Raw genomic sequence first — 55634 nt, forward strand, 5'->3', positions numbered from 1 at the left:
GCAGGGTATCGTCGTCGAAGGCCTGGTTGCCGACGATGTTGATCTGGCGGATCTTGGCCACCGCGCCCTCGTCGATGTCGATGTCGACCTGCACGCGACCCTGGCCGAGGTCCTGGACCTCGGTGTCGATGCTGGCACTGTAGCGGCCCTGGGCCTGATAGACGCCGGACAGCTCGCGCTGGATCTCTTCCAGGGTCGAGAGCTGCAGCACCTGGCCCTCGTCGAGGCCGGCCTCGCGCAGGCCACGGCGCAGCTCTTCCTCGGGGATCTGGCTGTTGCCCTCGATGTTGAGGCTGGTGATGGTGGGGCGCTCCTCCACCTCGATGATCAGCACGTCGCCGTCACGGGCCAGCTGGATGTCCTCGAACAGGCCGGTGGCGAACAGCTGTCGGGCCGCCTCGGCCAGCTCGCGGTCATCGACCCGATCGGGTGCATTGACAGGAAAGGCATTGAAGACGGAGGCCGCCGATACGCGCTGCAGCCCCTCCACTCGTATGTCCTTTACGTCGAAGGTTTCCGCCTGTGCCGTGCCGGCACCGGCGAGCAGCAGCGCCGCCAGTCCGATGGTCTTGATCTTCATGCAGTCGATTCGCTCGCGTTGATCTGCCTACCTGTCCAGACAGGCACCTTATACATTTGCACGGGCAACTGACAAGCCAGGAGCCGGTTACCAGAGCCGCATCAGGTCGAAATACAGCGCCATCAGCATCAGGGTGCCGACCAGCGCCAGGCCGACGCGCAGACCGATGGCCTGGGTGCGTTCGGACACCGGCCGCCCGCGAACCGCCTCCACCAGGTAATACAGCAGGTGGCCGCCGTCGAGCACCGGGATCGGCAGCAGGTTGAGCACGCCGAGGCTGATCGACAGGTAGGCCAGGAAACTGACGAAGCTCTCGAGCCCGGAGCGGGCCGAGTCGCCGGCGATACGGGCGATGGTGATCGGTCCGGAGAGGTTCGACGGCGAGATCAGCCCGACCAGCATCTTGCGGATCGCATCCAGGGTCAGCACGGTCATCTCGCCGGTGCGCGACACGGCCTGCCCCACGGCGGCCAGGGGGCCGTAGCGGATCTCGCGGCGGTATTCTTCCGGCCAGGGCACCGATGCCACGCCGGCCCCCACATGTCCGATGGTGGTGCCGTCGTCGAGGGTCCGAGGGCGCGGCGTCAGCGACAGCGAGCGACGCTCGCCGTCGCGCGCCACGCTCAGCGACAGGGCCTCACCGGGCCGCCCGCGGACCCGCTGGACGAAGCCGCCCCAGTCGACCACCGGTTCGCCGTCGACGGCCAGGATCTCGTCGCCGGCCGCGAGGCCTGCCTCGGCCGCCGGCTCGCCGTCCACCACCTGGCCGAGCACCGCGGGGATCTGCGGGCGCCAGGGCGTCACGCCGAGGGTGTCCAACGGCCGAGGCGGATCCTGACGCACCAGCCAGTCCTGCACCGGCAGGCGATGCTCCCGGACCCGGCTGTCGCCCTCGTCGCGGGCGCTCACCGTCAGCTCGCCGCTGGCTCCGATGGCCGATACCAGCTCGAGGTTGATGTCTTCCCAGGAGCGAACGCTGGCCCCTCGCACCGCGGTGATCTCCTGCCCGGCGGCGAGACCGCCGCGAGCGGCCGGCGAGTCAGGCGCGACCTCGCCGATCACCGGCACCACGGTGGTGGTCCCGGCGACGAACAGCAGCCAGTAGGCGACCAGCGCCAGCAGGAAGTTGGCCAGCGGCCCGGCAACGACGATGGCGATGCGCCGCCAGACGCCCTGGCGATTGAAGGCCAGGTGGCGCTCGTCGTCGGGGACCGGCGCCTCGCGCTCGTCGAGCATCTTGACGTAGCCGCCCAGAGGAATCGCCGCCACGGCGAATTCGGTGCCGTGGCGGTCGACCCGCGACCACAGCGGCTTGCCGAAGCCCACGGAGAAGCGCAGCACCTTGACGCCACAGCGCCGGGCGACCCAGAAGTGGCCGAACTCATGGAAGGTGATCAGCAGGCCGAGCACCACGATCACGGCCAGCACGTTCTGGATCAGACCCATGGCTATCTCCGGTAAAGTTGTCGAAAGTCGGCGCTAGCGGCGCCCCAGCCGGACCTCGGCCTCGCGGCGCGCCCGGGCATCGGCGTCGAGGATGCCCACCAGCTCGGTGGCCGGCTCCGGCGGGCAGGCCTCGCGCACCCGCGAGACCAGCTCGCCGATTCCGGCGAAGCCCAGCCGGCCGTCGAGGAAGGCCTCCACGGCCACCTCGTTGGCGGCGTTGAGCACCGCCGGCGCCGTGCCGCCGTCCTCCATGGCCTCGCGGGCCAGCCGCAGGCAGGGGAAGGCGGCCTCGTCGGCGGGCTCGAAGTCGAGCCGTGCGACCTGGAAGAGATCGAGCGCCTCCACGCCGGCATCGAGGCGCTCGGGCCAGGACAGTCCGTAGGCGATCGGGGTACGCATGTCCGGGTTGCCCAGCTGTGCCAGCACCGAGCCATCGGCGTAGGCGGCCATGGAATGGATCACGCTCTGCGGATGCACCACCACCTGGATCTGCGACGGCCGAGCGTCGAACAGCCAGCAGGCCTCGATCAGCTCGAGCCCCTTGTTCATCAGGGTGGCGCTATCCACCGAGATCTTGCGCCCCATCGACCAGTTGGGATGGGCGCAGGCCTGCTCGGGGGTGACGCCGGCCAGCGCCTCGGCCGACCAGCCGCGGAAAGGGCCGCCCGAGGCGGTCAGCAGCAGCTGGGTGACGCCGTGGCGCGCGAGTCCGCCGCGATGTTCGACGGGTAGACACTGATAGATAGCGTTATGTTCGGAATCGATCGGCAGCAGGGTCGCGCCGTGACGGTCCACCGCGTCCATGAACAGCGCCCCGGACATCACCAGCGCTTCCTTGTTGGCCAGCAGCACCCGCTTGCCGGCCCGCACCGCGGCGAGCGTCGGCAGCAGTCCGGCGGCGCCGACGATGGCCGCCATGACCACGTCGACCTCCGAGGCCTCGCTGACCTCGACCAGCGCCTCCGGGCCGCAGCGCACCTCGGTGACAAGCCCCGCCTCGCCCAGCCGCTCGCGCAGCCAGGCGGCGTCTTCCTCGCGCTCGAGCACGGCCAGCGCCGGGGCGTGGACACGACACTGGGCCAGCAGCGTCTCGCGGGAGCGATGGGCGGTCAACGCATGGACCCGGTAGCGCTCGGGATGGCGGGCCAGCACGTCCAGGGTGCTGACGCCGATCGACCCGGTGGCGCCGAGCACGGTGACGGACTGTGGCCGACTCATGCGCCGAGCCCTCCCGCCAGCAGCGCGAACAGCGGCACCGCGGCGCACAGGCTGTCGATGCGATCGAGCACCCCGCCGTGACCGGGCAACAGCTGGCTGGAGTCCTTGATGCCGCGATGGCGCTTGAGCATGCTCTCGAGCAGGTCGCCGACCACCGAGGCCAGGGTGACCACGGCGGTGGCGGCCACCAGCGCCAGGGTCGCGCCGAACGACAGGGCCTGCCAGTCGGCGAACACCAGCGCCAGCAGCCCGGTCACCACCAGGCCACCGATGACGCCCTCGCGGGTCTTGCCGGGACTGACCCGGGGCGCCAGCTTGCGCTTGCCGAGCGACTTGCCGACGAAGTAGGCGCCGATGTCGGCGCCCCACACCAGCAGCAGCACGAACAGCAGCCACACGCCGCCGGTCTCATGCAGCACGTTGAAGCCGACCCAGGCCGGCAGCAGCACCCACAACCCCATGGCCAGACGCATGGCAGTGGAGCGCCACTGGGCGAGGCGCGCCGGATAGCCGACCACCCAGCGCAGGTTGACGAGCCAGCCCAGGGCCCCGAGCCACAGCGGCCAGCTCGCCAGGTGCTGGCCGGTCAGGCCCAGCAGCGCCATCAGCGCGCCCAGGCCCAGCACCGGCTTCCAGCGACGGGCGCCGGCCTCGAGGCCGGCCAGGTTGGCCCATTCCCAGGCCCCGAGCAGCACGATGGCCGCGGTGAACAGCGCGAAGGCGATGCCGTCGAGCCCGAACAGCCCGACCAGCGCCAGCGGGGCCAGCCAGGCGGCGGTAAGAATGCGTTGTTTAAGCACCTTGCTGAGCCTCGACCTGTTCGTCGGTCATGCCGAAACGGCGCTTGCGCCCGGCGAAGTCGGCCAGGGCCGCGTCGAAGGCCTCGCCGTCGAAGTCGGGCCACAGCAGCGGCGAGAAGTACAGCTCGGCGTAGGCCAGCTGCCAGAGCAGGAAATTGGAGATGCGCTTCTCGTCGCTGGTACGGATGCACAGGTCCACAGGGGCGGTGAGACTCAGTTCGGCGCCGAGCGACGCCTCGTCGATCGCCTCGGGGGCCAGCTCGCCCTCGGCGACCCGCTCGCCCAGCCGCCGGGCGGCCTGGGCGATGTCCCACTGGCCACCGTAGTTGGCGGCGATCACCAGGTGTAGCCCCCGGTTGTCGCCGGTCAGCGCCTCGGCCTGCTCGATGTGCTTCTGAATGGACGTCGAGAAACCGCTGCGATCGCCGATCACCGAGAGGCGGATATCGTGCTGGTGCAGCTTCTTGACCTCGCGCTTGAGCGCGATCAGGAACAGCTCCATCAGGGCGTTGACCTCGACGGCGGGCCGCTTCCAGTTCTCGCTCGAGAAGGCGAACAGCGTCAGGGTCTCGATGCCGCGCTCGGCGGCGCGGCGGATCACCGCGCGCACGGCCTCGACGCCGGCATGATGGCCGCGCACGCCGGACATGCCGCGCGCCCTGGCCCAGCGGTTGTTGCCGTCCATGATGATGGCGACGTGATGCGGCAGGCGATCCCCGTCGGCACGGGGCTGGGGAGACTGGGGTGACGTCATGATGTCTCGCATGGCGGGTGGGACGGGGCGCTCCATGAACGGCGACCCCGAAGGGGCCGCCGGCCCGTCCGTCAGACCTGCATCAGGTCGTGTTCCTTGGATTCCAGGGTCTTGTCGATCTCGGCGACGACCTTGTCGGTCAGCTTCTGGATGGCGTCCTCACCCTGACGTGCCTCGTCCTCGGTGATGTCCTTGTCCTTCAGCAGCGCCTTGATGTCGCCATTGGCGTCGCGGCGCACGTTGCGCACCGCCACCCGGGCGTTCTCGGCTTCCTGACGCGCCTGCTTGATGTAGCCCTTGCGGGTCTCCTCGGTGAGCATCGGCATCGGCACGCGGATCACGTTGCCGGCGCTCGCCGGGTTGAGGCCCAGCTCGGCGGTCATGATGGCCTTCTCGACCTTCGGCACCATCTGCTGTTCCCAGGGCACCACGGTCAGGGTCCGGGCATCCTCGATGTTGACCGAGGCCACCTGGTTGATCGGCACCTGGCCGCCGTAGTAATCGACGGTCACCGCCTCCAGGATGCTGGGGTGCGCCCGGCCGGTGCGGATCTTGTTGAAGTTGTGATGAAGAGCGTCGAGGCTCTTCTTCATGCGACTCTCTGCGTCCTTCTGGATCTCGTCAATCACGTTCTCACCCTCTGTCAATCAGCGTGCCTTCCCGGCCGCCTACCACCAGGTTCAGCAGCGCCCCCGGCTTGTTCATGTTGAACACGCGCACCGGCATGTCATGGTCCCGCACCAGGCAGATGGCGGTCAAATCCATGACCCCGAGCTTCTGGTCGATCGCGTCATCGTAGGACAGCTGCTCGTACTTGACCGCATCGGGATACTTGACCGGGTCCTTGTCGTACACCCCGTCCACCTTGGTGGCCTTGACCACCACGTCGGCGTCGATCTCGATGCCGCGCAGGCAGGCCGCGGAGTCGGTGGTGAAGAAGGGATTGCCGGTCCCCGCGGAGAACATCACCACGTCGCCGGAGGTCAGGTAGCGAATCGCCGTGCGGCGATCATAGTGCTCCACCACGCCGCTCATCGGAATCGCCGACATCACCCGCGAGCGGATGTTGGAGCGCTCCAGCGCGTCGCGCATCGCCAGGGCGTTCATCACCGTGGCCAGCATGCCCATGTGGTCGCCGGTGACCCTCTCCATGCCGGCCTCGTGCAGCGCGGCGCCGCGGAACAGATTGCCACCGCCGACCACGATGCCGACCTGGACGCCGATACCGACCAGCTGGCCGATCTCCAGCGCCATGCGGTCCAGCACCTTGGGGTCGATGCCGAATTCGGCGTCGCCGGTCAGGGCCTCCCCGGACAGCTTGAGCAGGATGCGCTTGTACTTAGAGACCTCGGCGCGAGGCTTGTCGGTCTTGGTGGAAAGTGGCTCGGCACTGCTCATGGCATGTCTCCCGGAAACTCGAGGAATCTGGATGGCCGGATGCACCGGCCGGATACGCGAAGGCGTGCGCTCTCGCGCACGCCATCTTCATGCTGGAACCGGCTGGCGCCTTAGCTGCGCTGCGCCTGTTCCATGACTTCCTTGGCGAAGTCGACCTCTTCCTTCTCGATGCCCTCACCCACTTCGAAGCGGGTGAAGCCAATGACCTCGCCACCGGCGGCCTTGACGTACTCGGCGACGGTCTGGTTGGGATCCTTGACGAAGGCCTGCTCGGTCAGGCTGTTCTCGGCCAGATACTTCTTCAGGCGGCCCTGGACCATCTTCTCGGCGATGTTCTCGGGCTTGCCGGCCATGTCCGGCTGGGCCAGGATGATCGCCTTCTCGGCGTCCAGCTTTTCCTGCGGCATGTTCTCCGGCAGGGCCACGGCCGGATTGATGGCGGCCACGTGCATGGCGACGTCCTTGGCGGCCTCGGCGGTGCCACCCTGGATGACGGTCAGCACGCCGATGCGGCCACCGTGGACATACTCGCCCACGCGGGCGCCTTCCGGCGCTTCGACGACGACGCTGCGACGCACGCCGATGTTCTCGCCGATCTTCTGCACCAGCTGCTCGCGAGCTTCTTCCAGCTCGCCTTCCATGATGGCGGCGACGTCTTCGCTCTTGGCGGCGAAGAAGGCATCGGCCACGCGGTCGGCGAAGGCGGTGAAGTTGTCGTCGCGGGCGACGAAGTCGGTCTCGGAGTTGATCTCGACCATCACGCCGTAGCTGCCGTCTTCGGCAACGCGGGTGACGACGGCGCCTTCGGCGGCGGTACGGCCGGCCTTCTTGGCGGCCTTGAGACCGGAGTTCTTGCGCAGGTTCTCGATCGCGGTGTCGATGTCACCGCCGGCCTCGGTGAGGGCCTTCTTGCACTCCATCATGCCGAGCCCGGTGCGCTCGCGAAGTTCCTTGACCTGAGAGGCGCTGATAGCTGCCATGGTAGTGTCCTCTGAATGGTTCGACCTGGAATGTGGAAACCGGGCCTGAGCCCGGCACGTCCATTACCCGCCCTGAGGCGCGGCGCTTGAGCCGCTCCCGACGCCGGCCGACGCGTTCGCCGGCCGGCACCCGGGCGGGCCGACGATCACTCGGCGGCGGCGTCGCTGGCGTTGTCTTCGGTGACCTCGACGAACTCGTCGGGACGACCTTCCTTCGCACGCGCGCAGGCGTCGGCGATGGCCTTGACGTAGATCTGGATGGCGCGGATGGAGTCATCGTTGCCCGGGATCACGTAGTCGACGCCGTCCGGATCGGAGTTGGTATCCACCACGCCGATGACCGGGATGCCCAGCTTGTTCGCCTCGTTGATGGCGATGCGTTCGTGATCGACGTCGATCACGAACAGCGCGTCGGGCAGGCCGCCCATGTCCTTGATACCGCCGATGGAACGCTCGAGCTTGTCCTGCTCGCGGGTCGCCATCAGGACTTCCTTCTTGGTCAGCTTCTCGAAGGTACCATCTTCGTGCATGGTCTCGAGTTCGCGCAGACGCTTGATGGACTGACGGATCGTCTTGAAGTTGGTCAGCATGCCGCCGAGCCAGCGATGATTCACGTAGGACTGGCCGACGCGGTTGGCCTCTTCCTTGACGATCTTGCTGGCGCTGCGCTTGGTACCGACGAACAGGATCTTGTTGTTCGCGGCGGCCATCTTCTCGATCACCTCGATGGCCTCGTTCAGGGCCGGGAGGGTATGCTCGAGGTTGATGATGTGAATCTTGTTACGAGCGCCGAAGATGAACTTGCTCATCTTCGGGTTCCAGTAACGGGTCTGGTGACCGAAGTGGGCGCCTGCCTTCAGCAGGTCACGCATGTTGACGTGTGCCATGGATGACTCCTGGTAAATCGGGTTAGGCCTCCATGCACCCCATGGATCCGACCGACGGACGCGCCGACGGCACCCGGGACCATGTGCCGGTGCATGTGTGTTTTCAAGGCATTGCGTTGATAAATACAGTCGCGCCCTGACAACGCCGAGGCGCCGCTCGGGCGGCGGGGGATCGGCGATTGCAGGAAAGCGCGCAGCTTTATACCATGGATCACTCTCAAGATGAAGTCGCCCGACGCCTCCCGCGCCCTCGACCCCGGCGACACCACCTCCGAATTCCGAGATTCCATGAACGTACCCATCAAGACGCCCGACGAGATCGAGAAGATGCGTGAAGCCGGCCGCCAAGCCGCCAGCGTGCTCGAGATGATCGCCCCCTACGTCCAGGCCGGCGTCAGCACCGGCGAGATCGATCGGCGCTGCCACGACTACATCGTCGGCGAGCTCGGCTCCACGCCCGCCCCGCTGAACTACCACGGCTTCCCCAAGTCCGTGTGCACCTCGATCAATCACGTGGTCTGCCATGGCATCCCCGACGACGGCAAGAAGCTGAAGAAGGGCGACATCATGAACCTGGACGTCACGGTGAAGACCCCCGACGGCTACCACGGCGACTCCAGCGTGATGTTCATCGTCGGCGAGAGCATCCAGGGCAGCCGCCTGTGCCGCGTCACCCAGGAGTGTCTCTACAAGAGCATCGCCCTGGTGCGCCCCGGCGTCCACCTCTCGGAACTGGCCCGCGTCATCCAGCAGCACGCCGAGGCCAACGGCTACTCGGTGGTGCGCGACTTCTGCGGCCACGGCATCGGCGCCGGCTTCCACGAGGACCCGCAGGTGCTGCACTACGACGGCTACGCCCCGGAGGCGGACATCGCCCTCGAGGAAGGCATGTGCTTCACCATCGAACCGATGATCAACGTGGGCGACCATCGCACCAAGGTGCTGCGCGACGGCTGGACCGCGGTCACCAAGGACAAGGGGCTCACCGCCCAGTGGGAGCACACCCTGCTGGTCACCGCCAACGGCGTGGAGGTGCTGACCGCGCGCAGCGACGAAGACCTCGCCTTCCTCGCCCACTGAGCCGGCCGCCATGCTGCTGCACCACTACGCCTTCACGCCCGACGAAAGCCTGTTCGACGTCGAGGCGTTCCGCGCCGAGCTGAGCGGCAGCCGTTCGCCGATCGCGCCGTTCAAGGCGGCGCTGGCCGAGATCCAGGCCCGCCTCGACGAGCGCTTCCACGCCGGCGCCGACATCCGCGATCTGGTGCACGGCCGCGCCTGGTGCCTCGACCGCCTGCTGGCGCTGGCCTGGCAGCAGCATGACTGGCCCGACGGCATCGCCCTGCTGGCTGTGGGGGGTTACGGCCGCGGCGAACTGCACCCGCATTCCGACATCGACCTGCTGCTGCTGCTCGAACAGGAGGACGACGAGCCCTTCCGCGAGCCGCTGACCGCCTTCATCACCTTCCTGTGGGACATCGGCCTGGAGATCGGCCACAGCGTGCGCTCGCTGTCGGACTGCGAGCGCGAGGCCGCCGCCGACGTCACGGTGATCACCAACCTGCTCGAGTCGCGCACCCTGGCCGGCCCCGAGCGGCTGCGCGAGGCGATGCAGGACCGCATCGCCACCGAGCGGCTGTGGCCGGCGGATCGCTTCTTCGAGGCCAAGTGGCAGGAGCAGATCGCCCGCCACTACCGCTTCAACAACTCCGAATACCACCTCGAGCCCAACATCAAGAGCTCGCCCGGCGGGCTGCGCGACATCCAGATGATCGGCTGGGTCGCCAAGCGCCACTTCGCCACCGAGCGCTACGAGGACATGGTCGACATCGGCTTCATGAACGACGCCGAGCTGCGCATCCTCAGCCAGGGGCAGGCCTTCCTGTGGCAGGTCCGCTACGCCCTGCACATGCTCACCGGGCGCGCCGAGGACCGCCTGCTGTTCGACCACCAGGCCACCATTGCCGAGCTGTTCGGCTATCGGGACACCCCGGAGCGCCTCGCCGTCGAGCAGTTCATGAAGCGCTACTACCGGCATGTGACCGCGCTCGCCGGCCTCAACGACATGCTGCTGCAGCACTTCGACGAGGCCATCCTGCGCGGCGGCGAGCCCCTCGAGACGGTGCCGCTCAACGCCCGCTTCGAGATCACCGGCGGCTACATCCAGGCCCGCACGCGAACGGTGTTCCGCGAGGCGCCCTCGGCGCTGCTCGAACTGTTCCTGCTGATGGCCGAACACCCCGAGATCGAGGGCGTGCGCGCGGACACCATCCGACTGATCCGCGACCACCGCCACCTGATCGACGACCGCTACCGCGAGGACCCGCGCCACCAGCGGCTGTTCATGGCCCTGCTGCGCTCCAGCGGCAACGTCGCCCGCCAGCTGCGGCGCATGAACCGCTACGGGGTGCTCGGCAAGTACCTGCCGGTGTTCGGCCAGGCCGTGGGCCTGATGCAGCACGACCTGTTCCACATCTACACCGTGGACGCCCACACCCTGCGGCTGCTGAAGTGCTTCCACAACTTCCGCAAGCCAGAGGCCCGCGAGACCTACCCGGTGGCCGCCACCCTCATCGCGCAGCTGCCCAAGCTGGAACTGCTGTGGATCGCCGGACTGTTCCACGACATCGGCAAGGGCCGCGGCGGCGATCACTCGCTGATCGGCGCCCGCGACGTCGAGGCCTTCGCCGCCCTGCACGGCCTGTCCGGCCGCGACACCCGACTGGTGGCCTGGCTGGTGGAGCACCACCTGCTGATGTCGATGGTCGCCCAGAAGCGCGACATCAGCGACCCGGAGGTGATCAGCGAGTTCGCCCGCGAGGTCGGCGACGAGACGCGCCTGGACTACCTCTACGTGCTGACCGTGGCCGACATCACCGCCACCAACCCGACGCTGTGGAACGGCTGGCGCGCCTCGCTGCTGCGCCAGCTCCACGCCGAGACCAAACGCGCCCTGCGCCGCGGGCTCGAGAACCCGCTGGAGCGCGACGACTCGGTGCGCGAGACCCGCGACGAGGCCCACTCCCTGCTGGCCACGGTGGGCGCCGACATGGCCCGCGTCGACCGACTGTGGGAATCGCTCGGCGAGGAGTACTTCCTGCAGTACGCCCCCAGCGAGATCGCCTGGCAGACCCAGGGCATCCTCGCCCACCGGGACAGCGCGCTGCCGCTGGTGATGATCAGTGCCCCCACCGCCGACATGGCCGAAGGCGGCACCAAGGTCTTCATCCACACCCGCTCGGTGGACAACCTCTTCGCCGCCACCTCCGCGGCCATGGAGCAGCTGGGCCTGTCGATCCACGACGCCCGCATCGCCACCTCGAGCAACGACTGGACGCTCAACACCTTCATCGTGCTCGACGACGACAACCTGGCGATCCGCGAGCCCGCCCGGCTGGAGGAGATCCATCGCCACCTGGTGGAGGAACTCGACGACCCGGACGACTATCCGCAGATCGTCAGCCGCCACACCCCGCGCCAGCTCAAGCACTTCCGGGTGCCGACCCAGGTCACCATCGAGCAGGATCCGACCGGCGGGCGCACCCTGCTCGAGCTCACCGCCCCGGACCGTCCCGGCCTGCTGGCCCGGGTCGGGCGCATCTTCATGGAGCAGCACATCGCGCTCTCGGCGGCCAAGATCGCCACCCTGGGCGAGCGGGTCGAGGACGTGTTCTTCATCACCGACCGGGACGGCGAGCCGATCACCGACCCCGAGCGCCAGCAGCGCCTGCGCGAGCGGCTGATCGAGACGCTCGACATCCGCGGCTGAGACCTCGTTTGAGGCCCCACCGGGGGTTCCCTATAATCGGCGTCTTGCCCAGCGCTCGATCGAACCACCAGCATCATAACGACGCCGACAACGGCCCCCACTGGACGCGCCATGAACCCCGATCTCGACGCCCTGCAGCCCTACCCCTTCGAGAAGCTCGCCGCCCTCAAGGCCGACGTGACGACGCCCGAGGGCCTGGTGCACCTCCCCCTGACCATCGGCGAGCCGCGCCACGCGCCCTATGCCGGCGCCCTGGAGGCGCTGACCGCGAACATCGACGACATGGCCCGCTACCCGGCCACCCCCGGCACGCCCGAGCTGCGCGGCGCCATCGCCGACTGGGCCAAGCGGCGCTTCGCCCTCGAGGACCTCGACGCCGGCACCCAGGTGCTGCCGGTCAACGGCACCCGCGAGGCGATCTTCGCCTTCGTCCAGGCGGCCCTGGACCGCCGCCGCCCGGCGCGGGTCGCGGTGCCCAACCCCTTCTACCAGATCTACGAGGGCGCCACCCTGCTGGCCGGCGGCACGCCGCTCTATCTGGACTGCCGCGCCGAGCACGGCTTCCGCCCCGACCTGGACGCCGTGCCGGCCGAGACCTGGCGCGACGTGCAGATCGTCTTCACCTGCTCGCCGGGCAACCCCACCGGCGCGGTGACGCCGCTCGACGAGCTCAAGCAACTGATCGCCCTGGCCGACGAACACGACTTCATCGTCGCCGCCGACGAGTGCTACTCGGAGCTCTACCTGGACGAGGCCGCCCCGCCCCCGGGCCTGCTGCAGGCCTGCGCCGAGCTCGGCCGCCACGACTACCGGCGCTGCCTGGTATTCCATTCGCTGTCCAAGCGCTCCAACCTGCCGGGGCTGCGCTCGGGCTTCGTGGCCGGCGACGCCGAGCTGCTGGCGGCCTTCCGCCGCTACCGCACCTATCACGGCTGCGCCATGTCGCTGCCGCTGCAGCACGCCTCGATCGCCGCCTGGAACGACGAGGCCCACGTGCTCGCCAACCGAGGCGCCTATCGCGAGAAGTTCGCCGCGGTGACCGAGATCCTCGCCCCGGTGATGGATTTCCCCGCGCCCGAGGCCAGCTTCTACCTGTGGCCGGCGGTGCCCGGCGGTGACGACGAGGCCTTCACCCGTTCGCTGTTCGCCGAGCAGCACGTCAGCGTGCTGCCGGGCAGCTACATGGGCCGCCCCGGCGCCGACGGCGTGAACCCCGGCGCCGGCCGCATCCGCCTGGCGCTGGTGGACGAACTCGACGCCACCGTCGAGGCCGCCCGCCGCCTGCGCCGCCACGTCGAACGACACGCCTGATTCAGGAGAGACCGCCATGATGACGCTGTTCGGCATCAAGAACTGCGATACCTGCCGCAAGGCGCGCAAGGCCCTGGAAGGCAAGGGTCAGCCCTTTCAGTTCCATGACCTGCGCGAGGACGGCCTGTCCGCCCCGCTGCTCGAGCACATCCTCGAGCGGGTGCCGGTGCTGACCCTGCTCAACAAGCGCAGCACCACCTGGCGCCAGCTGCCCGACGAGGACAAGGCCGACATCGACGGCGACAAGGCCCGCCGGCTGATGATGGCCAACCCCACCCTGATCAAGCGACCGCTGCTCGATACCGGCGACGACATCCTCGTCGGCTATCGCGACGGCGACTACGACAATCTCTAGGCGGCCCCCGGCCGACCTGAACTCCATCGAGAGGACCCCCACATGCTCAGCTTTGCACTCGGAATCGGCACCCAGAACACCCAGGGCGACTGGCTGGAGATCTACTACCCGGCGCCGCTGCTGAACCCGGACGCCGCCCTGGTCGAGGCCGCCGCCAAGGTGCTCGACGCCCCCGCCGGCAACGCCGCCGTCAGCTTCCTGCCCGAGCAGTGCGCCGCGCTGGCCGAGGCCCTGAAGGCCGCCGGCCACGCCGACCAGGCCGAGCTCGCCGAGGCCATGGCGGCCAGCCAGCGTCCGCTGGTGGCGACCTTCATCGCCGAGGACCTGCCGCCGCAGAGTGCTCCGGAGGTCTACCTCAAGCTGCACCTGCTGTCGCACCGCCTGGTCAAGCCCCACGGCACCGACCTGACCGGCATGTTCGGCCTGCTGCGCAACATCGCCTGGTCCAGCGAAGGCCCGATCGACATCGAGGAGCTGCCGGCCCGTCGCCTCAAGGCGCGCCTGGAAGGCCGCACCCTGTCGGTGGACTGCGTCGACAAGTTCCCCAAGATGACCGACTACGTGGTGCCGACCGGCGTGCGCATCGGCGACACCGCCCGCGTGCGCCTGGGCGCCTACCTCGGCGAGGGCTCCACCGTGATGCACGAGGGCTTCGTCAACTTCAATGCCGGCGCCGAAGGCCCGGGCATGATCGAAGGCCGCATCTCCGCCGGCGTGATGGTCGGCAAGGGCTCCGACCTGGGCGGCGGCTGCTCCACCATGGGCACCCTGTCCGGCGGCGGCAACATCATCATCAAGGTCGGCGAAGGCTGCCTGATCGGCGCCAACGCCGGCATCGGCATCCCGCTGGGCGATCGCTGCACCGTCGAGGCCGGCCTCTACATCACCGCCGGCGCCAAGGTCGCCGTGCTCGATGACCAGGGCCAGGAAGTCGAGGTCGTGGCCGCCCGCGAGCTGGCCGGCCAGGACGACCTGCTGCTGCGCCGCAATTCCCAGAACGGCCGCATCGAGTGCCTGACCAACAAGAGCGCCATCGCGCTCAACGAAGCCCTGCACGCCCACAACTGAGCCCTGCCCCGGCGCCTCACGGCGCCGGGGGACGGCCCGCCGGAATCCCGCATGACCTCGACCAGCTCCGACCCTACGCTCTCCCCGACCCTCGAACTCGCCATGGCGCTGATGCGCCGCCCCTCCGTGACCCCCGATGACCTGGGCTGCCAGGACCTGATGATCGAACGCCTGGAACGCCTGGGCTTCGCCATCGAGCGCCTGCCGTTCGGCGACGTCGAGAACTTCTGGGCGGTGCGCGGCCATCACGGCCCGGTGCTGGCCTTCGCCGGCCATACCGACGTGGTGCCGAGCGGCCCCGAGGTCAACTGGGAGCACCCGCCCTTCGCGCCCTGCATCGATGACGACGGCATGCTGTGCGGCCGCGGCGCCGCCGACATGAAGGGCAGCCTGGCCGCCATGGTCACCGCCGTGGAGCGCTTCGTGACCGCCCATCCCGATCATCCTGGGCGCCTGGCCTTCCTGATCACCTCCGACGAGGAAGGCCCGGCGGTGGACGGCACCCGGGCCGTGGTCGAGCACCTGCGCGAGTCCCACGACCGCCTCGACTACTGCATCGTCGGCGAGCCCTCCTCCACCGACCGACTCGGCGACGTGATCAAGAACGGCCGGCGCGGCTCGCTGGGCGGCGTGCTGCACGTCAGGGGCGTGCAGGGCCACGTGGCCTACCCGCACATGGCGCGCAACCCGATCCACGAGGTCGCCCCGGCGCTGGACGCCCTGGTGCGCGAGCACTGGGACGGCGGCAACGAATTCTTCCCGGCGACCAGTTTCCAGGTCTCCAACATCCGCTCGGGCACCGGTGCCACCAACGTGATTCCGGGCGAGGTGGAGGTGGTGTTCAACTTCCGCTACTCCACCGCCCTGACCCACGAGACGCTGCGCCAGCGCACCGAGGCGATCCTCGAGGCCCACGGCCTGGACTTCCACATCGACTGGACGCTCAACGGCGAGCCCTTCCTGACCTCGGAAGGCGCGCTGGTGGAGGCCGCGGTCGGCGGCGTCGAGGACGTGATGGGCCATCGCCCCGAGCTGTCCACCGCCGGCGGCACCTCCGACGGCCGCTTCATCGCCACCCTGGGCAGCCAGGTGGTTGAGCTCGGCCCGCGCAACGACACCATCCACAAGGTCAACGAACGGGTCCGCGCCGCCGACCTCGACGACCTCAGCCGGGTCTATGAAGCGATCATGACCCGGCTGTTCGTCGACGGCACGTCACGCCCCTGAGGACACCATGGAACGCTATCCCGACATCGAGATCTATCTGGCCCGCGTCGAGCCCGACGCCCTGAACGCCTGGCTCGGCGAGACCCTCGACGCCGCGCCGCTGAAGCCGGCCGGCAAGCACCGCTGGCGCACCCAGGGCCGCCACGACGGGGCCGAGATCCCGGTGCTGCTGGTCGAGAAGGCCGACGACGGCTTCGCCAGCCTGTGGCTGGACAGCGCCGAATCGCCCTGGCCCACCGACAGCGACCTCGCCCGCGCCGCCGCCGCGCGACTCGGCTGCGAGGTGCGCTGCTCGCTGGGCGGCTGGCAGCCCGGCGACGACCCGGACCGCTTCCTGCAGGTGCTGCCGGACGGCGCCGAGGCCACCATCGACTGGCCCGACTCGGGGCAGTGAGCCGAAACGACATCGCCCCGCGGATGCGGGGCGATGTCGTTGGATGGCGGTTAGACAGCAGCCGGGGAAACGGCGCCGAGCGAAGATCAGACAAGGCGGAAGGTCGTCGAGAGAGCGGAGTTTACTAGCAGCTAAATGAGCATCTCGAGACGACCTTCCAACGCAGTATGATCGAGCGCAGGCCCGTTTCAGGTGATGACGGTGACGTCGTCGGCCTGCAAACCTCTGTCATTGCGCGAGACGTGATACTTCACCTTCTGCCCCTCGGCCAGGGTGCGATGACCGCGACCGCGGATGGCACGGAAATGGACGAAGACATCCTCGCCGCTGTCACGGGTGATGAAGCCATAGCCCTTGTTGACGTTGAACCACTTGACCTCGCCGATCTCGCGGCCGTCGTCCTCGACCTCGGCGATGTTGGACAGCTGGGGCGTCAGGGCGTTGATCGCCAGGGTGGCCACCAGCATCAGCAGGAAGACCGCCAGGGCCGCCGCGACATAGACCACCGCCAGACCGCCGACCTCGAGGCTGGCGAACAGCTCGCGGGACAGCTCACCACCGGTGAGATGGACGAACAGCGCGATCAGCAGCGGCGCCGGTGCGGCCAGCAGCAGACTGACGATACTGCAACGAAACACGACCTTTCGATTCATAAACCTCGGATGCTCTCTTGTCATTGGGAACGGATGTGATGGGGGCGAGGCACCGAACGACCCGCAGACCGCCCTCGACCCGACTGCGCCGGCCGCGTTCGATGCATCGGCGAACGGGGCCACGACAGACCGCACCAGGACGAGCCTTGACACGGTATAAGGAGTCTATCATGCACGACGACGACACGCCCTCCGACGCCGCGGCGCGGCTGGAGGCCCTGGAGAGCCGGCTGGCCTACCAGGAACACTGGCTGGATACCCTGGACCGCACGGTGGCCGTCCAGGAAAAGCGCCTGATGCAGCTGGAGCGCCTCAACGAGCTGATGCAGCACAAGCTGCGCGAACAGCGCCAGGCACTCCAGGAAGCGGACACAGCGACACCCCGCCCGGAGGACGAGGTGCCGCCGCATTACTAGCGATTAGCGTGATGCCAGAGCCCGACAGGCGGGCCTCAAGCCTCAGAGCGTTTCCAGGTAACGCTCGGCGTCCAGGGCCGCCATGCAGCCGGTGCCGGCGGAGGTCACCGCCTGGCGGTAGACGTGGTCCATGACGTCGCCGGCGGCGAACACGCCCGGCACGCTGGTGGCGGTGGCGTTGCCCTCGAGGCCGGACTGCACCTTGATGTAACCGCCGGCCATGTCCAGCTGGCCCTCGAAGATGCCGGTGTTGGGGCTGTGGCCGATGGCGATGAACACGCCCGGCGCGCCGATCTCACGCGTGCTGCCGTCCTCGGTGGACGTCAGCCGCGCCCCGGTGACGCCGCTGTTGTCGCCCAGCACCTCGTCCAGGGTGTGGTTCCAGATCAGCTCGACGTTGCCGTTCTCGGCCTTCTCGAACAGCTTGTCCTGGAGGATCTTCTCGGCGCGCAGGCTGTCGCGGCGGTGCACCAGGGTGACCTTGGAGGCGATGTTGGAGAGGTACAGTGCCTCTTCCACGGCGGTGTTGCCGCCGCCGACCACCACGACCTCCTGGTTGCGGTAGAAGAAGCCGTCGCAGGTGGCGCAGGCGGAGACGCCCTGGCCCATGAACTGCTGCTCGGAGTCCAGCCCCAGATAGCGGGCGCTGGCGCCGGTGGCGATGATCAGGGCGTCGCAGGTGTAGGTGCCGTTGTCGCCCTTCAGGGTGTAGGGCGTCTCGCGCAGCTCGACCTCGTGAATATGGTCGAACAGCACCTCGGTGTCGAAGCGCTCGGCGTGGCGCTTCATGCGCTCCATCAGCTCGGGGCCCTGCACGCCGGTGTCATCGCCCGGCCAGTTGTCCACGTCGGTGGTGGTGGTCAGCTGGCCGCCGGCCTGAATGCCGGTGATCAGCAGCGGTTTGAGATTGGCGCGGGCGGCGTAGACGGCGGCGGTGTAGCCGGCGGGGCCGGAGCCGAGGATGATCAGGCGTTCGTGGCGCGCTTCGCTCATGGGGAACCTCGCAGGTCTCGAAAGGGGTGGGGCAACGGGCTTGGCGATGGCGGCGAGCCGTCGGCATCGCGAAGGCCGCTGTAGGAGGCGAGGGGCGGCCCGCAGGCCGCCCCGGGGGACATCGCACAGGCTTAGAGGGCGCCGGCGTGGTTGCCCAGGTAGCTCGCGACACCTTCGGCGGTGTCCTTCATGCCTTCCTGGCCTTCGTCCCAGCCGGCCGGGCAGACTTCGCCGTTCTTCTGGTGGAACTGCAGGGCCTTGACCATGCGCAGCATCTCGTCGACGTTGCGGCCCAGCGGCAGGTTGTTGACGACCTGGTGCTGGACGACGCCGTTCTCGTCGATCAGGAAGGAACCGCGCATGGCGACGCCGGCTTCCGGATGCTCGATGCCGTAGGCCTGGGTGATCTCGTGCTTGACGTCGGCCACGATCGGGAAGCCGACTTCACCGATGCCGCCCTTCTCCGGCGAGGTCAGGCGCCAGGCGTGGTGGGTGAACTGGGAATCGATGGAGACACCGATCACCTCGACGCCGAGCTCCTTGAACTGCGCCAGACGGTTGTCGTGGGCGATGATCTCGGACGGGCACACGAAGGTGAAGTCCAGCGGCCAGAAGAACAGCACGCGGAGCTTGCCGTTGCTGTCGGACAGCTTGAAGTTATCGACGATCTCGCCGTTGCCGAGGACGGCGGCGGCTTCGAAATCGGGTGCTTGACGTCCAACCAGTACGCTCATGCAGATCTCCTTGAGTGAGTGATGGCATTCATGGGAGTAAAAGCGGAATGCCTACGCTAGGTCAGGCATCCTCGCCGCACCACCGAAGCGAGTCAATGGCACGGATAGGCAAAATCGATGACCGGCAGCGGCGGCGCGCACGCACGCCGCGGCGGCTCACAGCACTTGTCTTCACAGCACCTCGTCGTCGCGTCCCAGGGTCAGCGACTCGAGCTCGCCGCCGACCAGCGACACCTCGATGCGCATCTGGATCGGCGAACAGCACTGCGGGCAGTCCTCCCAGGTCGTGTGGCTGCCCTGGGAAAGGTCGACCAGCAGGTCGAAGCCGGTGTCGCAGTAGGGGCAGCGCACCGCGTGGCTGTCCAGCGCTTCCTCGTGCACGTCTGTCTCCCCCGGCCAGGTCAATGCCTCGTTAGATGGGGCACCGCGGCCGTCTTTTCAAGGGCGCCGGGCCCGCCGTCGGCGCGATGGTTGAAAAGGCCATCTATCATGACCATGTAATCGATAGTGGACCAGGATGGTTCGATCTTTCCCGCCGTGACAGGAGGACCCCATGAGCACTTCGTCCCTACCGGAGACGCTGCAGACCCTCGACGCCGCCGGCACCACCTTCCATTACCATAGCCTGCCCAAGGCCGCCGAGACGCTGGGCGATATCGATCGCCTGCCGATGACGCTGAAGATCCTGCTCGAGAACCAGCTGCGCTTCGCCGATCAGGAAGGCGTCGAGCGCGAGGACATGCAGGCGCTGGTCGACTGGCAGAAGACCGCCTCGTCCGATCGCGAGATCGGCTACCGCCCGGCCCGGGTGCTGATGCAGGACTTCACCGGCGTCCCCGGCGTGGTCGACCTGGCCTCGATGCGCGCCGCGGTCGAGACCCTCGGCGAGCAGCCGTCGCGCATCAATCCCCTGTCGCCGGTGGACCTGGTGATCGACCACTCGGTGATGGTCGACCACTTCGGCGACCCCAGCGCCTTCAAGGACAACGTCGCCATCGAGATGGAGCGCAACCGCGAACGCTACGAGTTCCTGCGCTGGGGCCAGCAGGCCTTCGACAACTTCCGCGTGGTGCCGCCGGGCACCGGCATCTGTCACCAGGTCAACCTCGAGTACCTGGGCAAGACGGTGTGGACCAAGGAGGAGGACGGCAAGACCTTCGCCTATCCCGACACCCTGGTCGGCACCGACTCCCACACCACCATGATCAACGGCCTGGGCGTGCTCGGCTGGGGCGTCGGCGGCATCGAGGCCGAGGCGGCCATGCTCGGCCAGCCGGTGTCGATGCTGATCCCCGAGGTGGTGGGCTTCAAGCTCACCGGCAAGCTGCGCGAGGGCATCACCGCCACCGACTTGGTGCTGACGGTGACCCAGATGCTGCGCAGCCGCGGCGTGGTCGGCAAGTTCGTCGAGTTCTACGGCGATGGCCTCAAGGACCTGCCGCTGGCCGACCGTGCCACCATCGCCAACATGGCCCCGGAATACGGCGCCACCTGCGGCTTCTTCCCGGTCGACGACGAGACCCTCACCTACATGCGCCTGACCGGCCGCGACGAGGAGCAGATCGCCCTGGTCGAGGCCTACTGCAAGGCCCAGGGCCTGTGGCGCGAGCCCGGCGCCGAGCCCGTCTTCAGCGACACCCTGGAGCTCGACATGGGCGACGTCGAGGCCAGCCTGGCCGGCCCCAAGCGCCCCCAGGACCGCGTCACCCTGGCCGACATGCCGACGGCCTTCGCCAAGGTGATGGAGGACGACGGCAAGCCGCTCGGCGATTCCACCGAGAACGGCAAGCTGATGTCCGAGGGCGGCCAGACCGCGGTGGGCGTCGAGGAGAGCTACGAGCACCACGACAGCCAGGAGGTCGATCTCGAGGGCGAGGCCTTCCGCCTCGACCCCGGCGCGGTGGTGATCGCCGCCATCACCTCCTGCACCAACACCTCCAATCCCAGCGTGATGATGGCCGCCGGCCTGCTGGCGCGTAACGCCCGGGAGCGCGGGCTCGACACCAAACCCTGGGTCAAGACCTCGCTGGCCCCCGGTTCCAAGGTGGTCACCGACTACCTGGCCGCCGGCGGCGTGCAGGACGACCTCGACGCCCTGGGCTTCAACCTGGTCGGCTACGGCTGCACCACCTGCATCGGCAACTCCGGCCCGCTGCCGGAGCCCATCGAGCAGGCGATCACCGACGGCGACCTGACCGTGGCCTCGGTGCTGTCCGGCAACCGCAACTTCGAGGGCCGCGTCCATCCCCAGGTGAAGACCAACTGGCTGGCCTCGCCGCCCCTGGTGGTGGCCTATGCCCTGGCCGGCAACGTGCGCAAGGACCTGGCCCGCGACCCGCTGGGCGTTGACCGCCACGGCCAGCCGGTCTACCTGCAGGACATCTGGCCTTCCCAGGCCGAGATCGCCGAGGCGGTGGAACAGGTCCGCACCGAGATGTACCGCAAGGAATACGCCGAAGTGTTCGAGGGCGACGAGGTGTGGAAGGCCATCGATGTGCCCGAGAGCGAGGTGTACCAGTGGAACGAGGATTCTACCTACATCCAGCACCCGCCGTTCTTCGAGGGCATGGGCCGCGACCCCGCCCCCACCGAGGACGTCCACCGCGCCCACGTGCTGGCCCTGCTCGGCGACTCGGTGACCACCGACCACATCTCGCCGGCCGGCGCCATCAAGCCCGACAGCCCGGCGGGTCGCTACCTGCAGGAGCGCGGCGTCAAGCCGGTGGACTTCAACTCCTACGGCTCGCGGCGCGGCAACCACGAGATCATGATGCGCGGCACCTTCGCCAACGTGCGCATCAAGAACGAGATGCTCGACGGCGTGGTCGGCGGCGAGACCCGCCACGTGCCTTCCGGCAAGCAGATGGCCATCTATGACGCGGCTATGCAGTACCAGCAGGAAGGCACCCCGCTGGTGGTGATCGCCGGCAAGGAATACGGCACCGGCTCCTCCCGCGACTGGGCCGCCAAGGGCACCCGGCTGCTCGGCGTGCGCGCCGTGCTGGCGGAGTCCTACGAGCGCATCCACCGTTCCAACCTGATCGGCATGGGCGTGGTGCCGCTGCAGTTCCCCGAGGGCGAGACCCGCGAGACCCTGGGCCTGACCGGCGACGAGCGTGTTTCCATCAAGGGCCTCGACGATCTCGCCCCGGGCGGCAAGGTCGAGGTGACCATCGAGAGCGACAAGGGCGAGCAGACGCTCGAGGCGCTGTGCCGCATCGACACCGCCAACGAGCTGGAGTACTACCGCCACGGCGGCATCCTGCACTACGTGCTGCGCAAGATGATCGGTTCGGCCTGATTCGCTGATTCCACAGCACCATGAAAAAGCCCCCGCCGTTGACCCGGCGGGGGCTTTCTTGTGCGGTCGATACTGAGCTCGATCGGCGCGCCTCAGAAGGAGCGGCGACGATAGGCGCGATACTCCGGCGTCCAGAAGTTGCGCTCGATGGCATCGCGCAGGGTCTGTTCATCGGACTTCAGCGCCACGCCCTCGCGCTGGGCCTCGGCGCCGACCTCGAAGGCGATCGCCTTGGACAGCTCGCGGATGTCGGCCAGCGCCGGCAGCACCGCGCCCTCGCCGGTCTTCGCCACCGGCGCCGCATCGGCCAGCGCCCGGGAGGCGGCCATCAGCATGGTGTCGGTGATGCGCTTGGCGCCGGACGCCACCACGCCGAGGCCGATGCCCGGGAAGATGTAGGCATTGTTGCACTGGGCGATCGGGTAGGAGCGGCCGCCATGCTCCACCGGGGCGAAGGGGCTGCCGGTGGCGACCATCGCCTGGCCGTCGGTCCAGCGGATCACGTCCGCCGGCACCGCCTCGGCGCGGGAGGTCGGGTTGGACAGCGGCATCACCAGCGGCGAGGCGCAGCCGGCGTGCATGGTGCGGATCACTTCCTCGGTGAAGATGCCCTGCTGGCCGCTGACCCCGAGCAGCACGGTCGGCTTGACCCGCTTGACCACCTCCAGTAGCGACTGGCCGTCCCAGTCGGCGACCAGCGTCGCCTCCTGGGCCAGGCGGCGCTGGAAGTCGCGTAGCCAGGCCTGGTCACCGGTCACCAGGCCCTCGCGGTCCACCATGTAGATGCGCTGGCGCGCCTCGGCCTCGGACAGGCCCTCGGTCTGCATGGCCACGACGATCTGCTCGGCGATACCACAGCCGGCCGATCCGGCGCCGACCACCGCCACGCGCTGGTCGCTGACGGTCTCGCCGCGGGCCTTGCAGGCCGCCATCAGGGTGCCGACGCAGACGGAAGCGGTGCCCTGGATGTCGTCGTTGAAGCAGCACAGCTCGTCGCGGTAGCGGTCGAGCAGCGGCAGGGCGTTGGCCTGGGCGAAGTCCTCGAACTGCAGCAGCACGTTCGGCCAGCGGCGCTTCACGGCGGTGATGAACTCGGCCATGAAGACGTTGTACTCCTCCTGGGAGATACGCGGATGGCGCCAGCCCATGTACATGGGATCGTCGAGCAGGGTCTGGTTGTTGGTACCCACGTCGATCTGGATCGGCAGGGTATAGGCCGGGCTGATGCCGCCGCAGGCGGTATACAGCGACAGCTTGCCGATCGGGATGCCCATGCCGCCGATGCCCTGGTCGCCCAGGCCGAGGATGCGCTCGCCGTCGGTGACCACGATCACCTTGACGTTGTCCTTGGTCGCGCTGCGCAGGATGTCGTCCATGCGGTCGCGGTCGGGGTAGGACACGAACAGGCCGCGGTGGTTGCGGTAGATGTTGGAGAACTCTTCGCAGGCCTGGCCGACCGTCGGCGTATAGATGATCGGCAGCATCTCCTCGAGATGCTCGGAGACCAGCCGGAAATACAGGGTCTCGTTGTCGTCCTGGATGGCGCGCAGATAGATGTGGCGATCCAGGTCGGTCTGGCACTGGCGATACTGGCGATAGGCCCGCTCCGCCTGCTCCTCGATGGTCTCGACGTTCTGCGGCAGCAGGCCGATCAGATTGAACTCGAGGCGCTCCTCCCGGGTGAAGGCGCTGCCCTTGTTGAGCAGGGGCATTTCGAGCAGGGGCGGCCCGGCGTAGGGCACATAGAGGGGGCGCTTGGCTTCGCTGGTCATCAAGTTCTCTCTTTCCATGTCGGGAATGCGGGCCGTGGCGCTCTGCGGCGCCTTGGTCGGTACTCTACCACAACGGCGCCCCCGACCAGGGTCGGAGGCGCCGTTGTGGGTCTCCACCTTGGGACACCGTGCCTAGACGAACCGGCCCAGGCCGACCGCCTCTCGCAGGCGATCCATGAAGGGGGCGGCCTCGGCCCGGGCACGCTCGGCGCCCTGCTTCAGCACGGCCTCGATGTGGGCGGGGTCTTCCAGCAGCGCCTGGTAGCGCTCGCGGGGCTCGCGCAGGTGGGCGTTCAGGTACTCGAAAACGCGGTTCTTGGCGTCGCCCCAACCGATGCCGTTCTCGTACTCGGAACGCATGGCCGCGGTCTCCTCGGCGCTGGCGAAGGCCGAGTAGATCTGGAACAGGGTGCAGGTGTCCGGGTCCTTGGGCTCGCCGGGCTCCAGCGAGTTGGTCTTGATCTTGCGGACCAGCTTCTTCAGCTTCTTCTCGGAGACGAACAGCGGAATGGTGTTCTCGTAGCTCTTGGACATCTTGCGCCCGTCCAGGCCGTTGAGCACCTGAACCCGCTCGTCCACCACCGCCTCGGGCTGGGTGAAGTACTGACCCTTGAACAGGTGGTTGAAGCGTCCGCCCATGTCGCGCGCCATCTCGATATGCTGGATCTGGTCGCGGCCGACCGGCACCTTGTTGGCGTTGAACATCAGGATGTCCGCCGCCATCAGCACCGGATAGCCGAACAGGCCCATGGTGATGCCGCGATCGGGATCGGGGCTGCCGGCTTCCTCGTTCTCCGCCACCGCCGCCTTGTAGGCGTGGGCGCGGTTCATCAGGCCCTTGGCGCAGACGCAGGACAGCATCCAGTTCAGCTCGGCGATCTCGGGCACGTCCGACTGGCGGTAGAAGATCGCGTTGTCGGTGTCGAGGCCCAGCGCCAGCCAGGTGGCGGCGATTTCCAGGCGCGACTGCTGGACCCGCTTGGGATCCTGACACTTGATCAGGGCGTGCAGGTCGGCGAGGAAGTAGTAGGACTGGACGCTCGGGTCCTGGCTAGCCGCGATGGCGGGCTTGATGGCCCCGACGTAGTTGCCGAGGTGGGGCGTGCCGGTGGTGGTGATCCCCGTCAGCACACGGGTCTTGTCGGAAGATGCGGTCATGAAAGCGGGACTCAGCTGACTCTCGAATGCCCGCTATGGTAACGCGGCGCCCCGGCCAAGGCGACCTGCCTGAGGCCGCCCGCGGGCTGATCCGGCGACAGGTCCCGGGGTGCCGGACCATCGAGGAGGCGCTGTGACCCCCTCCCTGGGCGCTACCGACGCCATCCTTGGCGTAGGACCTCCTCTTCGACCTGTCCCCGGCGCCCGCCAGCTATCGACTCGGTAACGGGAATCAGCCAATCAGTCGATCGACCTCCACGTAGTCGAGCCCGAAGGCCTCGGCCACGGCGCGATAGGTCAGCTGGCCGTCGTGGACATTGAGGCCCGCGGCGAAGTGGGCATCGTCGGCCAGCGCCTGCTGCCAGCCCTTGTCGGCCAGGGCGACGACGAACGGCAGGGTGGCGTTGGTCAGCGCCTGGGTCGAGGTGCGCGCCACCGCGCCGGGCATGTTGGCCACGCAGTAGTGCACCACGCCGTCGACCACGTAGGTGGGCTCGGCGTGGGTGGTCGGCCGGCTGGTCTCGAAGCAGCCACCCTGATCGATGGCCACGTCCACCAGCACGCTGCCCGGCTTCATCTCCGCCAGCATGGCGCGGGTGATCAGCTTGGGCGCGGCGGCGCCGGGCACCAGCACGGCGCCGATGATCAGGTCGGACTCGCGCACCGCTTCCTCGAGGGCGTCGGCGGTGGAGAACACGGTCTTCATGCGGCCCTGGTAGCGGTCGTCGAGGGTCTCGAGGCGCGGGATGGACTTGTCCAGCACCGTCACCTCGGCGCCCAGCCCCAGCGCCATGCGCGCGGCGTTCTCGCCGACCACGCCGCCGCCGATCACGGTGACCCGCGCCGGCGCCACGCCGGGCACGCCCGGCAGCAGCACGCCGGCGCCGCCCTGGGCCTTCTCGAGACTGTGGGCGCCGGCCTGCACCGCCATGCGGCCCGCCACGGTGCTCATCGGTGCCAGCAGCGGCAGCCCGCCGTCGGCCGCGGTGATGGTCTCGTAGGCGATGCAGGTGGCGCCGCTTTCCATCAGCCCCCGGGTCAGCTCTTCCTCGGCGGCCAGGTGCAGGTAGGTGAACAGCGTCTGCCCCTTCGAGAGCCTCGCGACCTCCTCCGGCTGGGGCTCCTTGACCTTGAGGATCAACTCGGCCTCGGCCCACACCCTGGCCACGTCGGGCTCGAGGCGCGCGCCGGCGGCCTCGTAGTCGGCATCGCTGAAGCCGGCGCCCTCCCCGGCGCCGGCCTGAACGACCACCGCGTGGCCGCGGCCGATCAGCTCGCGGGCGCCGCTGGGCGTCAGGGCGACGCGGTATTCATGGTTCTTGATTTCCTTCGGAACGGCGATCTGCATGGACGATCCTCGCGGTTGGCCGATGGATGAGAATGGCTCACCACCTCATTACAGCACAGCAGAACGATCACGCAGACAGGCGCGCTTAAAAAGACAGGATTTTCAGGAAAGTGCCGAAAGGTACAGAACGTCGTTCGGCAAAACGGCCTTCTCACCACAATTCGCTCGACGAAACCGCCGCCGCCCTGCGGTTGCCCGACATCAGGGCCGGGAGCGGCCGCAGTTCCAGCAGGCATCGAACGCGCCTTCCAGCCGCTCGCCGCAACCGGGGCAGGTCCAGGCCGGGCGGTCCACGCGACCTTCGAGGGCGTCGTGGATCAGCGCCTCGGCCCGCGCCCGGTTGTGGGGCGCGACCCAGACCTCGGGTTCGCAGTCGCCCGGCGGCAGCTCACCGGCGCCGCCACCCAGGGTCAGGTTGCGCCGCTCGACGGGGATGCCGGCGACCTCCAGCAGGTTGGCCACGTGGCCGACCAGCAGCGGATTGGCGTGAGAGAAGACACGGACGAAGGCGAAGTCGTTCATGGGCGCTCGCGTTAAGGAAAAACGGGGCGCGCCGGATGGCGCGCCCCGTTTCATCGGGCCTCGATCAGTCGCGGAAGACACGCACGCCGAGGGCCTTGAGGTAGGCGGTCTCGGGAATCGCCGGGTGCACCGGGTGATCCGGCCCCTGGTGGCCCTGGAACAGGATCTGGGCGTGGCGATCCTGATGGCGGGCGGCACCGCGCACGGTGTCCACCAGACGCTCCGGCGCCAGATGCATCGAGCAGGAGGCCGACAGCAGCAGGCCGTCGCGGCCGAGCAGGCGCATGGCCTCGCGGTTGAGCTTGCCGTAGGCGCGCTCGCCGGCAGTGGTGTCCTTGCGCTTCTTGATGAAGGCGGGCGGATCCAGGATCACCACGTCGAACTGTTCGCCGTCGGCCTTGAGCGCGGCCATGGCCTCGAAGGCATCGCCCTCGCCCACCGCCACCTGCTCGTGCAGGCCGTTGAGGGCGGCGTTATCGGCGACCCGCTCCAGCGCCGGGGCGCTGGCGTCCACGCACAGCACCTCGCTGGCACCGCTGGCGGCGGCCTGAACGCCCCAGCCGCCGACGTAGCTGAACAGGTCGAGCACGCGCTTGCCGGCCACATGCTGGTTGAGCCAGGCGCGATTGACGCGGTGGTCGTAGAACCAGCCGGTCTTCTGGCCGTCGAGCACCGGGGCGACGAAGCGCACGCCGTTCTCCTCGAGCTCCACCGCCTCCGGCAGCGTGCCCTTGACCACCTCGATCTGGCTTTCGAGGCCTTCCTGACGGCGACCGGAGGTGTCGTTGCGCAGCACCACGGCGCTCGGGGAGACGACCTTGTCCAGGGCATCGAGCAGCGGCTCGAGCTGGGCCTCCATGCCGGCGGTGTTGAGCTGCACCACCAGCACGTCGCCGAAGCGGTCGATGATCAGCCCCGGCAGCAGGTCGCCCTCGCCGTGCACCAGGCGATAGAACGGCTTGTCGAACATGCGCTGGCGCAGGGCCAGGGCCTGGTTCAGGCGGTGGACCAGCAGCGAGCGGTCGAGCTGCATGGCCGGGTCGCGGGACACCAGGCGCGCGCAGATCAGCGAGTGGGCGTTGACGTAGGCCACGCCCAGCGCCTTGCCGTTGGCGGCCTCGACCTGGGCCTGCTCGCCGGGGGCGAAGTCCTTGAGCGGCATGGCCTGGATGTCGATCTCGTTGGAGTACAGCCAGAGATGTCCCGCCTTGAGGCGGCGATCGGCGTTCTTCTTCAGGCGCAGTGAGCGTAGGGCGGTCATGTCGTGGCTCTCATCATGGAGGTCGTGGGGACGTTCGGGGAATGCCGGCCGTGGGCCCGGGCATCGAAATCGAATCGGGTGGCGGCGCTCAGGTCTGGCACTCGCCGCAGAAGACGCTGGCCCGCTGGCCCAGGGTCACCAGGCGCAGCTCGGCGCCGCAGCGCCGGCAGGGCTGGCCGTCACGGCCGTAGACGTTGAGCCGCTGGGCGAAGTAGCCCGGCTCGCCGGTGCCGCTGACGAAGTCGCGCAGGGTGGTGCCGCCCTGGGTGATGGCGGCGGCCAGCACCTCGCTGACCGCGGCCGCCAGGCGGTCGTAGCGCTCGCGCGAGATGCGCCCGGCGGCGCGCCGGGGATCGATGCCGGCCAGGAACAGCGCCTCGGCGGCGTAGATGTTGCCGACGCCGACGACCACGGCATTGTCCATCAGGAAGGGCTTCACGGCCATGCGCCGCCGGCGCGACAGCTCGTACAGCCGCCCGCCGTCGAAGGCCTCGGAGAGCGGCTCCGGGCCCAGCTTCGCGAGGCGCGCGTCGTGCTCGGCATCGCCGGCCAGCCAGTCGACGAAACCGAAGCGCCGAGGGTCGTGATAGCGCAGCACCGCGCCGTCGTCGAGCACCAGGTCGACGTGGTCGTGCTTCTTGGGCAGCTCGCCGACCCGGGCGATGCGCAGGCTGCCGGACATGCCGAGATGCCACAGCAGCGTGCCGCCGCCGCCCTCCACGGGGATCAGCAGGTACTTGGCGCGACGCCCCAGCGAGCCGATGCGCGCGCCCACCAGGCGGTCGATCAGGTCTTCCGGCACCGGCACCCGCAGGCGGGACTGGCGCACGATCACCTCGGTGATCTCGCGGCCCTCCACGTGCGGGGCAATGCCGCGCCGGGTGGTCTCGACTTCGGGCAACTCGGGCATGGAATGACCTGCTATCGGCGGCGTGCGGCGATCATACGCAAGAACCCGACCATCGGGCCGGGTTCTTGGGGACAGGCCGAGGCCTGCGGCGGAAGCGATCTCGGGAACCGCGGGGATCCCGACTTACTTGATCTTGGCTTCCTTGTACATCACGTGCTTGCGAACAACCGGATCGAATTTCTTCATCTCCATCTTGTCAGGAGTGTTCCGCTTGTTCTTGTCGGTGGTGTAGAAGTGGCCGGTACCGGCGCTGGACACCAGACGAATCTTGTCACGCATGAGTCTTCTCCCTTATGGAAACGCTTAGACGGTTTCGCCACGCTTGCGAATGTCGCCGAGCACCGCTTCGATGCCCTTCTTGTCGATGATGCGCATGCCTTTGGAGGAGACGCGCAGCTTGACGAAGCGCTTCTCGGACTCCACCCAGAAACGGTGGCTGTGCAGGTTCGGCACGAAACGACGACGCGTCTTGCGCTGGGAGTGTGAAACGTTGTTACCAGTCACCGGGCGCTTGCCGGTAACCTGACATACTTTGGACATGAGAGCCTCCAACCGCTTGGCCAGGTACGAATACCTGATTGTTCAAAACCTGTCGGGCAAAACCGGGACGACCCCGCTGTCATTTGACCCAAGGGAATTCAAAGGCTGCACTTTATACCAGAGTCAACGTTGCCAGACAAGCGACGTGCAGAAATGTGCAGCGGCATCGCCGGCCGACGTGGCCTCGGGGCCAGTCTCGGGCGAGCACGACTGCGTCTGCGGATTTTGATCGCGGCGGATTATAGCAGCCCTCGCTCGGCGAATGACACCACCTCGCCGTCACCGACCACGAAATGATCCAGCACCCGGATCTCGAACAGCCCGAGCGCCTCCTTGAGACGCTCGGTGATGCGCCGGTCGGCATCGCTGGGCTCGGCCACCCCGGAGGGATGGTTGTGAGCGAAGATGATCGCCCCGGCGCCCAGCTCCAGGGCGCGGCGCACCACCTCGCGGGGATACACCGAGGCGCTGTCGAGGGTGCCACGGAACAGCGACTCGAAGCGGATCACCCGATGCTGGCTGTCGAGGAACAGCGCCGCGAACTCCTCGTGGCCGAGATGTCGCAGCCGCGAGGCCAGATAGGCGCGCACCAGCGACGGCGAGGTCAGCGCATCCTCCCGCGCCAGCTGGCTGGCCAGGTGGCGCCGGGACAGCTCCAGCGTGGCCTGCAGCTGCACGAACTTGGCCTCGCCCAGCCCGCGTTCGGCGCAGAAGCGCGTACGATCGGCCTCCAGCAGCGGCCGCAGGCCGCCGAAGGCCGACAGCAGGTCGCGGGCCAGATCCACCGCCGAGCGCCCGGTCACGCCCACGCGCAGAAAGATCGCCAGCAGCTCGGCGTCGGAAAGCGCCTCGGAACCCAGCGCCAGCAGCTTCTCCCGGGGGCGTTCGCCCTCCGGCCAGTCACGAATCGACATCCCGGCCTCCCTGCCCGTTTTTCATCCTCAGGATAGTGTAGCCCCGAGACCGGCAGGCGATAGCCGGAAGGCGTGGCACCGGCAACGCCGAGGAGCGCGGCTACGCAAGGGTGCGGCCGAATGGTAAGGTAGACGGCCGGATTCAGCCGCGGACACGACCATGTCGACAGCCCTTCCACGCCGCGTTCTGCTCGGCATCAGCGCCGGCATTGCCGCCTACAAGAGCGCCCAGCTCGCCCGCCTGCTCAAGCAGGCCGGCTGCGAGGTGCGCGTCGTGATGACCGACGGCGCCCAGGCCTTCATCACCCCGCTGACGCTGCAGGCGCTGACCGGCGAGCCGGTACGCACCTCGCTGCTCGACCCCGAGGCCGAAGCCGGCATGGGGCACATCGAGCTGGCCCGCTGGGCCGACCTGATTCTGATCGCCCCGGCCACCGCCGACGCGATGGCGCGGCTGGCTAACGGCCACGCCGACGACCTGCTCACCACCCTGTGCCTGGCGAGCGACGCCGACAAGGCCATGGCCCCGGCCATGAACCAGGCCATGTGGCGCGCCCCGGCCACCGCCCGCAACGCCCGCCGGCTGGCCGACGACGGCTGGCGGCTGCTGGGGCCGGACAGCGGCGACCAGGCCTGCGGCGACGTGGGCCCCGGCCGCATGCTCGAGCCCGACGCCATCCTCGCCGCCCTGAGCGCGCCCGCCGACCGCCCCGCCGAAGGTCTTAACGTGGTGATCACCGCCGGCCCCACCCGCGAGCCGCTGGACCCGGTGCGCTACCTCTCCAACCACAGCTCCGGCAAGATGGGCTACGCCCTGGCCACCGCCGCCGCCGCCCTCGGCGCCCGGGTGACGCTGATCAGCGGCCCGGTGGCGCTGCCTACCCCGGCGGGCGCGACGCGCCTCGACGTGGAAAGCGCCCGGGAGATGCACGACGCCGCCCAGCGCCTGGCCGGCGACTGCGACCTGTTCATCGGCTGCGCCGCGGTGGCGGACTACCGCGCCGAGGCGCCGGCCGAGCACAAGCTCAAGAAGCAGGATGGCGAGGACACCCTCACCCTGCGCCTGGTCAAGAATCCCGACATCATCGCCGCCGTCGCCGCACGGCCCGATCGTCCCTTCGTCGTCGGCTTCGCCGCCGAGACCCGGGACCTCGCCGCCTACGCCCACGACAAGCTCGCGCGCAAGGGGCTCGACATGGTGGTGGCCAATGACGTCTCCCGCGCCGGGCTCGGCTTCGGCGCCGACGACAACGCCGCCCTGCTGCTGTGGCGCGAGGGCGACACCACCGGCCAGGCCGACCTGCCGCCCCAGCCCAAGGCCGAGCTCGCCGAGGCCGTGATCCGACGCGCCCTGGCACGCCTGACCCCATCGGTCGGCGACGCCGGCTGATCCCCGACTCCGTTCGTCTTTTACCGTTCTATTTCTGGAAGCCACACCATGCCGACCACCGCCGACCGCCCCCGCCTCGCCGTCAAGCTGCTCGACGAGCGGATGCGCGACCACCTGCCCCACTACGCCACCCAAGGCTCCGCCGGCATGGACCTGCGCGCGCTGCTCGACGAGCCGCTGACCCTCGAGCCTGGCGACTGCCAGCTGGTGCGCACCGGACTCGCCATCCACATCGCCGACCCGGGTCTGGCCGGCATGATCCTTCCCCGCTCCGGGCTCGGCCACAAGCACGGCATCGTGCTCGGCAACCTGGTCGGGCTGATCGACTCCGACTACCAGGGCGAGCTGATGATCTCGGTGTGGAACCGCGGCAGCACCACCTTCACCCTCGAGCCCTTCGAGCGCCTGGCCCAGTACGTGCTGGTGCCGGTGGTGCAGGCCGAGCTCGAGCTGGTCGACGACTTCGACGAGAGCCTGCGCGGCGGCGGCGGCTTCGGCCACTCCGGTCGACACTGACGCCTCCGGTCGCCACTGATGCTTCGGGCCGCCACTGACGTTGCTGGCGCCACCGACAACGATTTCCTCACACAGGAACGATGACATGACTCAGAATGGCTCTTGCCAGGCTCCGGCCTCGATCTTCCGCGCTTACGACATCCGCGGCATCGTCGATGACACCCTCACCGAGGCCGGCGTCGAGGGCATCGGCCAAGCCATCGGCAGCGCCGCCCTCTCCCGCGGCGAATCCCGGGTGGTGGTGGCCCGCGACGGCCGCCTCTCCGGCCCGCGGCTCAAGGACGCCCTGACCCGCGGCCTGACCGCCAGCGGCTGCGACGTGATCGACATCGGCATGGTGCCGACCCCGGTGCTCTACTTCGCCACCCACGTGCTGGACGGCACCGCCTCCGGCGTGATGGTCACCGGCAGCCACAACCCGCCGGACTTCAACGGCTTCAAGATCGTGCTCGGCGGCGAGACGCTGTCCGGCGAGACGATCACCGACCTGCATCGCCGGATCGAGGAAGGCGACCTGGCCGAGGGCGCCGGCGAGGTGCACCAGGAAGACGTGCGCGAGGCCTATCTCGAGCGCATCCTCGGCGACGTGAGCCTGGCCCGCCCGCTCAAGGCGGTGGTGGACTGCGGCAACGGCGTGGCCGGCGAGCTCGGCCCCAAGCTGGTCGAGCGCCTGGGCGCCGAGACGATCCCGCTGTTCGCCGAGATCGACGGCACCTTCCCCAACCACCATCCGGACCCGGGCAAGCCCGAGAACCTCGAGGACCTGATCCGCGCCGTACGCGAGCACGACGCCGACATCGGCCTGGCCTTCGACGGCGACGGCGACCGCCTGGGCGTGATCACGCCCCAGGGCCAGCTGATCTACCCCGATCACCTGATGATGGCCTTCGCCGAGGACATGCTCGAGCGCAACCCCGGTGCGCGGGTGATCTTCGACGTCAAGTGCACCGGCAACCTGGCCCGCGTCATCGAGGAGGCCGGCGGCACCCCGGAGATGTGGCGCACCGGCCACTCGCTGATCAAGGCGCGCATGAAGGAGACCGGCGCGCAGCTGGCCGGCGAGATGAGCGGCCATATCTTCTTCAAGGAGCGCTGGTACGGCTTCGACGACGGCCTCTACGGCGCCGCCCGGCTGCTGGAGGTGCTGTCGCGTCATGAAGAGGACGCCGATGCCTTCTTCGCCCGCTACCCGCAGGACATCGGCACCCCGGAGATCAACGTCGCGGTGACCGACGAGACCAAGTTCGAGCTGGTGGCGCGGCTGGCCCGGGAAGGCGACTTCGGCGACGATGGCGTCAAGACCACCCTCGACGGCATCCGCGTCGACTATCCGGACGGCTGGGGCCTGTGCCGCGCCTCCAACACCACGCCGGTGCTGGTGCTGCGCTTCGAGGGCAAGAGCGACGCGGCGCTCGAGCGCATCCGCGCCCGCTTCGCCGATGCCCTCGCCCAGGTGGCCCCGGACCTCGAGCTCGCGCTGTGAGCCACGACAAAGACACGACCAGGAAGGAAGACATGAGCGAACAGAACCGCGACCCGCGCCAGGTAGTGGAGGTGCTGTCGGAGGCCCTGCCCTACATCCAGCGCTTCTCCGGCAAGACCGTGGTGGTCAAGTACGGCGGCAACGCCATGACCGAGGACACCCTGATCGACTCCTTCGCCCGCGACATGGTGTTGATGAAGGAGGTCGGCATCAATCCGGTGGTGGTCCACGGCGGCGGCCCGCAGATCGGCGACCTGCTCGACAAGCTCAAGATCGAGTCGCGCTTCGTCAACGGCATGCGCGTCACCGACGCCGAGACCATGGACGTGGTCGAGATGGTCCTGGGCGGGCTGGTCAACAAGGGCATCGTCAACCTGATCAACCAGAGCGGCGGCAAGGCCATCGGCCTGACCGGCAAGGACGGCGGCCAGATCCGTGCCCGCCAGCTCCAGGTCGAACAGCAGACGCCGGACATGGCCGCCTCCGAAATCATCGACATCGGCCACGTCGGCGAGGTCGAGCACATCTCCACCGACCTGATCGAGATGCTCGCCGAGCGCGACTTCATTCCGGTGATCGCACCGATCGGCGTCGACGAGGCCGGGCGCAGCTACAATATCAATGCCGACCTGGTGGCCGGCAAGGTGGCCGAGGCGCTGGACGCCGAGAAGCTGATGCTGCTGACCAACGTCTCCGGCCTGATGAACGCCGAGGGCGAGGTGCTCACCGGCCTGACCACCGCTCAAGTCGACGCCCTGATTGCCGATGGGACCATTCACGGCGGCATGCTGCCGAAGATCCGCTGCGCCCTGGACGCCGTGAAGGGCGGCGTGGCGAGCGCTCACATCGTCGACGGCCGGGTGCCCCATGCGACCCTGCTGGAAATCTTCACCAACGCGGGAGTGGGCACGCTGATCACCAACGCGAACCGATGATGATGCCGGGGCCGACGCCCCGGCTGCCCCTCTTATCAAGGACCGACAAGAAAAGAACATCATGACGCAGGCAACTCACACCCCCAGCCGCCGGGAGCAGATCCTCCAGGGGCTGGCGCTGATGCTGGAGGAAGACAGCGGCAAGCGCATCACCATCGCCGCCCTGGCGCGCCAGGTCGGCGTCTCCGAAGCCGCCCTCTACCGCCATTTCCCCAGCAAGGCACGCATGTTCGAGGGGCTCATCGAGTTCATCGAACAGACGCTGTTCGAACGCATCGGCCGCATCCTCGAGGAGGTGCCCGAGGCACTGCCTCGCTGCGGCCAGATCCTCACCCTGGTGCTGGCCTTCGCCGAGAAGAACCCGGGCCTGTCGCGGCTGCTCGGCGGCGACGCCCTGACCGGCGAGACGGCGCGGCTGCGCCAGCGCATCCACCAGCTGTTCGAGCGCCTCGAGACCCAGCTCAAGCAGGTGCTGCGGGAGGCGGAACTGCGCGAGGGGCGTCGCCCGTCGCTGCCGATTCCCGCCGCCGCCAACCTGCTGGTCGCTCAGGTCGAGGGACGCATCGCCCAGTACGTGCGCAGCGACTTCCGCCACCTGCCCACCGCGCACTGGGATGACCAGTGGCCGGTATTATCGGCGGGGCTACTGCGCGAGGCAGTGCAGACCGCCTAGCTGCAAGCTGCAAGCTGCAAGCTGCAAGCTGCAAGCTGCAAGCTGCAAGCTGCAAGCTGCAAGTCGACAGCCTGGAATCGCCCAGAGCAAAAGAAAACCCCGAAGGCTTAACCTTCGGGGTCTTCTTGTAGCTCGGCGCTTGTAGCTCGGCGCTTGTAGCTCGGCGCTTGTAGCTCGGGCGCTCGACGCTATCAGGCCGCCAGGGTCTCGCCGATCTGCTGTTTGATCTTCTTCATGGCGTTCTTCTCGAGCTGGCGGATGCGCTCGGCGGATACGCCATAGACGTCGGCCAGCTCGTGAAGGGTCGACTTGTCGTCGCTCAGCCAGCGCTGCTGGAGGATGTCGCGGGAGCGCTCGTCGAGCCCCTCCAGCGCCATCTGCAGGCGGCGGGTGGCGTCGGCCTCCCAGTCGCTGTCCTCGAGCTGGGTCGCCGGATCCTGGCTGGCGTCGTCCAGATAGTGGACCGGCGCCTGGTAGGCGGTCTCCTCGTCCTCGCCCGGCGCGGCATCGAAGCCGGCGTCGTGGGCGGACAAGCGCCCCTCCATCTCGCGCACGACCTCGGGCTTGACGTCGAGATCCTTGGCAATGGCCTCGACCTCGTCGGTGTTCAGCCAGGCCAGGCGCTTCTTGGCGCTGCGCAGGTTGAAGAACAGCTTGCGCTGCGCCTTGGTGGTGGCGATCTTGACGATCCGCCAGTTGCGCAGCACGAACTCGTGAATCTCGGCCTTGATCCAGTGTACGGCGAAGGACACCAGACGCACGCCCTGGCGCGGATCGAAACGCTTGACCGCCTTCATCAGGCCGACGTTGCCTTCCTGGATCAGGTCGGCCTGAGCCAGGCCATAGCCGGAATAGCTGCGCGCGATGTGTACGACGAAGCGCAGATGCGACATCACCAGACGGCGCGCCGCCTCGAGGTCGCCCTCGTCGTGCAGACGGAAGGCCAGGTCACGCTCCTCGTCGACGGTCAGCATGGGGATGCCGTTCACCGCCTGGATGTAGCCGTTGAGGTCGTGGCCCGGGGAAAGGTGGCCCACCGGCAGAAGACTGGTGCTCATGTGCAAAATGTCTCCGTTGAAGCCCGTGTGTGGAATCCCTTGTATGGAAACCCGTACTGGGAACCTGAGTCGCCGCATTGGATAGCGGCTTACCGATTTGGTTCCGGCAGTATTCCCGATTCGCAAATGCGTCGCTAGCGGGGCCGGATCTGAGCCAGGTGGCGACTCACGGCGATCCAGGCGCCCAGCCAGCCCAACAGTGTACTACAGCCGAGCAGGGTTGCCGACCCCGTGAAGCCGAGCCCCGGCAGCGTGAACGTCGCGCCGTAGCTGGCCGCCAGGGCGGAAATCGGCGCCGCCAGCCAGTTGCCGCCGAGGGTCAAGAGCCCGCAGGCGAGCAGGCCGCCGCCCAGGCCATACCAGGCCCCGCTGTAGAGGAAGGGACGGCGCACGAAGGCATGGGTGGCGCCGATCAGGGTCACCACCTCGATCTCCTGGCGTCGATTCTCCACCGCCAGGCGAACGGTGTTGCCGACCACCAGCAGCACCCCGAGGCCGAACAGCACGGCGAGCCCCAGCCCGACCCGGCGGCCCAGCTCGGCCAGGCGACCGAGGCGCTCCAGCCAGGCCAGGTCCAGGCGCACCTCCTCGACCCCGGCCACCTCCTCCAGGTCGCCGGCCAGGCGCTTCACCGTCGCCGGCGCGGGGTCGTCGGGGCGAATCACCACGCTGGCCGGCAGCGGATTGCCCGGCAGCCGCGCCAGGGCATCCTCCAGCCCCAGCGCCTGCTGGAATTCGGCCATGCCCTCGGCGGCGGTGATCAGGCGCGTGCCGGCCACGCCATCGTGGGCGGCGAGGGCCTCGACGATGCGCCCCGCCTCGGCGTCCCCGACGCGATCCTCCAGGTAAACGGTGACGGTCGCACTCTCGTCGAGCTCGGCATCGAGCAGTCGTGCCCCGTCCAGGGTCAGCCACAGCCCCGCGGGCAGCACCAGGGCGATGGCGATGGCGAGCATGGTCAGCAGGCTGCTCAGCGAGTGGCGCAGCAGCCGACGGGCACTGTCCAGCGCCATGGCCCGGTGGTGGCGCAGCCAGCTGCGCCAGCGGCCGCCGGAGGACGGACGCTGGGCACGGGCGCCACGGCGGGCAGGCGTCTCTCGGCTCATGAGGCCTCCTCGTCGGCCACCAGACGCCCTTCGTGGAGGCGCAGGGTACGGTGGCGCAGCCGGGCGATCAGCGCCAGATCGTGGCTGGCGATCATCACCGTGGTGCCGATGCGGTGAAAATCCTCGAACAGGCGCATGATGTCCGCCGAAAGCTGGGGATCCAGGTTGCCGGTGGGCTCGTCGGCCAGCAGCAGGGAGGGCTTGTTGACCACCGCCCGGGCGATGCCCACGCGCTGCTGCTCGCCGCCGGAAAGCTCGATCGGCAGCGCCTTCTCGCGGTGCAGCAGCCCCACCTTGTCCAGCGCGGCGCGCACCCGCCGCGCCGCCTCCCTCGGCTCGGCGCCCTGGATCTCCAGCGGCAGCGCCACGTTGTGATAGATCGAGCGGTCGAACAACAGCTGGTGATCCTGGAACACCACGCCGATCTGGCGCCGGTAGAACGGCACCTGGCTGTGATGCAGGCGGTCGATGTCATGACCGGCGACCAGGATGCGCCCGCGGCTGGGCCGCTCCAGGCGCATCAGCAGCCGCAGCAGCGAGCTCTTGCCGGCCCCGGAGTGGCCGGTGAGAAACACCATCTCGCCGCGGCGCACGCGGAAGTCGAGATTGGCGAGCGCCTCGAAGCGCCCGCCGTAGCGCTTGCCGACGTGCTCGAAGGCGATCATGCCGAGGCGTCGTCGCGGTCGAACAGGGCGTCGACGAACTCCCGGGCATGGAAGGGACGCAGATCGTCCAGGGTCTCGCCGACGCCGATGAAGCGGATCGGCGTGCCCAGCTGCTGGGCCAGGGCGAAGATGACGCCGCCCTTGGCGGTGCCATCGAGCTTGGTCAGGGTGATGCCGGAGACCGGCACCGCCTCGTTGAAGGTGGACGCCTGGGACAACGCGTTCTGACCGGTGCCGGCATCCAGCACCAGCATCACCTCATGGGGCGCCTGCTGGTCGAGCTTGCCCATCACCCGACGCACCTTCTTGAGCTCCTCCATCAGGTGCGCCTTGTTGTGCAGCCGGCCGGCGGTGTCGGCGATCAGCACGTCGACGCCGCGGGCGCGGGCCGCGGCCAGGGCATCGTAGACCACCGAGGCGCTGTCGGCGCCGGTGTGCTGCGCCACCACCGGCACGTCGTTGCGTTCGCCCCAGACCTTGAGCTGCTCCACGGCGGCGGCGCGGAAGGTATCGCCGGCGGCCAGCATCACGCTGCGGCCCTCGCGCTGGAAGCGCTGGGTCAGCTTGCCGATGGTGGTGGTCTTGCCGACACCGTTGACGCCGACCACCAGGATCACGAACGGCCCCTCGCCCTTGGGCGGCAGCTCGAGCGGCCCAGTGACGCCCTCGAGCAGGGTCGCCAGCTCCTCCTGCAGGGCCTTGTACAGCGCCTCGGGGTCCTTGAGCTCCTTGCGCGAGACGCGGTCGGTGAGCCGGTCGATGATCTCGGTGGTGGCCTCGATGCCCACGTCCGCCATCAGCAGCTGGGTCTCGAGCTCCTCCATCAGATCGTCGTCGATCTGCTTGCGGCCCATGAACAGGCCGGCGAGCCCTTCGGTCAGGTTGGCGCGGGTCTTGCCCAATCCCTCGCGCATGCGCGCGAACAGGCCCTTCTTCTTGCCCTGGGGCTTCTCGCGGGCCTCGGCCCTGGGCGTCTCCCCCGGCGCCGGAGCGGGCTCGGGCTCGGGCTCCGGTTCTGGCTCCACGACGGGCTCGGGCGCGGCGGCTTGTTCGGGTTCAGGAGCGGGCTCGGGCTCCGGCTCGGCTGGCGACTGGACGGCGGGCTCGGCCTCGGGCTCCGCGGCCGGCGGTTCGGCGTCTGCCACCTCGGGCGTCTCGGGCTCGGACGCTTCCGGTTCGACGTCGGCTGCCCGGGGCGTCTCAGGCGCCTCTACCGGCGCGGGTTCGGCGCCTGCCGTAGGGGTCTCGGGCTCCTCGACCGGCTCAGGCTCAATGGCCGGCTCGGGCGCTGCGGACGCCTCGGTTTCATCGTCGCGCTCGGCGACGGGGGCGGGCTCGGTCGCCGGGGCGGGCTGCGCCTCGGTCGGCGTCTCGGCCTCCGGCTCGGCCGTCGCGGCATCAGGCGCCTCCTCCTGCTCGACCTCGGGGGCCTGCTGGGGCTCCTGCTGCTGCTCTTGCTGCTTCTTCTTGCGCTTGAAAAAACCGAACATGGGGGGATTCAGCCTCGCGGGTGAACGAATCGCCACATCCTACCATCGCGCACCATGACTGTGGACAAGGCGCCCGCTACAATCGGCGCCCATGAGCCGACGACGCCCCTCCTCCCGTTCCTCGACGCCTGCCCGCGGCCGCGGCAAGCAGGCGACCTCCCGCCCCGCCGGGCAGCTGCGCATCATCGGCGGCGCGCATCGCCGCCGCCGGCTGCCGGTGCTGGACAGCCCGGGCCTGCGCCCCACGCCGGACCGCGTCCGCGAGACGCTGTTCAACTGGCTGGGCATGGCCACGCCCGGCGCCCGGGTGCTGGACCTGTTCGCCGGCACCGGCGCGCTGGGCCTGGAGGCCCTCTCCCGCGGTGCCGCCGAGGCGACGCTGGTGGAGCGCGACGCGCGGGTCGCCCGGGCGCTGTCCGATAACCTGGCGACGCTTGGCATCGCGTCCGCCGAGGTCAGCGTCGCCGATGCGCTCGGCTATCTCGAGGCCGGGCTCGCCGAGGAACGGTCGCCCTTCTCGCTGGTGTTCCTCGACCCGCCCTTCCGCCAGGGCCTCGCCGCGCCCTGCTGCCGCGCGCTCGAGGCCGGTTGGCTGGCGGCGGACGCCTGGATCTACGTGGAGACCGAGTCGGAGCTCACGCCGGCGGTGCCGAGCGGCTGGCGGCTGCATCGCGAGGTGCGGGCCGGCGACAGCACCGGGCGGCTCTATCACCGCCCGGACACGGCCGGCGCGTCGCCCGACGACGACGCTTGCTGAGCCCCCTCCACGGCGTTAGTCTGCCGCTGCAGGACGCCAATCACGGGCCCCGCCCCGCCGACATCGTCAGGAGAAACGGATGAGCATCGAACTCTTCAACCAGCTCGAACAGAAGGTATCCAGCGCCGTCGAGGCACTGGAATTGATGAAACTGGAAGCCGAGGAGCTGCGCGAGGAAAACGCCCGCCTCAAGCAGGAGCGTGAGGAATGGGAACGTCGCCTGTCCGCGCTGCTGGGCAAGTTCGACGATGTCGAGACCGGCAACACCGCCGAACAGCAGGCCGGCTGACGTCCCGGACCGCTCCGCCCCTGGCCGGTCCGTCGTTCGTCAGGCCAGGGGGAGAGACATCAGCAACGCGTCCTCGCGTTCGGTGCCGGCCAGCGGCGGATAGTAGCCGCGCCGGCGCCCGTCTTCCGCGAATCCCGCCCGCCGATACAGCGCGATCGCCGCGGCATTGCCTGCCCTGACCTCCAGCAGCAGCCGCTCGGCGCCCCACTCCCGCGCCCGCTCGATCACCGCGGCCAGCAGCCTTCCCGCCAGCCCCTCGCCGCGCCGTTCCGGTGCGATGAGAATGCTCTCGAGCTCGGCATCGAAGGGCTGACGCGACACCACCGCGTGGCCGATCAGCCCTGCCGCATCTTCCAGCCCCAGCACCGCGTATTCCGCCGCCGCCAGCGCCTGCTCGAGCCGCGTCGCCGACCAGGGATGAGCCTGGCCGCTCGCCTCCAGTTCGATCAGCGCCGAAAGATCGGGAAGGCCCAACGCGCGCAGGCGAGGCTCAGGCATCGCCTTTCGCCTCGCCCTGAGCCTCACCATTCCACTCACGACGCCAGTCGAGCAGCCGCGGCCAGAGATCGCGCTTGGCCTCGGCGCTTCCCCCCAGGGTCTCCAGCGCCGGCCCCTGCCAGGCCGGCAGGTCCAGCGCCGTCGAGCGCTCGCCGTCGAGCGCCAGCACCCGCGTCAGGGTGGCGTCGTCGCCGAACACCAGCAGCCGTTCCGGCGCCCAGCCGCGACGCGCGCGGCCGGCCAGGAAGGCCCCGAGCCCCTGGCGCGCCTCGTCCAGCGGCGCCTGCACCTCCAGGCCTTCGATCTGGGGCCAGTGGAAGGGTTCGAAGGCCGGCGCATGCTCCGGGGTGACACCGGCGGCACGCAGCAGGTTGACCAGCAGCCGCTGCGCCAGCGGCGAGGGGGACGCCTCGCCGGGCTGTACCACCAGCCAGCGCCCGTCCAGGCAGGCCACCTGCAGGGCGAAGCGCAGGGCTTCCCGGGACTCGTCGGCGGCAGTCTCCCGGGCAGGTGCCGACGCGACGGGCGGCGGCGTCTCCTCGGGAGCCGCCTCGGGCACCAGCCCGCCAAGCAGCGCACGCGCCTTGCGCTCGCCCGGCGGCGGATGCACGGGCGCCTCCGCCGCGGGCGACGCGGGGACGGTCGGTGCAGGAGACGCCTCCGCGGGCGCGTCCAGCAACGCCTGAAGGCGCTCGCCGGGCGCCTGCCGGGCGCCATCGTCCGGCGTCGGCAGCTCCCACTCGCAGGCCTCGGTCTCTCGGGCGTTGGGCAGCCGGTAGCGCGCCGTCCAGGCCGTCAGGCCCATGGCCTCCAGGTACTGCAGCCGCTGGGGCTCGGTGGTCACGACTGACCGCCGCCCCGGCAGTTCGGGGAGTCCGGGCGCGCTGCGCCGCGGGCCTGCCACTCATCCGGGGTGTAAGGGTGCAGCGCCAGGGCGTGCACGGGGCCGGCCAGCTCGTCGGCCAGCAGCGCATAGATCTGCTGGTGACGCTTGACCGGCATGATGCCGGCGAAACGCGGCGACACCACGGTCACCTTGAAGTGGGTCTCGGAATTCGGCGGCACATGGTGCATGTGGCTCTCGTTCTCCACCGTCAGGTAGGTGGGCTCGAGGGCCTGGAGCTTGTGCTCGATGGTCGACTGGATGCTCATCTCGGCGTTCCGCTGGTGAGTGTCGGGGATCATTGTACGCTTTCGGCCGCGGCGCGACGACGGGCGCGCAGCGCCTCGCCGGCCAGCGAGACACGCCCGAGGCTGGCCAGCAGCGACAGGCCGGTGGCCGCCATGCCGGCCCACAGCGTCGCTTGCACAGGTGCCCCGGCGGCCAGGCAGGCGCCGACCAGCGCCACGCCCAGGGACTGCCCCACGGTGCGCGTGGTGCTCATCACGCCGGAGGCATTGGCGCTCTTCTCGGCCGGCACGCTGCCCATCAGCTCGCGATTGTTGGGCGGCTGAAAGAAGCCGAAGCCGAGCCCGCACAGCGCGGTGCGCCACAGGCAGTCGATCACCTCGGCGTCGGCATCGAGCATCGCCAGGCTGCCCAGGCCGATCATCAGCAGCACCAGGCCCGCCGAGCTCAACAGGCTGGGGTTGAAACGATCGGCCAGCCGACCGGCGAGCGGCCCGGCCACCATGATCGTCAGCGGCCAGGGGGTGAACAGCCAGGCGGTCTCCAGCGGCGAGAAGCCCATCTCCTGCTGGTAGAGGAAGGACAGGGCGACGAAAGCCAGCCCCTGGCCGACGAAGGCCAGCCCCTGGGAGGACACCGCCAGGCTGAAGCGGCGCTCGGCGAACATCGACAGCGCCATCAGCGGATAGGGCGCGCGGCGCTGGCGGGCCAGGAAGGCGGCGCCGGCGATCAGGCTGAGGGCAAGCCAGCCCAGCGTCTCGAGACCGGGGAGCTCGGCGCCGTTGCCGTCCATGGCCACGAAGAAACCGCCCAGCGTGACCATGGCCAGCAGCGCCCCCCAGCCGTCGAAGCCGCCGCGGCGGCCCGGCTCCCTGGGCAGCGCCCGCCAGGCCAGCACGACCGCCCCCATCGCCGGCAGCGCCGGCAGCGCGAACAGCCACGGCCAGCGGGCCACCGAGAGGATCGAACCGCCCAGCGCGGGTCCCGCGGCGTAACCGATGCCCACCACCAGCGAGCTCAGCCCCAGGGCACTGCCCAGCAGCCGCGAGGGAAAGATGGCGCGATACAGCGAGGGCCCGATCGACAGCGTCGCCGCCGCCGCCACGCCCTGCAGGGCGCGGAACGCCAGCAGCGCCTCCAGGCTGCGCGACAGCGCGCAGCCCAGCGCGGCGACGGCGAACAGCACCAGCCCGCCCATGTAGATCCGGCGCCGGCCGACCAGCTCGCTCAGCGCGGCGAAGACCAGCAGGAAGGCCGCGCAGGTCACCTGGAAGAGGTTGGTCACCCACACCGCGTCGGCCGGCGCCACCTCGAGATCGGCGGCGATGGAGGGCAGCGCCAGGTTGACCATGGAGTTGTCCATCACCGCCATGGTGGTGCCGAGGATCAGCGCCAGCACGGCGAGACGGCGTTCGGAACCCGGCAGGCCATCGTCACCGGGGCGGTTCGAGAAGAGTCGGCTCATGTGTGATCGTCGCTGACAAGAAAACCGGCCGAAGCCGGTTTTCTCGAGGTTTACCTGCCGGATGGAAGCAGAATCAGTCCTGGTCCGTTTCCAGCAGCAGATTATCGTCCACTTCGGCCACTTCCAGGGCCGCCTCGTCATCGAGGTCGACGGCCAGGTAGCTGTACTCGAAGTGCAGGAAGCGCTGGAACAGCGCCCAGTCGAGGGTCTCGGGCCACTGACGCTCGTCTTCTTCCCAGGCGCGCAGCTCGGTCTCGAGGATCTCGAGATAGCGCTCGCGGACGAAGGCCTCGAGGGCCTCGGGGGTATCCATCTCGGGGATCAGATAGACGGTGCTTTCCCTTTCGACGTCGCCGAGCGAGAGGTCGTCGTCACCCAGGGTGGGTTCCAGGGCGTTGACCCAGTCGACGAAGTGCTGGGTCGGCCTGACGCTCAGGGCGGAACGGTTGAGCAGTTTCATCACGGTCTCCTCGACGTCGAAACGCTGCCATTATGGGCGCCAGGGGCGCTCCTTACCAACACTTCCCAAACAACCTGACTGCGCTGGGGCCAAACAAACGTCTTCCAGCACGCGGAAGACGGCGAGCTAGACCAAGTCGGCGACGTCGGCTGGCACAGGGCAACGCGAACACGCTGTGAACCCTTCCCTGGGCGCTCCCTTCTTCCTGCTGCGCTGTCGCATCCTGCTTCGCTTGCAGGGCCTGGGGTGACCATCCGTGGTCACCCCGTTCGGCTATCGCCTCACCCCTGAAGAAGGAGGTTCGCTTATCCCCGTGCCAGCCTTGGAACGTCGGACCGTGTCAGTCCACCTGCGGGCGCATGGCCGGGAACAGCAGCACATCGCGGATGGAGGCGCTGTCGGTCAGCAGCATCACCAGCCGGTCGATGCCGATGCCCTGGCCGGCGGTCGGCGGCAGGCCGTACTCCAGCGCGCGCACGTAGTCGGCGTCGTAGTACATGGCCTCGTCGTCGCCGGCCTCCTTCTCGGCCACCTGGGCGGCGAAGCGCTCGGCTTGGTCCTCGGCGTCGTTGAGCTCCGAGAAGCCGTTGGCGATCTCGCGGCCACCGACGAAGAACTCGAAGCGCTCGGTGACGAAGGGATCGCTGTCCTTGCGACGCGCCAGCGGGCTGACCTCGGTCGGATAGTCGGTGATGAAGGTCGGCTGCTGCAGGCGATGCTCGACGGTCTTCTCGAAGATCTCGATCTGCACCTTGCCCAGGCCCCAGCCGTCCTTGACGTCGATGTCCAGGCGCTCGGCGATCTGGCGCGCGGCGGTCTCGTCGGCCAGCGACTCGGCATGGATGTCCGGGTTGTACTCGAGAATGGCGTCGAACACGCTCAGCCGGCGCAGCGGCTGGCCGAAGTCGTACTCGTAGCTCTCCAGCACCTCGCCCTCGGCGTCGCGCACGGTGTTGGTGACCACGGTGCTGCCTAGCACCCGCTGGGTGACCTCGCGCAGCATGGCCTCGGTCAGATCCATCAGGTCCTGGTAGTCGGCGTAGGCCTGGTAGAACTCGACCATGGTGAACTCGGGGTTGTGCCGGGTCGACAGCCCCTCGTTGCGGAAGTTGCGGTTGATCTCGAAGACGCGCTCGAAGCCGCCCACCACCAGGCGCTTGAGATACAGCTCCGGCGCGATGCGCAGGTACATGTCGATGTCCAGCGCGTTGTGGTGAGTGATGAAGGGCCGGGCCGTGGCGCCGCCGGGGATCGGCTGCAGCATCGGGGTCTCGACTTCCATGAAGCCGTGATCCTCGAAGAAGCGGCGCATGGCGCTGATCACGCCGGCGCGGGTCTGGAAGACCTCGCGCGAATCCGGGTTCATGATCAGGTCCACGTAGCGCTGGCGATAGCGGGCTTCCATGTCGGTCAGGCCATGGAACTTGTCCGGCAGCGGGCGCAGGCTCTTGGTCAGCAGGCGCGCCTCTTCCATCATCACGTAGAGGTCGCCCTTGCCCGACTTGTGCACCGGGCCGCGGCCGGCCACGATGTCGCCGATGTCCCAGCCCTTGATGTCCTCGAGCACGTCCGCCGGCAGGCCCTTCTTGTCGACGTAGAGCTGGATCTGGCCGCTGGCGTCCTGGATGACGATGAACGGTCCGCGCTTGCGCATGATGCGCCCGGCCACGGCCGCGGGACGCGCCAGCGCCTCGAGCTCGGGCTTGTCCTTGTCGCCCAGCTCGGCGGCCAGTTCGGCGGCGGTGCTGTCGCGACGAAAATCATTGGGGAAGGCACTGCCGCCGTCGGTGGCGGCGCGCTCGCGGCGCTCGGCCAGCTTGCCGCGGCGCTCCGCGATCAGGTGGTTCTCGTCCTGGGAAGTGTCCTGGTTAGCCATGTCGCTACCTGTTAAATCATGGTGTCGAATACAGAGACATCTCACCTAGAGCCGCGCGAGCGACGCCGAGACAAGGCGCCCCTCGGACAGAGCGCGGAGTTGACGAGTCGTCAATGAGCATCTCTGGCCGAGGGGCAACGCCGTATCGGCGAGCGCAGCAGGCTATAGGCCTTGTTTGAGGCTCGCCTCGATGAACGGGTCCAGATCGCCGTCCAGCACCTTGTCGCAGTTGCTGGACTGCACGCCGGTGCGCAGATCCTTGATGCGCTGATCGTCCAGCACGTAGGAGCGGATCTGGCTGCCCCAGCCGATGTCGGCCTTGGAGTCCTCGGCGGCCTGCTTGGCCGCGTTGCGCTTCTCCATCTCGTGTTCCCACAGCTTCGCCTTGAGCTGTTTCATGGCGAAGTCGCGGTTGGCGTGCTGGCTGCGCTGGCTCTGGCAGGCCACCACGATGCCGGTCGGCTCGTGGGTAATACGCACCGCCGAGTCGGTGGTGTTGACGTGCTGACCGCCGGCGCCGCTGGAACGATAGGTATCGACACGCAGGTCCGAGGGATTGATCTCGATCTCGAAGCTGTCGTCCACCTCGGGCGACAGGAACACCGAGGCGAAGGACGTGTGGCGGCGGCCGCCGGAGTCGAACGGGCTCTTGCGCACCAGGCGGTGAACGCCGGTCTCGGTGCGCAGCCAGCCGAAGGCATACTCGCCCTGGATATGCACGGAGGCGGACTTGATGCCCGCCACCTCGCCGGCGGAGAGCTCGGTGATCTCGGCCTTGAAGCCGTGATGCTCGGCCCAGCGCAGGTACATGCGCAGCAGGATGTTGGCCCAGTCCTGGGCCTCGGTGCCGCCGGAGCCCGCCTGGATATCGAGATAGGCGTTGTTCTCGTCCATCTCGCCGGAGAACATGCGCCGGAACTCGAGCTTCTCGAGGCTTGCCTGGAGGTTCTCCAGCTCGCGCTGGACCTCCTCGACGGTGCCCTCGTCCTCCTCCATCTCGGCCAGCTCCAGCAGGTCCTGGCTGTCCGCCAGCCCCTGGTCCAGCTCATCGATGGTGGCGACGATGGCCTCGAGGGTCGCCCGTTCCTTGCCCAGTTTCTGGGCATGGTCCGGATCGCTCCAGACGTCGGGATCCTCGAGCTCGCGGGTGACTTCCTCTAGCCGATCTTTCTTTTCGGCATAGTCAAAGATACCCCCTCAGGACGTCTGTCCGCTCAGACAGGTCCTTGATGAGGTGGTTGATCGGATTGGTTTCCAGCATGGGGTTCGCCTGAATCCAAGGGAGATGAGGCGCGCGCCGGCGCCGGGCGCCAGCGGCGGAGAAAAGACGGGCATTGTAGCGAAATGCGCCGCCAGCGGCCATCCCACGCGGCGGCACAAAGACGGCGACCCGGCCGGTGGCCGGGTCGCGCGAGGCGGAGCGTCCGCGGTGTCTGACAAGGCGGCGGCTAGAAGCGATAGTCCACCGACAGCGCGAAGACGTCGGCTTCCACCTCGTACTCGCCGGACAGGTTACCGCGGCTGGCGTTCTCGTTGGTCAGGGTGGCGTCCTGGTCCATGTCGACGTCGTCGCCGAAGATGCGCAGATAGCCGGCGGTGATGCCGAGGTTCTCGGTCGGCTGGTAGGTGGCACCGAGAGAGGCCCAGCGGCGATCGGCGTCCGGCACCCGCGGGGTGCGATGCCGTGCATCCGGCACCGGGGTCTGGTCGATGCCAAGGCCCCCGCGCAGCGTCCATTGATGCGTCAGCGCGTAGTTCGCCCCCACCGAGAAGGCCCAGGTATCGTCCCAGTTCTCGGTGGTGGTGCTATCCGGCGTATTGTCGTTGAACTCGACAGTCAGCTCGTCGAAGCTGCTCCACTCGGTCCACTCGGCGTTGGCCATCAGCGCCAGCCGATCGGTCAGCTGGTGATAGACGCCCAGATTCAGGTTGGCCGGCGTGGTCAGCTCCGCCTTGCCACCGCCATTGGTGAAAGTATTCGTCAACTGGGCACCAGCCAGCGCTTGCTGGCCGGCGGCGCTATCGGAACTGAAATCGACGTCACCATCGAGCGTCAGATCGATCTCCGAGCGATAGCTGACGCCGAAGCGGGTCCGCTCGGTAGCCTGGAAGAGGGCGCCGAGGGTATAGCCATAGCCCCAGTCGTCTCCTTTGACTTCAGCCATGGCATTTGCCGCCCCAGCCGCCATCGGATTCCCCCCGATCGTTGCCATGTCCAGTGCATTGGACAAAGTCGCATCGGCGTACTGGGCACGCAGCCCCACGGCCAGATTGAGCCGCTCGGTGGCGCGATAGTTGAGCGTCGGCTGGATATCGATCGTCGTCAGCTCGGTCTCCACGGCGTGGTAGCGACCGATCCAGTCCTCGTCGTACTTGGTAGAAAGGCCGTAGGGCGAGTAGATCGCTAGCCCCAGGTCCCACTGATCGTTCAACTGCGTCTTGGCGGCGAAGCTCGGCACCCAGGCGGACTCACCCCCCTCGCCGGAGGCGCCGGCCGTGTACGGGATGCCGGCCACGTTCGAAGCCTCGGCGTCGTGCAGCTCGAAGGTGGCATCGATATAGGACACGCCGCCGGCGATCTGATTGCCGTCGATGTTGCCGATGGCGGCCGGGTTGTAGGCCATGAAGCTGACGTCCTCGGCACCGGCGGCGGTGTTGGAGAAGGCGTTGGCCAGGGTCTTGGCGCTTTGCTCGCGCACCTGGAAACCCGCGGCGGAGGCCTGGGCGGAAACGAGCGCCGCGGAGGCCAGGGCGACGGCGGCGGCGAGCTTGCGAGACGTGAAAGGCAGGGGCATGGCGCGGCTCCTAACGTTGCTGTTGTTATGGTGATGACGCGGCTGCCCGACAGTGTCGTCAGAACTCATCGCAAGGATCAAGGACAAACGACCGTTTAAATCCGATTTTTCCTAATACTTTGGTGGCACGCTCGTTTCATCTTCATGCGCAACAATGACTTGCCTTCTCATCCTGCCTACCCTTCCGAGCCCTGCGCCTCCATCTTGACCCTTGTGTAACCCAAGGGTTTTACACTCTGAGTATTCCCTTATCAGGAGACGCAAGGCATGAAGGTCAGCGAACTCGCCCGCCAGGCCGGCGTCACCGCCGAGACCGTGCGCCACTACACTCGCGAGGGGCTGCTGCGACCCGAGCGGAACCCGGACAACGGCTACCAGCTCTTCGACGATGCCGACCTGCGCCGGCTGCGTTTCATCCAACGCGCCCGCACCCTGGGCTTCGGCGTCGCCGAGATTCGCGAGATCCTCGAGCAGTCCGACCACGGCGACTCCCCCTGCCCGCTGGTGCGCGATCTGCTGGCCCGGCGCCTGCCGGAGATCCGCCACCGCATCCGCGAGCTCGAGGCCCTGGCCGAGCGCATGGAGGAAGCGCTGGCAGCCTGGGAGCACCTGCCCGACGGCATCCCGGACGGCCACAGCCTGTGTCGCCTGATCGAGAGCTTCCCCGAGCCGCTGGAGCCTACCAACAGGAAAGCGGCGCCCAAGGAGACATCGTCATGAGCACAACGACACGCCTCGAGCGCACCGTGCCCGGCATGAGCTGCCAGGGCTGCGTGAAGCGCATGCGCGAGGCCATCCAGGCCGAAGACGCCGAGGCCGAGGTCACCGGCACGCCGGCCGAGCATCGCCTCCAGGTCATCTCCTCGCTCGGCGATGCCGAGCTCGACCGCGTGCTCGCGGACGCCGGCTATCCCGCCGAGACGTCGTCCATCGAGCCGACCGCCAACGCCGAGACCAATGCCGAGCCGGCCCCCGACTCCGCGCCGGAACCGGCGCCGACATCGACGGCGGCGTCCGCTGGCGACGGCGCCACCACTCAACGCCTGTCGATCACCGGCATGACCTGCGCCGGCTGCGTGAAGAGCGTGCAGCAGGCGCTGGAGCGCACGCCGGGGGTCGAATCGGCCACGGTCAACCTCGGCAACCACACCGCCCAGGTACGCGGCAGCGCCGACACCCAGGCGCTGATCGACGCCGTGGACGCGGTGGGCTACGGCGCCGAGCCGATCCTCGACCTGCGCCAGGCCGAGCAGGTCCGGGCCGAGCGCGACGTCGAGGAGTATCGCCGCCGGCTGCGCGGCAGCGTCCTGTCGCTGGCATTGGCCGTGCCGCTGATGGTCAGCATGTTCGTCTACCATCCCCAGCCGCTCGGCGCCGGGCGCTGGTTCTGGCTGACAGTGGGCCTGCTGGCCCTGGCGGTGATGGCCGGGCCCGGCCGGCACTTCTTCCGCAACGCCTGGAAGAACCTGCGCCATCACCAGGCCAACATGGACACCCTGATCGCCATGGGCACCGGCACCGCCTGGCTCTACTCCATGGCGGTGGTGGCCTTCGCCGAGGCCCTGCCCGAAATGGCCCGCGGCCTCTACTTCGAGGCCTCGGCGATGGTGATCGGCCTGGTGCTGCTGGGCAACGCCCTGGAGCTGAAGGCCAAGGGCCGCACCAGCGACGCCCTGCGCCGCCTGCTCGACCTGCAGAGCCGCACCGCCCGGGTGATCCGCGACGGCCAGGAGCAGGAGGTCGAGATCGACGAGGTGCGCGAGGGCGACCGGCTGCGCGTGCGCCCCGGCGAGCGCCTGCCGGTGGACGGCGAGGTGCTCGAGGGCGAGAGCCATCTCGACGAGTCCATGCTCACCGGCGAGCCCGCTCCGGTAGCCAAGGCGGCCGGCGACGAGGTCAGCGCCGGCACCGTCAACGGCCAGGGCGGGCTGGTCTATCGGGCCACCCGAGTCGGCGCCGACACCCGGCTCGGCCGCATCACCGAGCAGGTGGCCCGCGCCCAGGCCTCGCGGCCGCCCATCGGCCGGCTCGCCGACACTATTTCCGGCATCTTCGTGCCGTCGGTGATGATCATCGCCGTGCTCACCGCGCTGATCTGGTTCAACGTCGGCGCCGAACCGCGGGTGCTGCACATGCTGGTCACCGCCAGCACCGTGCTGATCATCGCCTGCCCCTGCGCGCTGGGCCTGGCCACGCCGATCTCCACCATGATCGGCGTCGGCAAGGCCGCCGAGCACGGCGTACTGGTGAGAAGCGGCGAGGCGCTGCAGACCGCCAGCCATCTCACCACCCTGGTGGTGGACAAGACCGGCACCCTCACCGAGGGCAAGCCGCGCCTGACCGAGGCCGAGGTGCTGACGGGCGACGAGCAGGAGGCACTCGGCTGGGTGGCGGCGCTGGAGCGCGGCTCCGAGCACCCGCTGGCCACCGCCCTGCTCGCCCACGCCGAAGCGCAGAACGCTGAAGCGGCCGAGATCCAGGACTTCACCAGCGTGACCGGCGGCGGCGTGCGCGCCCGCACGGCCGACGGCCGAACGCTGCTGCTGGGCAACGCCCGGCTGCTCGAGGAGGCCGGCATCGATCTGGCCTCGGGCCAGGCGCGCGTCGAGGCGCTGGAGGGCCAGGCGCGCACCGTGGTCCAGCTGGCGGTCGACGGCGAGCTCGTCGCCCTGTTCGGCGTCAGCGATCCGCTGCGCGCCGATGCCAAGGCCGCCGTCGCGCGCCTGCGAGACGAGGGACTGACCCTCGTGATGCTGACCGGCGACAACGCGCACACCGCCCGCGCCATCGCCGACGAGGTCGGCATCGACGAGGTCCGCGCCGGGCTGCTGCCCGAGGACAAGCACGCCGAGATCGAGCGGCGCCAGGCCAACGGCGAGACGGTCGGCATGGTCGGCGACGGCATCAACGACGCCCCCGCCCTGGCCCGCGCCGACGTCGGCTTCGCCATCGGCCAGGGCACCGACGTGGCCATCGAGAGCGCCGGCATCACCCTGATGCGCGACTCGCTGCACGGCGTGGCCGACGCCATCGCCATCAGCCGCGCCACCCTGACCAACATCAAGCAGAACCTGGTGGGCGCCTTCGGCTACAACGTGCTCGGCATCCCCATCGCCGCCGGCGCGCTCTACCCGCTGACCGGCAGCCTGCTGTCGCCGGTGATCGCCGGCGCCGCCATGTCGGCCTCGTCGATCACCGTGGTCGGCAACGCCAGCCGCCTGCGCTGGTTCCGCCCCCAGGGCGCCGCTTATTCCCCCGAGTCCTCATCCACCACGAAGCAGGAGTCGCCCGCATGAGCTGGATCGTCAATCTCGCCGGCCTGGCGCTGATCGCCCTGATCGCCTGGTGGTTCTGGGGCCAGCGTTGACCGACGCCCGGGACCGCCGGCGCTACGCTTAAGAGACGAAGCCAAAGGGAGGATTCCCCGATGCCCGAACTCAACGGCGTGCTGGAAACGGCCCTCTACGTGGCGGACATGCCCCGGGCCCGGCGCTTCTTCGAGACGGTGATGGGGCTCAGCCCCTTCAACGCCGACCATCGCTTCACCGCCTATGACGCCGGCGCCGGCACGGTGCTGCTGCTGTTTCTCGACGGCGAGACCAGCGAGACGGTGGTGCTGCCCGGCGAGATGGGCACCATCCCGCCCCACGACGGCGCCGGCCGGGTGCACATGGCCTTCGCCATCGCCGCGCCGGCGCTGCCCGACTGGGAGGCCCAGCTGGGCGAGCACGGCGTCGGGATCGAGGGCCGCACCCACTGGCCGCGAGGCGGTGAGAGCGTGTATTTCCGCGACCCCGACGGCCACCTGCTGGAGCTGGCCACGCCGGGGGTATGGCCGACCTACTGAGGCCGCTCTCGGGAAAGCGTGCTCTTTATTCGACCGCGACCCGACGGCCACCTGCTGGAGCTGGCGACCCCTGAGGTGTGGCCAACCTACTGAGGCCGCTCTCTGGAGAGCGTGCTCTTTATTTGGCCGCGACCCCGACGGCCACCTGCTGGAGCTGGCCACGCCGGGGGTATGGCCGACCTACTGAGGCCGCTCTCGGGAAAGCGTGCTCTTTATTCGACCGCGACCCGACGGCCATCTGCTGGAGCTGGCAACCCCGGGGGTATGGCCGACCTACTGAGGCCGCTCTCTGGAGAGCGTGCTCTTTATTTGGCCGCGATCCCGACGGCCACCTGCTGGAGCTGGCGACCCGGGGGTATGGCCAACCTACTGACCGCTTAACGCACCGGCGCGGCGTGCTCGACCATCAGCTGCAGCGATTCGCGGCCGCGCCAGCGGTTGCGGTTGAGCTTGTAGGCGCAGTGCAGCCGGTCGCCGACGCCGAAGGCCGGCACCTCGCCCGGGGTCAGCGCCCGGAACCAGATCGCCCTGGTCGACACCGGGCCGGCCGAGAGCTCCATCATCAGGTGATTGCCCTCGGCGCCCACCGGGCGCAGCGACTCGACCAGGAACTCGCCTTCGAACAGCGGCGGGTCGAACTCGCGGCCGTAGGGCCCGAGCGCCTCCAGCTCGTCGAGGGTGGCGAGGCTCAGCTGGGCCGGTGCCAGTTCGCCGTCGGTGAAGACCTTCGGGAACAACTCGATGTCGCCGAGCTGCTCGCTAACCGCCTGCAGGAAGGCGGCGCGGAAGGCCTCGAGGGATTCCACCGGCACGCCGACGCCGGCGGCGCCGCGGTGGCCGCCGAAGCGCGGCAGCGCCTCGGGGGCGAGCTCGAAGGTGCGCTGCAGGGCGTCGCGCAGGTGCAGCGCCTCGATGGAGCGCCCCGAGCCGGTCAGCATGCCGGCCTGGGCGGCCGGGGTCAGCACCAGGGTCGGCCGACCGAAGGCCTGTACCAAGCGTGAGGCGACGATGCCCTGCACCCCGGGATGGCCATCCTCGAGATAGACCACCAACGCCGGCGCGTCGTCAGCGAGCTGCGGCCGGGCCAGTGCCCTCGCCTGCTCGGCCATGTCGGCCTCGATGGCCTTGCGCGACTGGTTGTCCTGGTCGAGCGTTTCCAGATGCCGCGCCGCCGTGGCGTCGTCCGCCGCGAGCATGAAGTGCAACGCGGCGTAGGGATCGTCGAGCCGCGAGCGGGCGTTGATCCGCGGGCCCATCTGGAAGGCCAGGGTCTCGGCGTCGAAGGGCACGCTGTCGGCGCCCAGCCGTTCGGCCATGGTCCGCCAGCAGGCCGCCTCCATGCGATTGATCAGCGCCAGTCCCTGGGTGACCACGGCGCGGTTGGCGGCACTGCCGCCGAGCGACACGCAGTCGGCCACGGTGCCCAGCGCCACGTAGGACAGCCAGGGCGACAGCTTGGGCGTGGCGGCCGACAGCACGCCCCACTCGATCAGCACCGAGCGGGCCAGCGACATGGTCAGCCAGGCGACCATGCAGCCGGCAATGGTCGGGTCCGGATAGTCGCAGTCGTCGCGGGTCGGATTGACGGTGGCGAAGGCCGAGGCCGGCGGTCCCTCCACCGGCAGTGCGTGGTGGTCGCTGACGACCACGTCGATGCCGGCGGCCTTGAGCCGGGCGATGCGCGGCTCGTCGCTGCTGCCACAGTCGGCGGTGATCACCAGGCTCGGCCGCGGCGAGAGCTTCAGCGTGCGCTCCACCAGCGGCAGGCTGATGCCGTAGCCGTCGTGGATGCGGTGGCCGATCAGGCTGTGCAGCCTGTCTTCCGGCACGCCGAACAGCTCGTTCAGGGTGCGCCGGATCACCACGTGGGAGGTGATGCCATCGACGTCGTAGTCGGTGAGGATGCCGATGTGCTCGCCCTCGACCACCGCCTGGGCGATGCGCTCGGCCGCCGGGCGCGCGTCCTTGAGCCGCTCGGGGTGCGCCAGGTGGCGAAGGCTCGGCGACACCAGCGGCGCAAGCTCGCCGGCATGACCAGACAGACGCCCGGCCAGCACGCGGGCCTGCAGCGGCGTCAGCCCCTCCGACAGGGCACGGGCCTCCAGGGCCTCGTCGCGGGGGCGCGGCAGGATACGGGTCGTCAACGCGTCTTCGGATACGGGCGTCGGGGTAGCGTCCACGGAAACTCCTGGAGATGACGGCAAGACGCCCGGCGAACCGGGCGTCATGGGGGCAACGGTGATACCGGGGAACCGCCGGAGACGGGCGCCCCCGGAGCGGCCTGCGAGCCGGGACCGACTCAGCGCCGGTTGTCGGCCACGAACTGCTGCACGGCGGCGAGCTCGGCCGGCAGCACGCTGTAGCGCTCCTCGCGCTCCAGCAGGTCGTCCATGTGCGGCGGCAGCGGCACGCCCGGGAAGCCGGCCTTGACCACCGCCTCGGCGAACTTGGCGGGATGCGCGGTGGCCAGGGTGACCATCGGCACGCTGCCGT

55 protein-coding genes (2 of these 55 only partly in view) are annotated in these 55634 nt (G+C 68.9%); 19 read left to right on the plus strand and 36 right to left on the minus strand.

Translation table 11 applies throughout. From position 1 onward, the window contains the following. The 9 genes from bamA to rpsB form a co-directional block, all read right to left on the minus strand. Positions 1-580: the 5' end (the start) of an outer membrane protein assembly factor BamA gene (bamA, locus tag QWG60_RS14440; protein WP_181454226.1), read on the minus strand. It extends 1772 nt beyond the left edge of the window; only the first 580 of its 2352 coding nucleotides appear in the window; its start codon is at positions 578-580; its stop codon lies beyond the left edge, outside the window. Positions 581-667: 87 nt separating this feature from the next. After that, complete coding sequence (gene rseP, locus QWG60_RS14445; protein ID WP_146908419.1) at positions 668-2026, minus strand: sigma E protease regulator RseP; 1359 nt, start codon at positions 2024-2026, stop codon at positions 668-670. Between the two features lie 33 nt (positions 2027-2059). Further along, positions 2060-3244 (minus strand): 1-deoxy-D-xylulose-5-phosphate reductoisomerase, encoded by a 1185-nt coding sequence (gene ispC / locus QWG60_RS14450; RefSeq protein ID WP_146908414.1) that lies wholly within the window; start codon positions 3242-3244, stop codon positions 2060-2062. Further along, positions 3241-4044, minus strand: coding sequence for a phosphatidate cytidylyltransferase (locus tag QWG60_RS14455; RefSeq protein WP_046078366.1), 804 nt, complete (start codon positions 4042-4044; stop codon positions 3241-3243). Before QWG60_RS14455 ends, ispC begins: the two co-directional genes overlap by 4 nt. Beyond that, positions 4037-4798 (minus strand): polyprenyl diphosphate synthase, encoded by a 762-nt coding sequence (gene uppS, locus QWG60_RS14460; protein WP_035592808.1) that lies wholly within the window; start codon positions 4796-4798, stop codon positions 4037-4039. Before uppS ends, QWG60_RS14455 begins: the two co-directional genes overlap by 8 nt. Positions 4799-4869: 71 nt before the next feature. Next, the gene (gene frr / locus QWG60_RS14465; RefSeq protein WP_046078367.1) at positions 4870-5427 is read right to left on the minus strand and encodes a ribosome recycling factor; all 558 of its coding nucleotides are present in this window, start codon (positions 5425-5427) and stop codon (positions 4870-4872) included. Between the two features lie 4 nt (positions 5428-5431). Beyond that, on the minus strand, positions 5432-6196 hold the full coding sequence (pyrH, locus tag QWG60_RS14470; protein WP_016853451.1) for a UMP kinase: 765 nt from the start codon (positions 6194-6196) through the stop codon (positions 5432-5434). A 110-nt stretch (positions 6197-6306) separates the two neighbouring features. After that, on the minus strand, positions 6307-7176 hold the full coding sequence (tsf, locus tag QWG60_RS14475; RefSeq protein WP_146908411.1) for a translation elongation factor Ts: 870 nt from the start codon (positions 7174-7176) through the stop codon (positions 6307-6309). 146 nt (positions 7177-7322) lie between these two features. Then, complete coding sequence (gene rpsB, locus QWG60_RS14480; RefSeq protein ID WP_035592703.1) at positions 7323-8063, minus strand: 30S ribosomal protein S2; 741 nt, start codon at positions 8061-8063, stop codon at positions 7323-7325. Positions 8064-8351: 288 nt separating this feature from the next. Here rpsB and map point away from each other — a divergent pair, with 288 nt between their 5' ends. From map to QWG60_RS14515, 7 genes are all read left to right on the plus strand, one after another. Next, a complete protein-coding gene (gene map, locus QWG60_RS14485; protein ID WP_046078453.1) occupies positions 8352-9143 on the plus strand; it encodes a type I methionyl aminopeptidase in 792 nt (263 codons plus the stop codon). 10 nt (positions 9144-9153) lie between these two features. Beyond that, on the plus strand, positions 9154-11832 hold the full coding sequence (locus QWG60_RS14490; protein ID WP_106487816.1) for a [protein-PII] uridylyltransferase: 2679 nt from the start codon (positions 9154-9156) through the stop codon (positions 11830-11832). A 111-nt stretch (positions 11833-11943) separates the two neighbouring features. Then, positions 11944-13143 (plus strand): succinyldiaminopimelate transaminase, encoded by a 1200-nt coding sequence (gene dapC / locus QWG60_RS14495; protein WP_046078369.1) that lies wholly within the window; start codon positions 11944-11946, stop codon positions 13141-13143. A 16-nt stretch (positions 13144-13159) separates the two neighbouring features. After that, the gene (locus tag QWG60_RS14500; RefSeq protein ID WP_046078370.1) at positions 13160-13498 is read left to right on the plus strand and encodes an arsenate reductase; all 339 of its coding nucleotides are present in this window, start codon (positions 13160-13162) and stop codon (positions 13496-13498) included. 42 nt (positions 13499-13540) lie between these two features. Next, positions 13541-14566 (plus strand): 2,3,4,5-tetrahydropyridine-2,6-dicarboxylate N-succinyltransferase, encoded by a 1026-nt coding sequence (dapD, locus tag QWG60_RS14505; protein ID WP_046078371.1) that lies wholly within the window; start codon positions 13541-13543, stop codon positions 14564-14566. A 51-nt stretch (positions 14567-14617) separates the two neighbouring features. Next, complete coding sequence (gene dapE / locus QWG60_RS14510) at positions 14618-15793, plus strand: succinyl-diaminopimelate desuccinylase (protein WP_046078372.1); 1176 nt, start codon at positions 14618-14620, stop codon at positions 15791-15793. Between the two features lie 7 nt (positions 15794-15800). Continuing rightward, positions 15801-16187 carry a hypothetical protein gene (locus tag QWG60_RS14515; protein WP_146908409.1) on the plus strand — a complete coding sequence of 129 codons (387 nt, stop codon included), beginning with the start codon at positions 15801-15803 and terminating at the stop codon, positions 16185-16187. 188 nt (positions 16188-16375) lie between these two features. On the opposite strand, the gene QWG60_RS14520 is transcribed toward QWG60_RS14515, so the two are convergent. Further along, complete coding sequence (locus QWG60_RS14520; RefSeq protein WP_016853440.1) at positions 16376-16840, minus strand: cold-shock protein; 465 nt, start codon at positions 16838-16840, stop codon at positions 16376-16378. A 170-nt stretch (positions 16841-17010) separates the two neighbouring features. Here QWG60_RS14520 and QWG60_RS14525 point away from each other — a divergent pair, with 170 nt between their 5' ends. Then, the gene (locus QWG60_RS14525; RefSeq protein ID WP_146908404.1) at positions 17011-17256 is read left to right on the plus strand and encodes a SlyX family protein; all 246 of its coding nucleotides are present in this window, start codon (positions 17011-17013) and stop codon (positions 17254-17256) included. Positions 17257-17298: 42 nt separating this feature from the next. Here QWG60_RS14525 and trxB read toward each other — a convergent pair whose 3' ends face one another. The 3 genes from trxB to QWG60_RS14540 all read right to left on the minus strand — a co-directional run bounded on the left by trxB (position 17299) and on the right by QWG60_RS14540 (position 19364). After that, on the minus strand, positions 17299-18249 hold the full coding sequence (gene trxB / locus QWG60_RS14530; protein ID WP_146908401.1) for a thioredoxin-disulfide reductase: 951 nt from the start codon (positions 18247-18249) through the stop codon (positions 17299-17301). A 131-nt stretch (positions 18250-18380) separates the two neighbouring features. Next, positions 18381-18983, minus strand: coding sequence for a peroxiredoxin (locus QWG60_RS14535; protein ID WP_016853437.1), 603 nt, complete (start codon positions 18981-18983; stop codon positions 18381-18383). A gap of 171 nt (positions 18984-19154) precedes the next feature. Next, positions 19155-19364 carry a CPXCG motif-containing cysteine-rich protein gene (locus QWG60_RS14540; protein ID WP_035592719.1) on the minus strand — a complete coding sequence of 70 codons (210 nt, stop codon included), beginning with the start codon at positions 19362-19364 and terminating at the stop codon, positions 19155-19157. Positions 19365-19536: 172 nt separating this feature from the next. On the opposite strand from QWG60_RS14540, the gene acnA reads away from it, so the two are divergent. Continuing rightward, positions 19537-22284 carry an aconitate hydratase AcnA gene (gene acnA / locus QWG60_RS14545; RefSeq protein ID WP_146908398.1) on the plus strand — a complete coding sequence of 916 codons (2748 nt, stop codon included), beginning with the start codon at positions 19537-19539 and terminating at the stop codon, positions 22282-22284. 92 nt (positions 22285-22376) lie between these two features. Here acnA and QWG60_RS14550 read toward each other — a convergent pair whose 3' ends face one another. From QWG60_RS14550 to radC, 9 genes are all read right to left on the minus strand, one after another. Continuing rightward, positions 22377-24056 carry an NAD-dependent malic enzyme gene (locus QWG60_RS14550; protein ID WP_146908394.1) on the minus strand — a complete coding sequence of 560 codons (1680 nt, stop codon included), beginning with the start codon at positions 24054-24056 and terminating at the stop codon, positions 22377-22379. A 132-nt stretch (positions 24057-24188) separates the two neighbouring features. Beyond that, the gene (locus QWG60_RS14555; RefSeq protein WP_146908391.1) at positions 24189-25214 is read right to left on the minus strand and encodes a tryptophan--tRNA ligase; all 1026 of its coding nucleotides are present in this window, start codon (positions 25212-25214) and stop codon (positions 24189-24191) included. A 232-nt stretch (positions 25215-25446) separates the two neighbouring features. After that, on the minus strand, positions 25447-26562 hold the full coding sequence (gene ald / locus QWG60_RS14560; RefSeq protein WP_046078379.1) for an alanine dehydrogenase: 1116 nt from the start codon (positions 26560-26562) through the stop codon (positions 25447-25449). A gap of 201 nt (positions 26563-26763) precedes the next feature. After that, complete coding sequence (locus tag QWG60_RS14565; protein ID WP_046078380.1) at positions 26764-27084, minus strand: putative signal transducing protein; 321 nt, start codon at positions 27082-27084, stop codon at positions 26764-26766. 64 nt (positions 27085-27148) lie between these two features. Then, entirely contained in the window at positions 27149-28345 is a 1197-nt protein-coding gene (locus QWG60_RS14570) for a class I SAM-dependent rRNA methyltransferase (protein ID WP_146908388.1), read from the minus strand. An 88-nt stretch (positions 28346-28433) separates the two neighbouring features. Continuing rightward, entirely contained in the window at positions 28434-29255 is an 822-nt protein-coding gene (gene mutM, locus QWG60_RS14575; protein WP_046078382.1) for a bifunctional DNA-formamidopyrimidine glycosylase/DNA-(apurinic or apyrimidinic site) lyase, read from the minus strand. A gap of 123 nt (positions 29256-29378) precedes the next feature. Beyond that, positions 29379-29534, minus strand: a complete 156-nt coding sequence (gene rpmG / locus QWG60_RS14580) for a 50S ribosomal protein L33 (RefSeq protein ID WP_016856547.1) — start codon at positions 29532-29534, stop codon at positions 29379-29381. Positions 29535-29558: 24 nt separating this feature from the next. Next, a complete protein-coding gene (gene rpmB, locus QWG60_RS14585) occupies positions 29559-29795 on the minus strand; it encodes a 50S ribosomal protein L28 (RefSeq protein ID WP_035592734.1) in 237 nt (78 codons plus the stop codon). Positions 29796-30034: 239 nt separating this feature from the next. Further along, the gene (gene radC / locus QWG60_RS14590; RefSeq protein ID WP_046078383.1) at positions 30035-30709 is read right to left on the minus strand and encodes a RadC family protein; all 675 of its coding nucleotides are present in this window, start codon (positions 30707-30709) and stop codon (positions 30035-30037) included. A 160-nt stretch (positions 30710-30869) separates the two neighbouring features. Here radC and coaBC point away from each other — a divergent pair, with 160 nt between their 5' ends. The 5 genes from coaBC to slmA all read left to right on the plus strand — a co-directional run bounded on the left by coaBC (position 30870) and on the right by slmA (position 35706). Beyond that, positions 30870-32099: a bifunctional phosphopantothenoylcysteine decarboxylase/phosphopantothenate--cysteine ligase CoaBC gene (gene coaBC, locus QWG60_RS14595; RefSeq protein WP_146908385.1), complete on the plus strand. Its 1230-nt coding sequence runs from the start codon at positions 30870-30872 to the stop codon at positions 32097-32099. Between the two features lie 48 nt (positions 32100-32147). Next, positions 32148-32615: a dUTP diphosphatase gene (gene dut / locus QWG60_RS14600; RefSeq protein ID WP_046078385.1), complete on the plus strand. Its 468-nt coding sequence runs from the start codon at positions 32148-32150 to the stop codon at positions 32613-32615. Between the two features lie 85 nt (positions 32616-32700). After that, on the plus strand, positions 32701-34098 hold the full coding sequence (locus tag QWG60_RS14605) for a phosphomannomutase/phosphoglucomutase (RefSeq protein ID WP_146908382.1): 1398 nt from the start codon (positions 32701-32703) through the stop codon (positions 34096-34098). A gap of 32 nt (positions 34099-34130) precedes the next feature. Continuing rightward, the gene (gene argB, locus QWG60_RS14610; RefSeq protein WP_035592742.1) at positions 34131-35033 is read left to right on the plus strand and encodes an acetylglutamate kinase; all 903 of its coding nucleotides are present in this window, start codon (positions 34131-34133) and stop codon (positions 35031-35033) included. Positions 35034-35094: 61 nt separating this feature from the next. After that, positions 35095-35706: a nucleoid occlusion factor SlmA gene (gene slmA, locus QWG60_RS14615; RefSeq protein WP_035592743.1), complete on the plus strand. Its 612-nt coding sequence runs from the start codon at positions 35095-35097 to the stop codon at positions 35704-35706. Between the two features lie 191 nt (positions 35707-35897). Here slmA and rpoH read toward each other — a convergent pair whose 3' ends face one another. The 4 genes from rpoH to ftsY all read right to left on the minus strand — a co-directional run bounded on the left by rpoH (position 35898) and on the right by ftsY (position 40025). Continuing rightward, positions 35898-36764 (minus strand): RNA polymerase sigma factor RpoH, encoded by an 867-nt coding sequence (rpoH, locus tag QWG60_RS14620; protein ID WP_106487804.1) that lies wholly within the window; start codon positions 36762-36764, stop codon positions 35898-35900. A 134-nt stretch (positions 36765-36898) separates the two neighbouring features. Continuing rightward, a complete protein-coding gene (gene ftsX, locus QWG60_RS14625; protein WP_146909209.1) occupies positions 36899-37870 on the minus strand; it encodes a permease-like cell division protein FtsX in 972 nt (323 codons plus the stop codon). Then, positions 37867-38535, minus strand: a complete 669-nt coding sequence (gene ftsE / locus QWG60_RS14630) for a cell division ATP-binding protein FtsE (RefSeq protein ID WP_035592751.1) — start codon at positions 38533-38535, stop codon at positions 37867-37869. Before ftsE ends, ftsX begins: the two co-directional genes overlap by 4 nt. Continuing rightward, positions 38532-40025, minus strand: coding sequence for a signal recognition particle-docking protein FtsY (gene ftsY / locus QWG60_RS14635; RefSeq protein WP_146909212.1), 1494 nt, complete (start codon positions 40023-40025; stop codon positions 38532-38534). Before ftsY ends, ftsE begins: the two co-directional genes overlap by 4 nt. 91 nt (positions 40026-40116) lie before the next feature. Here ftsY and rsmD point away from each other — a divergent pair, with 91 nt between their 5' ends. Together rsmD and QWG60_RS14645 are read left to right on the plus strand one after the other, a co-directional pair. Next, complete coding sequence (gene rsmD / locus QWG60_RS14640) at positions 40117-40782, plus strand: 16S rRNA (guanine(966)-N(2))-methyltransferase RsmD (RefSeq protein WP_146909214.1); 666 nt, start codon at positions 40117-40119, stop codon at positions 40780-40782. A gap of 79 nt (positions 40783-40861) precedes the next feature. Continuing rightward, positions 40862-41071, plus strand: coding sequence for a cell division protein ZapB (locus tag QWG60_RS14645; protein WP_035592757.1), 210 nt, complete (start codon positions 40862-40864; stop codon positions 41069-41071). 39 nt (positions 41072-41110) lie between these two features. On the opposite strand, the gene rimI is transcribed toward QWG60_RS14645, so the two are convergent. The 8 genes from rimI to QWG60_RS14685 all read right to left on the minus strand — a co-directional run bounded on the left by rimI (position 41111) and on the right by QWG60_RS14685 (position 49294). Beyond that, positions 41111-41569, minus strand: a complete 459-nt coding sequence (rimI, locus tag QWG60_RS14650; protein WP_146909216.1) for a ribosomal protein S18-alanine N-acetyltransferase — start codon at positions 41567-41569, stop codon at positions 41111-41113. After that, positions 41562-42413 (minus strand): hypothetical protein, encoded by an 852-nt coding sequence (locus tag QWG60_RS14655; protein WP_146909218.1) that lies wholly within the window; start codon positions 42411-42413, stop codon positions 41562-41564. Before QWG60_RS14655 ends, rimI begins: the two co-directional genes overlap by 8 nt. Continuing rightward, the gene (locus QWG60_RS14660) at positions 42410-42721 is read right to left on the minus strand and encodes a BolA family protein (protein ID WP_146909220.1); all 312 of its coding nucleotides are present in this window, start codon (positions 42719-42721) and stop codon (positions 42410-42412) included. The genes QWG60_RS14655 and QWG60_RS14660 overlap by 4 nt, the downstream gene beginning before the upstream one ends. Before the next feature lie 29 nt (positions 42722-42750). Then, positions 42751-44163, minus strand: a complete 1413-nt coding sequence (locus tag QWG60_RS14665) for an MFS transporter (protein WP_046078394.1) — start codon at positions 44161-44163, stop codon at positions 42751-42753. A gap of 73 nt (positions 44164-44236) precedes the next feature. After that, positions 44237-44623, minus strand: coding sequence for a hypothetical protein (locus QWG60_RS14670; RefSeq protein WP_035592764.1), 387 nt, complete (start codon positions 44621-44623; stop codon positions 44237-44239). Between the two features lie 340 nt (positions 44624-44963). Further along, the gene (gene lysS, locus QWG60_RS14675) at positions 44964-46499 is read right to left on the minus strand and encodes a lysine--tRNA ligase (RefSeq protein ID WP_035592765.1); all 1536 of its coding nucleotides are present in this window, start codon (positions 46497-46499) and stop codon (positions 44964-44966) included. A 162-nt stretch (positions 46500-46661) separates the two neighbouring features. Next, a protein-coding gene (gene prfB, locus QWG60_RS14680) for a peptide chain release factor 2 (RefSeq protein ID WP_107181109.1) occupies positions 46662-47760 on the minus strand; the annotation gives its coding sequence in 2 pieces (ribosomal slippage) (positions 46662-47684 and positions 47686-47760; 1098 coding nt in all). Between the two features lie 187 nt (positions 47761-47947). After that, a complete protein-coding gene (locus tag QWG60_RS14685; protein WP_146909222.1) occupies positions 47948-49294 on the minus strand; it encodes an OmpP1/FadL family transporter in 1347 nt (448 codons plus the stop codon). A 267-nt stretch (positions 49295-49561) separates the two neighbouring features. Between QWG60_RS14685 and QWG60_RS14690 the strand changes: the two genes are divergently transcribed. The 3 genes from QWG60_RS14690 (at position 49562) to QWG60_RS14700 (ending at position 53141) form a co-directional block, all read left to right on the plus strand. Beyond that, a complete protein-coding gene (locus QWG60_RS14690; RefSeq protein ID WP_046078396.1) occupies positions 49562-50014 on the plus strand; it encodes a MerR family transcriptional regulator in 453 nt (150 codons plus the stop codon). After that, a complete protein-coding gene (locus QWG60_RS14695; protein WP_146909225.1) occupies positions 50011-52590 on the plus strand; it encodes a heavy metal translocating P-type ATPase in 2580 nt (859 codons plus the stop codon). Before QWG60_RS14690 ends, QWG60_RS14695 begins: the two co-directional genes overlap by 4 nt. Positions 52591-52721: 131 nt before the next feature. After that, complete coding sequence (locus QWG60_RS14700) at positions 52722-53141, plus strand: VOC family protein (RefSeq protein ID WP_046078399.1); 420 nt, start codon at positions 52722-52724, stop codon at positions 53139-53141. 377 nt (positions 53142-53518) lie between these two features. On the opposite strand, the gene QWG60_RS14705 is transcribed toward QWG60_RS14700, so the two are convergent. Next, entirely contained in the window at positions 53519-55321 is a 1803-nt protein-coding gene (locus QWG60_RS14705; RefSeq protein WP_146909227.1) for a single-stranded-DNA-specific exonuclease RecJ, read from the minus strand. Positions 55322-55440: 119 nt separating this feature from the next. Further along, positions 55441-55634, minus strand: the 3' portion of a protein-coding gene (gene thrC, locus QWG60_RS14710) for a threonine synthase (protein ID WP_046078401.1). The gene runs 1195 nt beyond the window's last position; only the last 194 of its 1389 coding nucleotides appear in the window; its start codon lies beyond the right edge, outside the window; it ends in the stop codon at positions 55441-55443.

Origin of the sequence: Halomonas halophila, from assembly GCF_030406665.1 — a bacterium.
Lineage (GTDB): Bacteria > Pseudomonadota > Gammaproteobacteria > Pseudomonadales > Halomonadaceae > Halomonas > Halomonas halophila.

What these genes read in the sequence shown, in the direction of transcription:
- rseP (WP_146908419.1), bottom strand. Translation starts at nt 2,026, where the DNA reads ATGGGTCTGATCCAGAACGTGCTGGCCGTGATCGTGGTGCTCGGCCTG.
- ispC (WP_146908414.1), bottom strand. Translation starts at nt 3,244, where the DNA reads ATGAGTCGGCCACAGTCCGTCACCGTGCTCGGCGCCACCGGGTCGATC.
- uppS (WP_035592808.1), bottom strand. Translation starts at nt 4,798, where the DNA reads ATGACGTCACCCCAGTCTCCCCAGCCCCGTGCCGACGGGGATCGCCTG.
- pyrH (WP_016853451.1), bottom strand. Translation starts at nt 6,196, where the DNA reads ATGAGCAGTGCCGAGCCACTTTCCACCAAGACCGACAAGCCTCGCGCC.
- tsf (WP_146908411.1), bottom strand. Translation starts at nt 7,176, where the DNA reads ATGGCAGCTATCAGCGCCTCTCAGGTCAAGGAACTTCGCGAGCGCACC.
- rpsB (WP_035592703.1), bottom strand. Translation starts at nt 8,063, where the DNA reads ATGGCACACGTCAACATGCGTGACCTGCTGAAGGCAGGCGCCCACTTC.
- map (WP_046078453.1), top strand. Translation starts at nt 8,352, where the DNA reads ATGAACGTACCCATCAAGACGCCCGACGAGATCGAGAAGATGCGTGAA.
- QWG60_RS14490 (WP_106487816.1), top strand. Translation starts at nt 9,154, where the DNA reads ATGCTGCTGCACCACTACGCCTTCACGCCCGACGAAAGCCTGTTCGAC.
- dapC (WP_046078369.1), top strand. Translation starts at nt 11,944, where the DNA reads ATGAACCCCGATCTCGACGCCCTGCAGCCCTACCCCTTCGAGAAGCTC.
- QWG60_RS14500 (WP_046078370.1), top strand. Translation starts at nt 13,160, where the DNA reads ATGATGACGCTGTTCGGCATCAAGAACTGCGATACCTGCCGCAAGGCG.
- dapD (WP_046078371.1), top strand. Translation starts at nt 13,541, where the DNA reads ATGCTCAGCTTTGCACTCGGAATCGGCACCCAGAACACCCAGGGCGAC.
- dapE (WP_046078372.1), top strand. Translation starts at nt 14,618, where the DNA reads ATGACCTCGACCAGCTCCGACCCTACGCTCTCCCCGACCCTCGAACTC.
- QWG60_RS14515 (WP_146908409.1), top strand. Translation starts at nt 15,801, where the DNA reads ATGGAACGCTATCCCGACATCGAGATCTATCTGGCCCGCGTCGAGCCC.
- QWG60_RS14520 (WP_016853440.1), bottom strand. Translation starts at nt 16,840, where the DNA reads ATGAATCGAAAGGTCGTGTTTCGTTGCAGTATCGTCAGTCTGCTGCTG.
- QWG60_RS14525 (WP_146908404.1), top strand. Translation starts at nt 17,011, where the DNA reads ATGCACGACGACGACACGCCCTCCGACGCCGCGGCGCGGCTGGAGGCC.
- trxB (WP_146908401.1), bottom strand. Translation starts at nt 18,249, where the DNA reads ATGAGCGAAGCGCGCCACGAACGCCTGATCATCCTCGGCTCCGGCCCC.
- QWG60_RS14535 (WP_016853437.1), bottom strand. Translation starts at nt 18,983, where the DNA reads ATGAGCGTACTGGTTGGACGTCAAGCACCCGATTTCGAAGCCGCCGCC.
- acnA (WP_146908398.1), top strand. Translation starts at nt 19,537, where the DNA reads ATGAGCACTTCGTCCCTACCGGAGACGCTGCAGACCCTCGACGCCGCC.
- QWG60_RS14550 (WP_146908394.1), bottom strand. Translation starts at nt 24,056, where the DNA reads ATGACCAGCGAAGCCAAGCGCCCCCTCTATGTGCCCTACGCCGGGCCG.
- QWG60_RS14555 (WP_146908391.1), bottom strand. Translation starts at nt 25,214, where the DNA reads ATGACCGCATCTTCCGACAAGACCCGTGTGCTGACGGGGATCACCACC.
- ald (WP_046078379.1), bottom strand. Translation starts at nt 26,562, where the DNA reads ATGCAGATCGCCGTTCCGAAGGAAATCAAGAACCATGAATACCGCGTC.
- QWG60_RS14565 (WP_046078380.1), bottom strand. Translation starts at nt 27,084, where the DNA reads ATGAACGACTTCGCCTTCGTCCGTGTCTTCTCTCACGCCAATCCGCTG.
- QWG60_RS14570 (WP_146908388.1), bottom strand. Translation starts at nt 28,345, where the DNA reads ATGACCGCCCTACGCTCACTGCGCCTGAAGAAGAACGCCGATCGCCGC.
- mutM (WP_046078382.1), bottom strand. Translation starts at nt 29,255, where the DNA reads ATGCCCGAGTTGCCCGAAGTCGAGACCACCCGGCGCGGCATTGCCCCG.
- rpmG (WP_016856547.1), bottom strand. Translation starts at nt 29,534, where the DNA reads ATGCGTGACAAGATTCGTCTGGTGTCCAGCGCCGGTACCGGCCACTTC.
- rpmB (WP_035592734.1), bottom strand. Translation starts at nt 29,795, where the DNA reads ATGTCCAAAGTATGTCAGGTTACCGGCAAGCGCCCGGTGACTGGTAAC.
- radC (WP_046078383.1), bottom strand. Translation starts at nt 30,709, where the DNA reads ATGTCGATTCGTGACTGGCCGGAGGGCGAACGCCCCCGGGAGAAGCTG.
- coaBC (WP_146908385.1), top strand. Translation starts at nt 30,870, where the DNA reads ATGTCGACAGCCCTTCCACGCCGCGTTCTGCTCGGCATCAGCGCCGGC.
- dut (WP_046078385.1), top strand. Translation starts at nt 32,148, where the DNA reads ATGCCGACCACCGCCGACCGCCCCCGCCTCGCCGTCAAGCTGCTCGAC.
- QWG60_RS14605 (WP_146908382.1), top strand. Translation starts at nt 32,701, where the DNA reads ATGACTCAGAATGGCTCTTGCCAGGCTCCGGCCTCGATCTTCCGCGCT.
- argB (WP_035592742.1), top strand. Translation starts at nt 34,131, where the DNA reads ATGAGCGAACAGAACCGCGACCCGCGCCAGGTAGTGGAGGTGCTGTCG.
- slmA (WP_035592743.1), top strand. Translation starts at nt 35,095, where the DNA reads ATGACGCAGGCAACTCACACCCCCAGCCGCCGGGAGCAGATCCTCCAG.
- rpoH (WP_106487804.1), bottom strand. Translation starts at nt 36,764, where the DNA reads ATGAGCACCAGTCTTCTGCCGGTGGGCCACCTTTCCCCGGGCCACGAC.
- ftsX (WP_146909209.1), bottom strand. Translation starts at nt 37,870, where the DNA reads ATGAGCCGAGAGACGCCTGCCCGCCGTGGCGCCCGTGCCCAGCGTCCG.
- ftsE (WP_035592751.1), bottom strand. Translation starts at nt 38,535, where the DNA reads ATGATCGCCTTCGAGCACGTCGGCAAGCGCTACGGCGGGCGCTTCGAG.
- ftsY (WP_146909212.1), bottom strand. Translation starts at nt 40,025, where the DNA reads ATGTTCGGTTTTTTCAAGCGCAAGAAGAAGCAGCAAGAGCAGCAGCAG.
- rsmD (WP_146909214.1), top strand. Translation starts at nt 40,117, where the DNA reads ATGAGCCGACGACGCCCCTCCTCCCGTTCCTCGACGCCTGCCCGCGGC.
- QWG60_RS14645 (WP_035592757.1), top strand. Translation starts at nt 40,862, where the DNA reads ATGAGCATCGAACTCTTCAACCAGCTCGAACAGAAGGTATCCAGCGCC.
- rimI (WP_146909216.1), bottom strand. Translation starts at nt 41,569, where the DNA reads ATGCCTGAGCCTCGCCTGCGCGCGTTGGGCCTTCCCGATCTTTCGGCG.
- QWG60_RS14660 (WP_146909220.1), bottom strand. Translation starts at nt 42,721, where the DNA reads ATGAGCATCCAGTCGACCATCGAGCACAAGCTCCAGGCCCTCGAGCCC.
- QWG60_RS14665 (WP_046078394.1), bottom strand. Translation starts at nt 44,163, where the DNA reads ATGAGCCGACTCTTCTCGAACCGCCCCGGTGACGATGGCCTGCCGGGT.
- QWG60_RS14670 (WP_035592764.1), bottom strand. Translation starts at nt 44,623, where the DNA reads ATGAAACTGCTCAACCGTTCCGCCCTGAGCGTCAGGCCGACCCAGCAC.
- lysS (WP_035592765.1), bottom strand. Translation starts at nt 46,499, where the DNA reads ATGGCTAACCAGGACACTTCCCAGGACGAGAACCACCTGATCGCGGAG.
- QWG60_RS14685 (WP_146909222.1), bottom strand. Translation starts at nt 49,294, where the DNA reads ATGCCCCTGCCTTTCACGTCTCGCAAGCTCGCCGCCGCCGTCGCCCTG.
- QWG60_RS14690 (WP_046078396.1), top strand. Translation starts at nt 49,562, where the DNA reads ATGAAGGTCAGCGAACTCGCCCGCCAGGCCGGCGTCACCGCCGAGACC.
- QWG60_RS14695 (WP_146909225.1), top strand. Translation starts at nt 50,011, where the DNA reads ATGAGCACAACGACACGCCTCGAGCGCACCGTGCCCGGCATGAGCTGC.
- QWG60_RS14700 (WP_046078399.1), top strand. Translation starts at nt 52,722, where the DNA reads ATGCCCGAACTCAACGGCGTGCTGGAAACGGCCCTCTACGTGGCGGAC.